Origin of the sequence: Ruminococcus sp. AM42-11 (assembly GCF_003480145.1) — a bacterium.
Classification (GTDB): Bacteria; Bacillota; Clostridia; order Lachnospirales; family Lachnospiraceae; genus Blautia_A; species Blautia_A faecis.
In genome coordinates, this window is the sequence record NZ_QUIO01000001.1 from 288,358 (window position 1) to 346,028 (window position 57,671).

Annotated in this window: 59 protein-coding genes, 3 pseudogenes and 1 riboswitch (3 of these 63 cut by a window edge); of the genes and pseudogenes, 10 read left to right on the forward strand and 52 right to left on the reverse strand. The window is 43.3% G+C overall.

Going from position 1 to position 57,671, the window contains the following annotated elements:
* Positions 1-3, reverse strand: the start of a protein-coding gene (locus DW904_RS01220; protein ID WP_347561987.1) for a trypsin-like peptidase domain-containing protein. Its footprint begins 1,038 nt before the window's first position; only the first 3 of its 1,041 coding nucleotides appear in the window; its start codon is at positions 1-3; its stop codon lies off the left edge, out of view.
* On the reverse strand, positions 1-359 hold the 5' portion of the coding sequence (locus DW904_RS23400; protein WP_243110245.1) for a hypothetical protein. The gene continues 67 nt to the left of window position 1, outside the view; 359 of the gene's 426 nt are visible here — the first part of the coding sequence; its start codon is at positions 357-359; its stop codon lies off the left edge, out of view. Before DW904_RS23400 ends, DW904_RS01220 begins: the two co-directional genes overlap by 70 nt.
* A gap of 95 nt (positions 360-454) precedes the next feature.
* Positions 455-604 carry a DUF6783 domain-containing protein gene (locus DW904_RS24820; protein WP_347561988.1) on the reverse strand — a complete coding sequence of 50 codons (150 nt, stop codon included), beginning with the start codon at positions 602-604 and terminating at the stop codon, positions 455-457.
* Here DW904_RS24820 and DW904_RS24825 point away from each other — a divergent pair.
* A pseudogene (locus tag DW904_RS24825) lies at positions 554-667 on the forward strand (DUF6783 domain-containing protein); the annotation flags it as partial. The gene DW904_RS24820 and the pseudogene DW904_RS24825 overlap by 51 nt on opposite strands.
* Before the next feature lie 119 nt (positions 668-786).
* On the opposite strand, the gene DW904_RS01225 reads toward DW904_RS24825, so the two are convergent.
* The 6 genes from DW904_RS01225 to DW904_RS01245 form a co-directional block, all read right to left on the reverse strand.
* Positions 787-1,515 carry a carbohydrate ABC transporter permease gene (locus DW904_RS01225; protein ID WP_243243594.1) on the reverse strand — a complete coding sequence of 243 codons (729 nt, stop codon included), beginning with the start codon at positions 1,513-1,515 and terminating at the stop codon, positions 787-789.
* Positions 1,516-1,606: 91 nt separating this feature from the next.
* Positions 1,607-2,506: a sugar ABC transporter permease gene (locus DW904_RS01230; protein ID WP_118577736.1), complete on the reverse strand. Its 900-nt coding sequence runs from the start codon at positions 2,504-2,506 to the stop codon at positions 1,607-1,609.
* 233 nt (positions 2,507-2,739) lie between these two features.
* Complete coding sequence (locus DW904_RS01235) at positions 2,740-3,831, reverse strand: extracellular solute-binding protein (RefSeq protein ID WP_347561989.1); 1,092 nt, start codon at positions 3,829-3,831, stop codon at positions 2,740-2,742.
* A 2-nt stretch (positions 3,832-3,833) separates the two neighbouring features.
* On the reverse strand, positions 3,834-4,025 hold the full coding sequence (locus DW904_RS23405) for a hypothetical protein (RefSeq protein WP_243110246.1): 192 nt from the start codon (positions 4,023-4,025) through the stop codon (positions 3,834-3,836).
* A gap of 288 nt (positions 4,026-4,313) precedes the next feature.
* Positions 4,314-4,826 carry a hypothetical protein gene (locus DW904_RS01240; RefSeq protein WP_118577737.1) on the reverse strand — a complete coding sequence of 171 codons (513 nt, stop codon included), beginning with the start codon at positions 4,824-4,826 and terminating at the stop codon, positions 4,314-4,316.
* Position 4,827: 1 nt separating this feature from the next.
* Positions 4,828-5,760 carry an AraC family transcriptional regulator gene (locus DW904_RS01245; protein WP_118577738.1) on the reverse strand — a complete coding sequence of 311 codons (933 nt, stop codon included), beginning with the start codon at positions 5,758-5,760 and terminating at the stop codon, positions 4,828-4,830.
* A 117-nt stretch (positions 5,761-5,877) separates the two neighbouring features.
* Here DW904_RS01245 and DW904_RS01250 point away from each other — a divergent pair, with 117 nt between their 5' ends.
* A complete protein-coding gene (locus DW904_RS01250; protein ID WP_118577739.1) occupies positions 5,878-6,261 on the forward strand; it encodes a DUF3783 domain-containing protein in 384 nt (127 codons plus the stop codon).
* Positions 6,262-6,474: 213 nt separating this feature from the next.
* Here DW904_RS01250 and DW904_RS01255 read toward each other — a convergent pair whose 3' ends face one another.
* The 4 genes from DW904_RS01255 to DW904_RS01270 all read right to left on the reverse strand — a co-directional run bounded on the left by DW904_RS01255 (position 6,475) and on the right by DW904_RS01270 (position 11,170).
* Positions 6,475-7,497, reverse strand: coding sequence for a substrate-binding domain-containing protein (locus DW904_RS01255; RefSeq protein ID WP_118577740.1), 1,023 nt, complete (start codon positions 7,495-7,497; stop codon positions 6,475-6,477).
* A gap of 159 nt (positions 7,498-7,656) precedes the next feature.
* Positions 7,657-8,661: an ABC transporter permease gene (locus DW904_RS01260; RefSeq protein ID WP_118577741.1), complete on the reverse strand. Its 1,005-nt coding sequence runs from the start codon at positions 8,659-8,661 to the stop codon at positions 7,657-7,659.
* 2 nt (positions 8,662-8,663) lie between these two features.
* On the reverse strand, positions 8,664-9,659 hold the full coding sequence (locus DW904_RS01265; RefSeq protein WP_118577742.1) for an ABC transporter permease: 996 nt from the start codon (positions 9,657-9,659) through the stop codon (positions 8,664-8,666).
* The gene (locus DW904_RS01270; RefSeq protein ID WP_118577743.1) at positions 9,659-11,170 is read right to left on the reverse strand and encodes a sugar ABC transporter ATP-binding protein; all 1,512 of its coding nucleotides are present in this window, start codon (positions 11,168-11,170) and stop codon (positions 9,659-9,661) included. Before DW904_RS01270 ends, DW904_RS01265 begins: the two co-directional genes overlap by 1 nt.
* A gap of 319 nt (positions 11,171-11,489) precedes the next feature.
* Here DW904_RS01270 and DW904_RS01275 point away from each other — a divergent pair, with 319 nt between their 5' ends.
* From DW904_RS01275 to DW904_RS01280, 3 genes are all read left to right on the forward strand, one after another.
* Positions 11,490-13,037 (forward strand): response regulator, encoded by a 1,548-nt coding sequence (locus DW904_RS01275; protein ID WP_118577744.1) that lies wholly within the window; start codon positions 11,490-11,492, stop codon positions 13,035-13,037.
* A 69-nt stretch (positions 13,038-13,106) separates the two neighbouring features.
* Positions 13,107-13,346, forward strand: a complete 240-nt coding sequence (locus DW904_RS23410) for a hypothetical protein (RefSeq protein WP_243110247.1) — start codon at positions 13,107-13,109, stop codon at positions 13,344-13,346.
* Positions 13,288-14,934: a histidine kinase gene (locus tag DW904_RS01280; RefSeq protein WP_243110248.1), complete on the forward strand. Its 1,647-nt coding sequence runs from the start codon at positions 13,288-13,290 to the stop codon at positions 14,932-14,934. Before DW904_RS23410 ends, DW904_RS01280 begins: the two co-directional genes overlap by 59 nt.
* 124 nt (positions 14,935-15,058) lie before the next feature.
* On the opposite strand, the gene DW904_RS01285 is transcribed toward DW904_RS01280, so the two are convergent.
* The 18 genes and pseudogenes from DW904_RS01285 to DW904_RS01365 form a co-directional block, all read right to left on the reverse strand.
* On the reverse strand, positions 15,059-16,477 hold the full coding sequence (locus tag DW904_RS01285; RefSeq protein ID WP_118577745.1) for an arabinose isomerase: 1,419 nt from the start codon (positions 16,475-16,477) through the stop codon (positions 15,059-15,061).
* 323 nt (positions 16,478-16,800) lie between these two features.
* The gene (gene rhaB, locus DW904_RS01290; RefSeq protein ID WP_118577746.1) at positions 16,801-18,204 is read right to left on the reverse strand and encodes a rhamnulokinase; all 1,404 of its coding nucleotides are present in this window, start codon (positions 18,202-18,204) and stop codon (positions 16,801-16,803) included.
* A 566-nt stretch (positions 18,205-18,770) separates the two neighbouring features.
* The gene (locus DW904_RS01295) at positions 18,771-19,883 is read right to left on the reverse strand and encodes a substrate-binding domain-containing protein (protein ID WP_118577747.1); all 1,113 of its coding nucleotides are present in this window, start codon (positions 19,881-19,883) and stop codon (positions 18,771-18,773) included.
* Between the two features lie 180 nt (positions 19,884-20,063).
* Positions 20,064-21,041, reverse strand: coding sequence for an ABC transporter permease (locus tag DW904_RS01300; RefSeq protein ID WP_118577748.1), 978 nt, complete (start codon positions 21,039-21,041; stop codon positions 20,064-20,066).
* Positions 21,042-21,051: 10 nt separating this feature from the next.
* Positions 21,052-22,563 carry a sugar ABC transporter ATP-binding protein gene (locus DW904_RS01305; RefSeq protein ID WP_118577749.1) on the reverse strand — a complete coding sequence of 504 codons (1,512 nt, stop codon included), beginning with the start codon at positions 22,561-22,563 and terminating at the stop codon, positions 21,052-21,054.
* Between the two features lie 20 nt (positions 22,564-22,583).
* Positions 22,584-23,561, reverse strand: coding sequence for an ABC transporter permease (locus DW904_RS01310; protein ID WP_118577750.1), 978 nt, complete (start codon positions 23,559-23,561; stop codon positions 22,584-22,586).
* 371 nt (positions 23,562-23,932) lie between these two features.
* Positions 23,933-24,928: a substrate-binding domain-containing protein gene (locus DW904_RS01315; protein WP_118577751.1), complete on the reverse strand. Its 996-nt coding sequence runs from the start codon at positions 24,926-24,928 to the stop codon at positions 23,933-23,935.
* Entirely contained in the window at positions 24,915-26,729 is a 1,815-nt protein-coding gene (locus DW904_RS01320) for a sensor histidine kinase (protein ID WP_118577752.1), read from the reverse strand. The genes DW904_RS01315 and DW904_RS01320 overlap by 14 nt, the downstream gene beginning before the upstream one ends.
* Positions 26,730-26,846: 117 nt before the next feature.
* Positions 26,847-27,916 (reverse strand): annotated as a pseudogene (locus DW904_RS23415) (FAD:protein FMN transferase).
* The gene (locus DW904_RS01335; RefSeq protein ID WP_118577755.1) at positions 27,913-29,535 is read right to left on the reverse strand and encodes a response regulator; all 1,623 of its coding nucleotides are present in this window, start codon (positions 29,533-29,535) and stop codon (positions 27,913-27,915) included. The pseudogene DW904_RS23415 and the gene DW904_RS01335 overlap by 4 nt, the downstream one beginning before the upstream one ends.
* A gap of 435 nt (positions 29,536-29,970) precedes the next feature.
* Positions 29,971-30,981, reverse strand: coding sequence for an aldo/keto reductase (locus DW904_RS01340; protein ID WP_118577756.1), 1,011 nt, complete (start codon positions 30,979-30,981; stop codon positions 29,971-29,973).
* 88 nt (positions 30,982-31,069) lie between these two features.
* Entirely contained in the window at positions 31,070-31,999 is a 930-nt protein-coding gene (gene pfkB / locus DW904_RS01345; RefSeq protein WP_118577757.1) for a 1-phosphofructokinase, read from the reverse strand.
* Positions 32,000-32,003: 4 nt separating this feature from the next.
* On the reverse strand, positions 32,004-33,053 hold the full coding sequence (locus tag DW904_RS01350) for a galactitol-1-phosphate 5-dehydrogenase (protein WP_118577758.1): 1,050 nt from the start codon (positions 33,051-33,053) through the stop codon (positions 32,004-32,006).
* Positions 33,054-33,067: 14 nt separating this feature from the next.
* Positions 33,068-34,276: an FGGY-family carbohydrate kinase gene (locus DW904_RS01355; protein WP_347561978.1), complete on the reverse strand. Its 1,209-nt coding sequence runs from the start codon at positions 34,274-34,276 to the stop codon at positions 33,068-33,070.
* Between the two features lie 17 nt (positions 34,277-34,293).
* Positions 34,294-34,581 (reverse strand): FGGY family carbohydrate kinase, encoded by a 288-nt coding sequence (locus tag DW904_RS24830; RefSeq protein WP_347561979.1) that lies wholly within the window; start codon positions 34,579-34,581, stop codon positions 34,294-34,296.
* Positions 34,578-35,345 (reverse strand): substrate-binding domain-containing protein, encoded by a 768-nt coding sequence (locus tag DW904_RS01360; protein WP_347561980.1) that lies wholly within the window; start codon positions 35,343-35,345, stop codon positions 34,578-34,580. The genes DW904_RS24830 and DW904_RS01360 overlap by 4 nt, the downstream gene beginning before the upstream one ends.
* Positions 35,346-35,500: 155 nt before the next feature.
* A pseudogene (locus DW904_RS24835) lies at positions 35,501-35,584 on the reverse strand (hypothetical protein); the annotation flags it as partial.
* Between the two features lie 11 nt (positions 35,585-35,595).
* Entirely contained in the window at positions 35,596-36,444 is an 849-nt protein-coding gene (locus DW904_RS01365; protein WP_118577759.1) for a class II fructose-bisphosphate aldolase, read from the reverse strand.
* Positions 36,445-36,702: 258 nt separating this feature from the next.
* On the opposite strand from DW904_RS01365, the gene DW904_RS01370 reads away from it, so the two are divergent.
* Positions 36,703-37,146, forward strand: coding sequence for an RbsD/FucU domain-containing protein (locus DW904_RS01370; protein ID WP_118577760.1), 444 nt, complete (start codon positions 36,703-36,705; stop codon positions 37,144-37,146).
* A gap of 62 nt (positions 37,147-37,208) precedes the next feature.
* On the opposite strand, the gene DW904_RS01375 is transcribed toward DW904_RS01370, so the two are convergent.
* From DW904_RS01375 to DW904_RS01385, 3 genes are all read right to left on the reverse strand, one after another.
* Positions 37,209-37,403, reverse strand: coding sequence for a hypothetical protein (locus DW904_RS01375; protein ID WP_118577761.1), 195 nt, complete (start codon positions 37,401-37,403; stop codon positions 37,209-37,211).
* Complete coding sequence (locus tag DW904_RS01380; protein WP_118577762.1) at positions 37,376-38,410, reverse strand: hypothetical protein; 1,035 nt, start codon at positions 38,408-38,410, stop codon at positions 37,376-37,378. The genes DW904_RS01375 and DW904_RS01380 overlap by 28 nt, the downstream gene beginning before the upstream one ends.
* Positions 38,411-38,721: 311 nt before the next feature.
* The gene (locus tag DW904_RS01385) at positions 38,722-40,518 is read right to left on the reverse strand and encodes an L-fucose isomerase (RefSeq protein WP_118577763.1); all 1,797 of its coding nucleotides are present in this window, start codon (positions 40,516-40,518) and stop codon (positions 38,722-38,724) included.
* Between the two features lie 194 nt (positions 40,519-40,712).
* Here DW904_RS01385 and DW904_RS01390 point away from each other — a divergent pair, with 194 nt between their 5' ends.
* The 3 genes from DW904_RS01390 to DW904_RS01400 all read left to right on the forward strand — a co-directional run bounded on the left by DW904_RS01390 (position 40,713) and on the right by DW904_RS01400 (position 42,701).
* Entirely contained in the window at positions 40,713-41,561 is an 849-nt protein-coding gene (locus DW904_RS01390) for an AraC family transcriptional regulator (protein ID WP_118577764.1), read from the forward strand.
* A gap of 577 nt (positions 41,562-42,138) precedes the next feature.
* On the forward strand, positions 42,139-42,375 hold the full coding sequence (locus tag DW904_RS01395) for a hypothetical protein (protein WP_118577765.1): 237 nt from the start codon (positions 42,139-42,141) through the stop codon (positions 42,373-42,375).
* Positions 42,376-42,440: 65 nt separating this feature from the next.
* Entirely contained in the window at positions 42,441-42,701 is a 261-nt protein-coding gene (locus DW904_RS01400; RefSeq protein WP_118577766.1) for a heavy-metal-associated domain-containing protein, read from the forward strand.
* Between the two features lie 35 nt (positions 42,702-42,736).
* Here the strand turns inward: DW904_RS01400 and DW904_RS01405 are convergent, their stop codons facing one another.
* The 16 genes from DW904_RS01405 to DW904_RS01480 form a co-directional block, all read right to left on the reverse strand.
* Entirely contained in the window at positions 42,737-43,852 is a 1,116-nt protein-coding gene (locus tag DW904_RS01405) for a cob(I)yrinic acid a,c-diamide adenosyltransferase (protein WP_118577767.1), read from the reverse strand.
* A 228-nt stretch (positions 43,853-44,080) separates the two neighbouring features.
* Positions 44,081-45,232 (reverse strand): 1-propanol dehydrogenase PduQ, encoded by a 1,152-nt coding sequence (locus DW904_RS01410; protein WP_118577768.1) that lies wholly within the window; start codon positions 45,230-45,232, stop codon positions 44,081-44,083.
* A gap of 47 nt (positions 45,233-45,279) precedes the next feature.
* On the reverse strand, positions 45,280-46,053 hold the full coding sequence (locus DW904_RS01415; protein ID WP_118577769.1) for a DeoR/GlpR family DNA-binding transcription regulator: 774 nt from the start codon (positions 46,051-46,053) through the stop codon (positions 45,280-45,282).
* A 42-nt stretch (positions 46,054-46,095) separates the two neighbouring features.
* Entirely contained in the window at positions 46,096-46,644 is a 549-nt protein-coding gene (locus DW904_RS01420) for a BMC domain-containing protein (protein WP_118577770.1), read from the reverse strand.
* Positions 46,645-46,660: 16 nt separating this feature from the next.
* Positions 46,661-47,989: a 4Fe-4S dicluster domain-containing protein gene (locus DW904_RS01425; RefSeq protein ID WP_118577771.1), complete on the reverse strand. Its 1,329-nt coding sequence runs from the start codon at positions 47,987-47,989 to the stop codon at positions 46,661-46,663.
* Positions 47,990-47,993: 4 nt separating this feature from the next.
* On the reverse strand, positions 47,994-48,260 hold the full coding sequence (locus DW904_RS01430; RefSeq protein WP_117850917.1) for a EutN/CcmL family microcompartment protein: 267 nt from the start codon (positions 48,258-48,260) through the stop codon (positions 47,994-47,996).
* A gap of 104 nt (positions 48,261-48,364) precedes the next feature.
* Positions 48,365-49,009, reverse strand: coding sequence for a phosphate propanoyltransferase (locus tag DW904_RS01435; RefSeq protein ID WP_117850748.1), 645 nt, complete (start codon positions 49,007-49,009; stop codon positions 48,365-48,367).
* 128 nt (positions 49,010-49,137) lie between these two features.
* Complete coding sequence (locus tag DW904_RS01440) at positions 49,138-49,416, reverse strand: BMC domain-containing protein (RefSeq protein WP_005427721.1); 279 nt, start codon at positions 49,414-49,416, stop codon at positions 49,138-49,140.
* A 203-nt stretch (positions 49,417-49,619) separates the two neighbouring features.
* Entirely contained in the window at positions 49,620-49,922 is a 303-nt protein-coding gene (locus tag DW904_RS01445) for a BMC domain-containing protein (protein WP_118577772.1), read from the reverse strand.
* Positions 49,923-49,943: 21 nt separating this feature from the next.
* Positions 49,944-50,219 carry a BMC domain-containing protein gene (locus DW904_RS01450; protein ID WP_118577773.1) on the reverse strand — a complete coding sequence of 92 codons (276 nt, stop codon included), beginning with the start codon at positions 50,217-50,219 and terminating at the stop codon, positions 49,944-49,946.
* 128 nt (positions 50,220-50,347) lie between these two features.
* Positions 50,348-50,662, reverse strand: a complete 315-nt coding sequence (locus DW904_RS01455) for a BMC domain-containing protein (RefSeq protein WP_118577774.1) — start codon at positions 50,660-50,662, stop codon at positions 50,348-50,350.
* A gap of 23 nt (positions 50,663-50,685) precedes the next feature.
* The gene (locus DW904_RS01460; protein WP_118577775.1) at positions 50,686-51,924 is read right to left on the reverse strand and encodes a zinc-binding dehydrogenase; all 1,239 of its coding nucleotides are present in this window, start codon (positions 51,922-51,924) and stop codon (positions 50,686-50,688) included.
* Positions 51,925-51,941: 17 nt separating this feature from the next.
* A complete protein-coding gene (locus DW904_RS01465; protein WP_118577776.1) occupies positions 51,942-53,330 on the reverse strand; it encodes an aldehyde dehydrogenase family protein in 1,389 nt (462 codons plus the stop codon).
* A gap of 73 nt (positions 53,331-53,403) precedes the next feature.
* A complete protein-coding gene (locus DW904_RS01470; RefSeq protein WP_118577777.1) occupies positions 53,404-54,270 on the reverse strand; it encodes a class II aldolase/adducin family protein in 867 nt (288 codons plus the stop codon).
* Between the two features lie 246 nt (positions 54,271-54,516).
* Entirely contained in the window at positions 54,517-54,990 is a 474-nt protein-coding gene (locus DW904_RS01475) for a EutP/PduV family microcompartment system protein (RefSeq protein ID WP_118577778.1), read from the reverse strand.
* A 6-nt stretch (positions 54,991-54,996) separates the two neighbouring features.
* The gene (locus DW904_RS01480; RefSeq protein WP_021924989.1) at positions 54,997-55,374 is read right to left on the reverse strand and encodes a BMC domain-containing protein; all 378 of its coding nucleotides are present in this window, start codon (positions 55,372-55,374) and stop codon (positions 54,997-54,999) included.
* A gap of 279 nt (positions 55,375-55,653) precedes the next feature.
* On the opposite strand from DW904_RS01480, the gene DW904_RS01485 reads away from it, so the two are divergent.
* Positions 55,654-56,367, forward strand: coding sequence for a phosphatase (locus DW904_RS01485; RefSeq protein WP_118577779.1), 714 nt, complete (start codon positions 55,654-55,656; stop codon positions 56,365-56,367).
* Between the two features lie 123 nt (positions 56,368-56,490).
* Here the strand turns inward: DW904_RS01485 and DW904_RS01490 are convergent, their stop codons facing one another.
* Together DW904_RS01490 and DW904_RS01495 are read right to left on the reverse strand one after the other, a co-directional pair.
* Complete coding sequence (locus DW904_RS01490; RefSeq protein ID WP_118577780.1) at positions 56,491-56,799, reverse strand: cysteine-rich small domain-containing protein; 309 nt, start codon at positions 56,797-56,799, stop codon at positions 56,491-56,493.
* A 459-nt stretch (positions 56,800-57,258) separates the two neighbouring features.
* A riboswitch (cobalamin riboswitch) is annotated at positions 57,259-57,447 on the reverse strand.
* Between the two features lie 91 nt (positions 57,448-57,538).
* On the reverse strand, positions 57,539-57,671 hold the end of the coding sequence (locus tag DW904_RS01495) for a GDSL-type esterase/lipase family protein (RefSeq protein WP_118577781.1). 914 nt of this gene lie beyond the right edge of the window; only the last 133 of its 1,047 coding nucleotides appear in the window; its start codon lies beyond the right edge, outside the window — the gene reads right to left on this strand; the stop codon is at positions 57,539-57,541.

The window sequence follows — 57,671 nt, forward strand, 5'->3', positions numbered from 1 at the left end:
GATGGTGAATAAGCACCGTACTGACCAAACATTCCGTAGTAGTTCTGAACCTCTTCTACAGATTTGGTTGTAATGGAAACGATACTTGGCATTGCCTCTTCTACAATATCAGATACATCAAGGCTACCCTTTGCTGTGCTCTCATCTTTGCTGTCATCCTTGGAATCATCCGATTTCTTCTCGGATTTCAGCAGCTCAACCTTATCTTCGCTTGCTGCCTGTACGCTCTGCTCATAGCCTGTCAGATAGTTAACTCCTGTATATGTTCCTGCTGCAAGACCACCTGCCAGTACTGCACAAAGACTAATGCTTGCTGCCTTTTTAAGTTTTCTCTTTAATTCTTCATTTCTATTCTTCATGATAAAAGCCTCCTTTAGAAACTCCTTTATGTTCTTTTCATTTGATAGTTCACAGTATATAGACAATTTGTGTTCTCTTTGTGGGAAAAATGTGTTTAAATTGTTAAATTCCGCCTTTTAATATTAGAGCGTGTTTGAAAAATCATTCCCGCAATCTGCACGCCCCACTTTGCGGGAGATTTCACCCGAATTCGGTTGCCGTAGCCCGCTACGGCGCCCTCATCCGAGCGAAATCTCCCACAAATTGTGACGCACATCTTGCAGAAAGCCTTTTTCAAACACGTTCTAGTTTTATTATAGTAATATAAACTTTCTATTTCCATGGAATTTTTACAGAACAATATATAAAAATCGTCCATAGATTGCGTATCTATATTCAGAAAAAAGGGCGCCGCAAATAAATCGCAGCACCCTTAGATTTTCAAACTTATTTCACCGCACCGGTGATACCTTCTGCAAACTGCTTCTGCAGAACAAAGAATACAACCATGGTCGGAATGGAACAGAATAATACGCCGCACATCAGCATACCGTAATCGGTTACATAGCCTGTGATCAGGTTGGCGATCAGCATTGGCATTGTGATGGCTTTGTTATCTGTCATAATTACCTTCGGCCACAGGTATGCATTCCAGGCATTCATAAAGGTAATAACAGCGGCTGCCGCGTAGGTGGATTTCATGGTTGGAATAAACATCTGGAAAAAGATTCTCACTTCGCTTAAGCCGTCAATTCGTGCTGCTTCGATAATATCTACTGGAAAAGCTCTTGCATTCTGTCGGAACATCATGATCATAAATGGTGTGGAAATGATCGGAAGGATAAATCCGATGGATGTATTCAGAAGCTTCGCTTTTGAGAACATCTTAAACAACGGAACCATAGTAGCAACCTGAGGAACCATCATGGCAAGAAGGAGAATGGAAAACAATTTGTCTTTTCCTTTGTCATGATATACTTCGAATCCGTATCCGGCGATGGAACAGATCAGAAGGCAGATCACTGTAGTCAGGATTGCATAGAAGAAGGAGTTTCCAAGTGCTCTCCAAAGTGGCTGCTGGGATGTCAGGTTCTTAAAGTTCTCCATGAAATAGCTTCCCGGAATAATACGTCCGCGTGATACATCCGTGGAAGTATTCGTAGCTGCTGAAATCATCCAGTACAGCGGGAAAACGGAGAAAAATGATACAATGATCAGAAAAATGTATGTAGGAATCAATCTTCTCTGGATTGCGGATTTGTTTTTCTTAGTCACGAGTATCACCTACTTTCAAGTTGATAAATGCCAGAACTGCTACCATAATAAAGATAATAAAGGACATTGCTGCTGCATATCCGAAGTTCGGCACGTTGACAAAACAGGTATTGTAAACATAATGTGACATTGTGATGGTTGAGTTTGCAGGACCACCCTTTGTCAGGTTCATGGACTCATCAAACAGCTGTAAGGTACCGTTGATGGACATGATGAAGGTCATGATAATAGTCGGCTTCAGAAGCGGTACTGTGATCTTCCAGAAGGTTTTCCATCCGTTTGCACCATCGATTTTCGCTGCCTCATAAACAGAATATTCAATATTCTGAAGTCCTGCCAGATAGAATACCATGTTGTATCCGGTCCATCTCCAGATCAGGGCGATGATAATAACAATCTTTGCGCTGGTGGAATTTCCAAGGAAATTATATCCTGTGGAGAGAATTCCCATTTTCATCAGAACACTGTTGATCAGACCGTCTGTTGCAAACATGGAACGGAAGATCAGAGAATAGGAAACCAGGGAAGTTGCACATGGAAGAAATACACATGTACGGAAAAAACCTTTGAACTTCAGGTCTTTGTTGTTCAGAAGCTGTGCAAGCAGAATTGCAAGAATCAGCATGATCGGAACCTGAATGATCAGATACAGGAATGTGTTGCCAATGGACTGCTGGAACACTTTATCTGCAAGGATACGTTTGTAGTTACTGAAGATTGGATCTGCAAAACGCATATTTGCGCCGGCACCTGTCTGCAGGGAAATGATAAATGCCCGGATCATTGGATAAAAGCTCATGATGGCGATCATGATAGAAGCTGGTGCCAGGAATATCCATCCGGCAGCTTTCTGCTTCGCAGCCAGTGTCATACCTTTTTTCTTGGAATTCACAGGAACTCCTCCTTTCAAGCCTATATATACTGCAACTTTTCCATCTAACAGCTGTACCAGTGAGCAAAATGTTTTTATGTGACTTCCTTTTGCTCAGCCGTACAACTGTTAGATAGGCGCCTGTATGGAGTAACAGGCATTTTCTTTGAACAGAAAACGGAGGACTACTTAGCAGTCCCCCGCCTCCTAATAATTAATCCCTATTTAATTTCAATTACTTGTCCCGGAAAGGATTACTCAGTCATCTTGAATGCCAGTGTATCCTGTGCTTCCTGAAGAGCGTCTTCCTTAGCTGTTCCGTTTACGATATTAACAACAGCTGTGTTTACGCACTCTCTTGCCTCATAGTGATATGGAGTCTTTGTGAACTCCGGAATATGAGAAGAGTACTCTACGATTGTTGAGAAAATCGGCTGTCCGCCAAAGAACTCGTTTGGCTCGTTGTAAACATCAGACTCACCAGCTGGCAGATAGCAGGAGATAGCACCTGTCTCAGGAAGGATTGCATCATAGAAGTCTGTGCTGGAGCCAAATGTGCTTGCAAGGAAGTCCTCAGCAAGCTCTACGTTCTTGCAGTTAGAGGTAATATACCAGGAAGATCCACCGTTGTTTGCATAATTTGTAGCTGTGTCAACACCGTCAACCTTAGGCATTGTGGTGATTCCCCATAAGCCTTTCTGATCCTCAGTGGACATCAGAGTAGCTGTGATCCAGTTACCATTTACAATACCAGCAGCCTCACCGCTTGTGATGGTTGCAATGTACTCATCCCAGTTGTTTACAAGCTTCACAACGTCGTTCTGAACCAGCTCTGTGTAAAGGTCGATACATTTCTCAGCGGTCTCATTGCCAACAATGTAAGCTTCGCCGTCTTCGTTAACGAAGTTCGCACCACAGGACTGGATCATCATCATAAGGGTATCTCCGCCTGTTGCTTCGCTTGTAAGAAGGTATTTGCCGGTCTTCTCGTGAATATCTTTACCGATTTCTTCGAATTTGGACCATGTGATGTCTGTAAGGTCATCCAGTGTATATCCTGCTTCTTCAAGGATATCGGTACGGTAGCAGGCGATAACAGCACCGTTATCAAACGGAACACCGTAATGTGTATCATCTACCATGGAATAGGACTGTTTCAGAGCTCCGAAATCATCCCAGTTAATATTCATATCTTTCAGATCTGTGAAAGCATCCGGATAAGCTTTCAGGAATTTCTGATAGCTGTTATCCTGCATGAGAACGATATCCGGAAGTGTGCTGTAATCACCAGCGTTAGCTGCTGTAGTAAGCTTGGTCTGGCAGTCATCAGAAGATGTCTCGATGATATCTACTGAAAAGCTTCATGATCTGCTGCATACTGGTCAGCTGCGATCTGCATGGACTTGATATTGAAGTTCTGGTCCCATGCCCATACGGTTAATGTGTTGTCGTTGTCCTCTGCAGATACAACTGTTGCTCCTGCTGCCATGGAAGCTACCATTGCACCTGTAAGTAATACGGTAAGTACTTTTTTCTTCATAGAAATATCCTCCCTTAAAATTGTTTCTCTGTATTTCTTATGAATGTATTATACCATCCGCATATGGGGTGATGTATGCAATACCGCCCATATAATGTGCATTTTCAACCATTATGCTCGTTTTTTTTCTTTTTCATGTTTCGTTCATTTTTTCACAATTTTTCGTCATGTTCACGAAGCGTGTGGTTTTTTTTCACTAATGTACACATGTTTTATTTGATTTTCTGTACTTTTTCACAAACTTTATATGTATATTTTGTGAACTATTCACATTCTTTTATTTTATTTCTATGCAAAAAAGACTTTCTGAGGATACCTGGTTTTCAGGGTATGGAGCATTTCTTCTGTAAGATCCAGAAGTAATTTGATCTTACGTCCGTCTTCCTTAATGATCATTGTGTAATAGGGAGTATCTTCTTCATAGGAAGTATAATCGTACTTCTTTAAGTGCTCTGTTCCACCGTTCTTTTTGTACTTGGCCACTGAATCATGCCAGTGAGGGGCTACCACCTCCAGCTGCCGGAGATCCAGCTCATGGGCTGTCTTACGGTATTTGTTTCCATAAATCACATCTATGGTAAGCTGTTCATTTTCCATTATGTATTCATAATCCCGCTGACAAAAGATCCCGTAAATAAAATAAAGACCTGCCAGGCAAAAACCAGCCAGCATAAAGGCCTGGGATATGGTAATTCCCATAACCACAAACACTACGGCAAAAAATACCATGGTCTTTTTTAATACTCCGGAAAGCTTTTTTTTCTTTCTGGTCACCTGTTCTACTATTTTATAATCGTACATTCTACCATCCCTCCTCTGAATGAATATCAAATTTCAAGAGCTGCTGTTCGTAATTTTCCGGGCGTTTCCGCCACTCTGCCGGCGACATTCCCATCAGCTGGCGAAAGTTCCGGTTAAATGTGGAATTGGTTGTAAAACCGCATTTGTAGGCAATATCTGCGATAGACTCATCTGTCTTTTTCAGGATCTCGCAGGCAGTCTGAATCCTTACTTTGTTAATATATTCCAGAGGGCTCATGTGCATATAGGAGGTAAACACCCTGCGAAAATGAGTCTCACTGATATGACAGGCTTTTGCCAGATCACCAATTCGGATATCCTCCATATAACATTGTGAAATATAGTCGATGGCCCTGGAGATCATATTGGTGATCTTTCCTTTTTCCTCAATATTTTCTTCAGCAGAGGAACGGTTCATTCTTGCCACTTCCGCAAGCAGTGCCAATAATATCCCATTTGCTTCTTCCAGGTAAAACTCATCACTGGCACGCATGATTTCCAGTATCTTGATTATTTTGTTGGAAAGGCTTTTATATTCTGATTCTTTCAGGCAAAGTGCTTTTGAATAAATACGCTGGATCATTTTTTCTGCCCTGAGGGGCGTTCCTGCTGCCACCTGGAGAAAACCTTCCACATCGATAAACAGATATTCCCATTTGCTGATATTTCCCACATCGCTGGTGGTCGTATGGGGAAAGTTTGGTGGAATAATGGTAAATTCCCGCCCTGCAAAGCGTACAGGCTCTTCTCCTAACACCAGCTCTCCTTCGCCACTGTAGCAGAAACCGATCTCCAGATAGTTATGAAAGTGAAGGTAATCCACATCCCTTCCATAATTCTGCACCCACTTTTCACCAAGAAGTGCCAGAATGGGGATTCCATCCTGCATCTGGTAATAGCGGAATTCCATTTTCATTTTTCGTTTTTTTGCCATGTAGTCTCCTATAACAAAATTAAAAATATAGTTTTTTTTATCATACCACACTTTCCTTGTAAAAAGGGAATTTTTCTGCTATTCTCTTTTTAGATAAACGCAAAAAGGAGGATACTTATGTCCCAAACCCAGATTTTATTATATAATTTTAAAGATGAGGATCGTCTTCACCAGATCCGTAGATATTTGAACCGACACAGAATCTCTGTCCGCATGGTACAGCAGCCAGAGTACCTGGAAAGTCTCGGATTTCTTTTCGAGATTCCTGGGTTTTCTAAGAATCCGGTATTTAACCTTGGAAAAAATTTTCAGGAAGAAATGATGGTGCTGAAGGATTTTTCCAGTGAGCAGCTGGATGAATTTCTGGCTTTCTTTAAGGAAAATGGCCTGCTGCCAGTGAACTTAAAAGCTATGCTTACACCGGTTACGGTTCACTGGGATTCTTTGAAGCTGCATGATGAGCTTATGAAAGAACATACGGAGATGTATTCACACAAATAAGCCAAATCAAGATCTGCTTTCTTGTCTGGATGAAGGCGCCGCAGCGGGCTACGGCAACCGAATTCGGGCAAAATGTACCGCAAAGTGTGCGTGCAGATTGCGGAAATAATTTTTCAGACACACTTTAGAGCGTATCTGAAAATCCAGGACGCGAAAAGGCCCTGCACTCGGCAGGGCCTTTTCTTTATTAACATCTAATCTTAAACGGTCTGATTAGTACAGTTTAGCCATCTCTTCGATGTTGTCTGGGTTGAACTCAAGCGGAGCGCCAAGAACTACTTCTGTACCACCGTCATCAGCTGCTGTGATTGTGTAGTCACCAAGGTCACCAGCTGTGAAGGTTTCATCAACAGCACCTGTGATCTCGTCGTTGATCAGAGCGATTGTTGTCAGAGCTGAAAGCTTTCCAAGACCCTGCATATCCCACAGATAGAAGTATGGGCAGGAATGCTCATCATCAGCACCTGTGTACTCAAGCATCTCAGATGGAAGTCCAAGACCTGTCAGTTTGCAAGCAGATCCGTTGTCCTGAAGGTATTTAGCAGCTGCAGCGATACCAACTGTTGTAGGTGCGCAGATAACTTTCAGATCCGGATATTTCTCAAGAAGAGCTGCTGTCTGGTCTGTGGATTTCTGTGGCTCGTCATCGCCATATGCAACTTCTACAAGCTCAAGCTTGGAATATTTGTCATCCTCTTCCATAATCTTCTTCATAGCGTCGATCCATGCGTTCTGGTTTGCAGCCTGAGAAGTAGCGGAAAGAATTGCGAACTGTCCCTCTCCACCGGAGATATCAAGGCAAGCATCAAGAAGAGCCTGTCCTACAGCAACAGTACCAGCCTGGTTGACGAAGATCTGACGGCTGTCTGGGTTTGTAGCAGAGTCGAAGCAGGAGATCTTGATTCCTTCATCCATAGCTTCCTGTAATTTAGCCTGAAGAGCGTTTACGTCGTTTGCGGAGATGCAAATTGCATCGTAGTCCTGAGAGATCAGGTTGTCAAGAACTTTGATCTGAGCATCTGCTGTAGCTGCCTCTGGGTAAACAGTATCAACGGTAGCACCCTCTGCCTCAGCTGTCTCTACGAAAGATTTTGCAGCGATTTCGAAGAATGCGTTACCAGCGGATTTACCAACCAGTGCGATTTTCTTTCCGTCAGCGGAACCAGCCATAGCCGGAACTGCGGATCCAAGGATCATTGCTCCACAAAGAAGTGCGCTTACGATTTTTTTGTTCATGTTTTTTTCCTCCCATGGAATAATATAGTTTTTGGTAACGGTTCAGCATTCCACCATCAGTGAAACAGCCGACAGTTACAGTTTTTATTTGCAACTGCTCCGCCTTCTGCGAAGCAGTTTACAAGCTTATAAAAAATATGAGTTAGTTGTTAAGGAATTTTATTTTGCTGTTTTTGCTTTTTTCTGAATTTCTTTAATGATATTTGGAAGTGCAACTGCACCGATCAGAAGAACACCAATGATCAGCAGGATAACCTGCGGATGGATATTTCTCTGTCCAAGACCAACACGAAGGCAGACGATGATAAATGCGGAAATCAGACCGCCTGCGATATTACCTTTACCACCTGTGGAGGAGATTCCTCCGAATACTGCCATTGCAATGGCATCCATCTCAAATCCGTTACCAGTTGTGGTATTTGCACCGAATGAGGAAGACATCAGGAACAGTGCACACAGTCCAGAGATGGTTCCCATCAGAGTGTAGATCACGAAACGGATCTTCTGTACATGGATTCCGGAGTAGTAAGCTGCAAGACGGTTGGTACCGATTGCATATACTCTGCGTCCGAAGGTACATTTTCCAAGGATAACTGCTGCGATGATTCCAAGGATCAGAACCAGGAAAAGAATGTAAGGAACACGTCCTACTTTTCCGCCAAGTGCAGCAAAGCCTTCTGTGTTTGTTACGGAAATACTTCCACCACTTCCAAGAACGATCTCTGCAATACCTCTGAAAATGATCTGTGTTGCAAGTGTTACGATCATTGGAGGCAGTTCTTCAAATCTGGTAAGGACAAATGCGTTTACAGCGCCGCAAAGGGATCCAACCAGAAGTGTGGCAAGGATTACCACGATGAATGGAGCTCCTGTGTTTGCCACGATACAAGCCATTGTTGCGGAGAGACACACGATAGATCCAACGGAAATATCAATCTCACCAAGTACCAGAATGTATGCCATCGGCAGCATTAAGAAGATTTCTGCCAGATAAACAGGCATCTGACGGAGCAGACTCTTCAGATTATAGAACTCGGAAAAGTTTGCACAGAAAATATTTACTGCAATAAACAGGAGTACCAGAATGCCTTCCCAGCTGAAGATCATCTGTTTCACAGGGCTTTTCGGCACGTTGTTAATACTTCTTCCAGATTTTCCAGCCATGATTACATCTCCCTTCCCTTTAATGCATTTTTGTCAGCTGTACGCTGTAAAACAATGTTTACAACAACTACTACAAGAATGATAACACCCTTGATGGTATTCAGCCACAGCTGATCGAAGAATGGGATCAGCGGAAGTGCTTTTGCGATGGTTGCAAGGATCAGAGATCCTAGAAGAGCACCAAGTACTGTACCACGTCCACCACTCATGCTTACACCACCGATAACGCAGGCCGCGATAACGTCCATCTCACCGCCCTGCTGCATATCAGGCATTGCAGAAGCGTAAATAGAAACCTGAAGGGCTCCGCCAAGACCGGCAAGAAGACCCATGATAGTGTAAACAAGAAGCTTAATATTCTTTACATTAATACCGGAAACTTCAGCTGCGCTCGGGTTACTTCCTACTGCATAGATTCTTCTTCCGATGGTAGTCCATTTCATGAATACGAAGAAGATCACATAGCAAAGGATGATCACCCAGATTACAAGGCTCATTCCCAGGAATTTTGTTGTTGCAAAATTTTTAAATTCACCAAGGGCTGCTGCACTTGCCCACTCACCATTGTGGGAAACCAGATATCCCATTGCACGGTAGATGTACATGAAGCCCATTGTTGCAATGATCGGAGGTACATCTGCTCTGGAGATTACAAGACCTACCAGGAAACCACATGCGATTCCGATTGCCAGCGCGATCACAAATGCCAGGAAAGTACTGGAAATGTGTTCATATTTCAGAAGCATACCAATTGACATACCAGTCAGTGCCAGAGTAGACATGATGGAAATATCAATTCCACCTACCAGCATAACACACAGCATACCAAGTGACATTACCATTGTTACAGCATTGTTTTTCAGCATATCCGTCAGAGACTTGAATGTAAGGAATGACGGGCTGATGATTGTGATTACTACGAAAAGCAAAACCAGGATCACTGCAAGCAGTGCTTCACGGGAACCTGTCAGCTTTTTCATGAAAGATTTCTTTTCCATTATTTAGCTGCCCCCTTTCCGGTTGTACCTTTCTCCATTGCCAGCTCAAGGATCATCTCCTGAGTTGCTTCGCCTCTTCCCAGCTCACCAGTCTTACGTCCGTTGCACATTACAACGATTCGGTCAGACATTCCAAGGATTTCAGGCATTTCAGAGGAAATCAGGATAATTGCGTAACCCTTCTTTGCAAGATCACCCATGATCGCATAAATCTCAGCCTTGGCACCAACGTCAACACCTTTCGTCGGCTCATCCATGATAACAACCTTCATCTCCTGGCTAAGAGCCTTGGCAACTACAACCTTCTGCTGGTTACCACCGGACAGAGAGCTTGCAGGCTGGAAAATATCAACTGCCTTGGTATCAACCTCTTCCAGAAGTCTCTTGGAAAGATCTCTTTCTGTCTTCTCGTCATTGAAGCCGTTCTTCGCATATTTGCTGATAGTCGGAAGTGTTACGTTTCTTCCAAGTCCCCAGCTCATGATCAGACCTTCCTTCTGACGATCCTCCGGAAGAAGGATAATTCCTTCTTTCATTGCGTCAGATGGCTGTTTGATATGTACTTCTTTTCCCTCCAGATAAACCTTACCTTCATCTGGATTTGTGATTCCACAGACGCTCTCTACAACTTCTGTACGTCCTGCACCAACCAGACCTGTAAGACCTACGATCTCACCAGCGCGTACATTGAAGGAAACATCTTTGAAATATCCGGTACGGGATAAGTGCTCGATACGAAGCATCTCATCACCAATCTTAACCTCCGGTTTCGGGAACAGATCCTTGATCTCACGGCCAACCATGGCTTTAATCAGGTCTGCATTGGTGATTCCGTCTACATCATAGGTACCAATATACTGAGAGTCACGGAAAACAGTAACTCTGCTTGCCAGGCGGTACATATCCTCAAAACGATGGGAAATGAAGATAATGGAAACGCCTTTTTCTTTCAACTGATCTACGATTCTGTAAAGCTCCTCGGATTCTCTCTTTGTAAGAGAAGCGGTAGGCTCATCCAGGATAACAATCTTTGCATTTGTGGACAATGCCTTTGCGATCTCAACCATCTGCTGCTGGGCAACACTTAAGGTTCCCATTTCTGCTGTGGAATCGAAATCTGCATTCAGCTGCTTCAGAAGCTTGTTTGCCTCCTCGTTCATGGCCTTCCACTGGATCATGTGATTCTTCTTGATCTCATGTCCCATAAAAATATTTTCAGCCACTGTTAAATGTGGATAGGATGTGGGGTGCTGGTAAACAGCTGCAATTCCTGCTTCCTGTGCATCCTTCGGACCTTTGAAATCCACTTTTTCTCCAAACAGGTACATTTCGCCTTCTTCTGCTTTATGTACACCGGTAATTACTTTAATGAAGGTAGATTTACCTGCACCGTTTTCGCCCATCAGTGCGTGAACTTCGCCAGGTTTTAACTGGAACTGTACATTGTTCAGTGCTTTAACGCCGGGGAAAATTTTCGTAATGCCTTTTAATTCAAGAACATATTCAGACACGGCTTTTTCTCCTCCCTTTCTTGATCTGTTATTATTCTACCACCTGTGCACTTTGTTTGAAAATGGGAAAATATTTTGAAACAGGGTAAAATATTTTCCACTTAATGGGTAAAATTTTCCACTGATCTTAAAATATTCCACAAAGCAAGGTGCTTTTACTCTCGTATTTTAGATATAATTGTGGTATGATGAATGTGGCACTTTTTATCAATTTGTTTTTATAAACTTACAGCAAACTGTTCATTTTTTCACAGTTACTGTTATTTCACTAAGCATGGGACTCCTGTAGTTTCCAGAGTCCCTATAACGGAGATTCATTATGAAATTACTGATCGTAGACGACGAAGAGCTTACCCGCACCGGTGTAATTTCTTCCATCGACTGGCAATCCATCGGAATCCGGGAGGTGCTTCAGGCAGATGATGGAATAAACGGAATTGAAATGGCCAGAGTACACAGACCGGACATTGTGCTATGCGATGTACGTATGCCCCGTCTGGATGGAATCGCAATGCTGGAGCAGCTGGAAGAAATTCTTCCTGATATTGTTCCTGTTTTTATGAGCGGATATTCGGATAAAGAATATCTAAAGGCTGCCATCAAGCTAAAAGCCGTCAATTATATAGAAAAGCCTCTGAACCCTGCGGAAATCCGGGATGCCATTGTGGAAGCCCGTGATCTTTGCCTGGAAAAAAAACGTACCCGGCAAAATGCGTCCATCCATTCCATGGAAAGCGCTTCCCGCCTGGCTCTTCTTCTCACCCAGCCTTTCGCCCATGCGAAGGAAAGTATTGACCAGCTCATAGATGAGCTGTCTCTATCCATCAGCAATACCACTCCCTTTACTGCAATCGTGCTTAAGACCGATACCGAGGAGGAGTTTCCTCTTTCAGAAGCAAACGCCATATTTCTGTCCGTCCGGGAATTTTTAAAAACCTTCCATATAGATTGTATTTTTGCAGAAAAGCGTGTACAGTATATGGTTTACTTTTTGTTTGGTTCCTCTCCTGGAGCTACCGTTCGAAAAAGCATTGAAGAATTTTTCTGTAGTCTGTATTCCCGCTGCACCAGATTCTGCATCGCAGCCGGAGACACTGTTACAGGCATTTCCAAAGCTTATCAGTCCTATACTTCTGCAGTTATTTCCCTGCAGAGCAGCTTCTTTTTCCCCACAGGTACCTTTCTGTCTCCTTTTTATCAGGCACCTGTTTCTGAAACAACAGCAGAGCTTTCTGCCAGTCCGGAGAATGAATTTTTCACTCTTCTCACTGAAAAAAATAAGGAAAAAGCAAAAGCTTTCCTTGACAATCTGTTCCTGTATTATAACCAGAATCAGAATATTCTGCCTAACCAGGCCAAGGATCTCTATTACAAATTATTCCGTGCTTTGGATAATGCTGCGCGTCAGCTGAAGCTAACCTTATCCGATACCCAGGAAAATTTAATAGACACATTGGAGAAGATTTTTTCCTATAATGAGATGCACCAGAAGCTGGTAAAAAAGACAGAATTTTTTTTCCAGACAGCAGCCAGCACAGAAGAAGAAAATTCTACTATTTTTCTGATCAAGGATTACATCGGACAGAAATATATGAACGAGACCTTATCTGTGAAAGATATCAGTGATCATGTATTTTTATCAACCTCGTATGTGTGTACCTTCTTCAAAAATGAAACCGGTCAGACTTTAAATCAGTACCTCACAGAGTACAGAATGGAAAAGGCAAAGCAGCTGCTGTCTGACCCCAGGTATAAAATTACGGATATTTCCTCGCGAGTGGGATACAGTGACGGAAATTATTTCGGTAAAAGTTTTAAGAAGTATACAGGTTTTTCACCTTCTGAATATCGGGAGAAAATGAGTTAGTTTCCTGTACACATAAAAAATTTTATATATCTCAAAACACCTATATATTTTTGAGGAGTGTGAAATAATTTGCATAAGCTTAAGCAATGGTACCAGGATCTGAACCTGCAGTCCAAGTTTACCCTGGTACTCCTTTTGATTGTGTCAATTCCTGGGATTGCCATTATCTTCTTTTTTTATGGAAGAGCCTACGACATGGTAGTTTCCTATACGATCCGCCAGGAACAGGACCGGTCTGCTGAACGCGCCGTTGATAGAAGAATCTATTCAGAAAGTCCTGGATGTAAGCGAAGAGATTTCTTCCCTTGATTTTTACCAGACACTTTTTAAAAATGCCATAACTGAATCCTTCACGGATCTGGCAGATTCCCTGGATGCAGCGTCTTTTTCCCGAAAGATAGATCAGCTGATTGCTGATACGCCCGTTACCAATGTCAAGATTTATATGGAGATGCCAAAAGGCTCTCCTTCAGACATAAATGCACTTTTAGATAAGGAAGACCTGAAAGATACTTTTCTATCTCTCGATCAGATCCGTGGAACCTACTGGTATGGTATTTTCCGCGGAAGCCGCGTTTCCCAGCTTTTTTGTCCCTCCTTCTATCTTGGTACAAAGGAACAAAAGGCATATGGAGATCAGGCATATATCACCCATGCTTCTGTAATCTATAACAACGGAACTTATGATGCTTATATGGCGGTCTATTATTCCGGTCATGATTTTCAGCAGATCCTGTCTGAAAATCTTACTCTGGACGGCAGTGTTTCTTATATTATGAATGAGCGTAACAACCTGGTCTCTGCTTCCAGTGATTCTCTCGCCGGAATTTACTGGCTGGATTACGACAAGATCATGGAGTCCTACATGTCCTCCAACAGTTTCGTGGAGCAGAATATTCTGGGGAAAACCGTTTACGTTGGTTTCTACCGGATCAAACAGCCAGGCTGGTTTATGGTGACGGTACTTCCCTCCCAACCCCTGATCAATCAGAGTAATATCCTGGTTCTGCAGTTTTTGTCCATTTATATTGCGGTACTGGCGCTTGCCTTTTTGCTCGCAAGTACCTTGTCCAAATCCATTACAGGGCGAATTTCCTCAGTTATCAGTCAGATGCGAACAGTCCGTCACGGTCCTCCGGTCCCTATGGACAGCCCAAGTGCGCACGATGAAATTGGTGATCTTATTGATACTTACAACTATATGACACGCAAAATGAACCAGCTTATGGAAAAACAGGCCCAGGCTGCTGAGGATCTGCGAATTGCCGAGTTTAATTCCCTGCAGGCTCAGATCAATCCCCATTTTCTTTATAATACCATGGATATGATCAACTGGATGGCCCAGCAGGGACGTACCTCTGAGGTCTGTAACGCAGTGCAAAGTCTTTCCAGATTCTACAAGCTGACACTTAGTCGCAAAAAGGGAATCAGTACTATCGCCAAGGAAGAAGAACATGTTTCCATCTATGTGCACCTGCAGAATATGCGCTATCATGACAGCATTTCCTTCATTTCCGATATTCCGGATGAACTGATGGAATACCAGATTCCAAAGCTGACCCTGCAGCCTGTTATAGAAAATTCCATACTTCACGGAATTCTGGAAAAACCTTCCAAGTCTGGAACTATTGTACTTACCGGATGGATGGAGGATGGGGATATTGTACTTCTGATTTCTGATGACGGAGTTGGAATCGCGCCGGATAAACTGCCCATGATTCTTTCCGGGGAGGGAACCAGTATTTCAGGTGGAACCAATATTGCGATCTATAATACTCACAGACGGCTTCAAGTGCTTTATGGCGCAGATTATGGATTGACCTATTCCAGCGATGTAGGAAAAGGAACCGAAGTACAAATCCGAATTCCGGCGAAGAAGGATGCGGAAAACAAATAGCAGTTTCATCTTATCATCTACAGTAAAAGAGAGAGTCTGACGACTCTCTCTTTTACTGAATATGAATATGTGTACAAACCATATAGATGGTCTTATTCTTGCTATTTTTGCACAACTTTGAAAATTATCTTGTTACGATATCAACCGGTACATTGAAGATCTTTGCAACCTTCAGAATGGTATCAATATGTCTGCCTGTTGCAGCTGCCATATGATGTGTCGGGCCAGCTTCGCTCCAGCGGTTTACAAACTCTCTTGCACCACATGTAAAACGGGTTCTCATGTTCGTATCGCCAAAGGAAAGGATTGGTCCTTCCTCGTTGATTCCCTCAGCAACAACGAATTTGAAGCGTCCGTCGCCATCCTGTGTGATTGCAAGATAAGTAACCGGACCGGTGTATGGATAGAACTGTGTCAGATATCCACCGCCTGTTTTGCCATGGAACACTGGTACGATCTTCATGGTAGGTTTCTTATCAGAAATATCAGCATCACCACTTCCGGAATGACCGATAATGCAGATGTCATCATTGAAATCAATGGAATACATCTCGGAAAGCTGGCCTGTGCCGGAAATTGTCTTCAGAATACTCATTGCCATGGCAACCTTCATATCACCCTCAACAGCACATGCAGTACCCTGTTTGATCAGCATAGAGAATGCCGGAATCAGCATACTGTCAAGGACACCAGCCTTGCCCTGTGCAAATCCGTCATAATGGGAAGCGATCATTCCAAGATGCTCATCCTTTACCCATTTCTCAAATGCTACAACATATTTTGCCATATCCCATACTTTCTCAATTGTTCCGCCGCCCTCAATATCAAAGGTGTCCAGAATATCCTGAGCTTTTGCACGAATTGCATCCTCATCTGTGATATCATCCGCAATTGCCCACATTTTTTCCCAGTCAAACTGTTTGGTATAAAGGAACATTCTGTTGTACAGGTTGGTCTCATCAATGTAAAGATCCATCATACCTGGGTAAGGTCTTCCAATCTGGGCAATATTTGTGTCACGGAATCTTCTTCTTACCTGAGCAGCTTTACACCAGTCTTCAATCTCAGCCTGAACGCCTGGATCTCCGCCTTCGACAACACCAGTGATAACAGCATGTCTCTTTCCAGCTCTCTCAAGGTCTGCAACGGCTTCTCCAACAGCACCGCATGCATATCCTTCGCCGAGCCATGTAGCAATGTCTGTGTGATCGTAATCCAGAGCTTTCAGCTTCTGAACATTTACCAGAACAACCGGAACATTCAGGTCACGGATTGCAGGAAGCATGTTGTAGGATGTAGCGTAGGTTAACATCTGAAGGAAAACGAGATCAACGTCTGCTGCACGGAATTTATCCCCTGCAACCATAGACTGTTCTTTTGTTGTTACCATTCCTCCATCGATGATTTCTACGGTATCCGGAATTGTTTTCTTAAATGCCTCGTACTGAGCCTCAAACTCTGGTACCAGTGAAGGGAACTGAGGCAGATATGCGCCTAAAGCAATAGAAAATACACCAACTTTTGCTTTTGTGTTTACTAACATAGTAGTACCTCCTGTTTAATTTGATATATTATGCATCTGTGATTCAGGCTGCAGACATAACGCTTATTGCTCACAGGTTCAGAAACAATCTGTCTGCCCATATGCTACAGCTTCATAACCACAAATGGTTACTGTTCACTCCGTTCACAGTAACGCGCTTCGCGATGCACAGAAATCATGCATTCGCATGATTTCGCGCTGAGATTCTCGGGTTTTCTGTGAACTTTGTTCACAAAAAACACCTCGCGGAACGTTACCAGTGAACAGTAACCACAAATACCATTATACAAACGATCGTATATCCCGGCTGTTTTAACTTTTCATTAAGCCTGATATACCTTAATTCCAAAGGACTCATGAATGGTAGTACGAGCCTCTTCGATTGATTTAAACTCTTCTGCTTTTAACATCTGAGCAGTAATATTACCGATTGCAGTTGCCTCTCCAGGACCTGCATGAACCTCTTTTCCTGTTGCTCTCGCAGTCAGCTCATTAAGATAGCCTGCGTTGGAACCTCCGCCAACTACATGGATACGGCTGAAGGTTCTTCCTGTCATCTCTTCCAGTTCCTTTGCTGTCTTTGCATAGCACTCAGCAAGACTGGTATAAATAACAGTAGCAATTTCTCCTAAAGTTTCCGGAACCTTCTGTCCGGTTCTTCTGCAGTAATCTTTAACCTCTTCGATCATGCTTTCCGGAGAAAGGAAGCACTCATCATTTGCATCTACTCTGGATGGGAAATCTTTCGCTTCCTCTGCCATCTGACAGATTTCTGCAAATCCATATTTATCATCATATTCATGACGAACAGACTGGATCATCCAAAGTCCCATAATATTCTTCAGATAACGGAATCTTCCTGCATAGCCGCCCTCATTCGTAAAGTTCATCTCGCAACTCTTCTTGGAGCAGTCAGCTTTTTCCCTTTCAATTCCCATCAATGACCATGTTCCGGAGCTGATATAAATAAAATCGTCGTCGTTTGCAGGAACTGCAAGAACTGCGGATCCGGTATCATGTGTAGCCGGTGCTACAACTTCCACATCAAACCCAACTTCTGCTTTTACCTCTTCTGTAAAGTGTCCAACACTGGTACCAGGCATGATCAATTTCTGGAACATTTTTCTTGGATATCCAAGTTTATCAATCAGTTCGTAATCCCAGTCCTTTGTCTCTGCATTTACCAGCTGACCTGTTGTTGCCTCTGTATACTCACAGGTTTTCTTGCCTGTAAGAAGATAATGGAAGTAATCCGGTACATGAAGCATAGTTTCAGCCTGTTCCAGATATTCCGGATGTTTTGTCTTCACAGCCATCAGCTGATATACCGTGTTGAAAATTGCTTTCTGAATACCGGTACGTGCATAAAGATCCTCAAGAGAAATCGTCTTATATACTTCCTCATCCATACCTTCATTTCTGTGATCACGATATCCAACTGTATTTCCAAGAACCTTGTCGTCCTTATCCATCAGTACAAAGTCAACGCCCCAGGTATCAACACCCATGCTTACCGGAATCTTGCCGATCTCTTTACATTTCTTAAGACCATTCTTAATTTCCTGGAAAAGTCTGTCAAACTCCCAGCAAAGCTCGCCGTCTTTCTTTACCATTCCATTCTCAAAACGATGAACTTCCTCAAGCTCCATTTTTCCATTCTCAAGATGTCCAAGGATCAGACGTCCGCTGGAAGCACCGATATCTACTGCTAAATAATACTTTGTCATTTTATGAAACCTCCTCAATTGTAAAATTACGCTGTATATATCAAGGTTCCTGTCTTATTGTCCTACACAAATGTCTCATCAAACATTTTCCATAAACAATAACGTTACTGTTCACTCCGTTCACAGTAACGCGCTTCGCGATGCACAGAAATCATGCATTCGCATGATTTCGCACCGCAATTCTCGGGTTTTCTGTGAACTTTGTTCACAAAAAACGCCTCGCGGAACGTTACCAGTGAACAGTAACACAATAACGTACCAATCCTGATATTCCTCATACAGCGGCTTTTCTAATTGATGATATCATAGTACTATAATATTCATCAATAAATAAGAACCTTGTTTGTCTAAAAAAGTGTCCTTATTTGCAAACAGAATGTTCTGTCCACTATATTCACAAAAATCCTCTCACATAAAGTATCTGGAAGATAGTGACAATATTTTCCGTGCTGCAATAATTCCTCTTTCACCCAGAAAACCCCCGGGGCAATGCCCCAGGGGTCTGTTTCATTCACATTTTATAAACCTGCAAACATTGGACGTTGTATCGTCTCTTTACTTTTTAATTAGTCATAAAGGTTTGGAGCGATGTCTTCAGCGTCGATGTTTGTAGAATCATACCAGTAACCAGCTGTAGGAACATCCTCAAGCTCAGCTCCGTTAGCAGCTGCTGTCAGAGCGTAGATTGCATAATATCCCATCATCAGAGGAGACTGTGTAACTGCACCAAGGAATGTGCCATCTGTTACAGCTGCTTTAATGATAGAACCAGCGTCGAAACCAACACCGATAACATCACCGTTAGCTGCGTCAGAACCAAGAACGTTCAGGTTAGCGTTAGCTGCAAGAACACCCTCTGCTGCAACCTGGTTGGAACCGAAGATTGCGATACAGTTTTCCTGGGAAAGGATAGCCTGAGCCTCTGTGGAGCAAAGCTCTACAGTTGTCTGTGCCGGAACTGCAACCTGGATAACAACGTCTGCGTCAGCTTCTTCAGCGTCAGCACCTTCTGCTGCGTTTACATAGAACTCATTACCTTTAACTGCTACTGTTTTTCCATCAGCTTTAATCAGCTCGATCATCTTATTGATGAATCCTGTACCACGCTGCTGGATGTTAAGAGCTGTAGCATCCTGGTTAACCTCACCGATGATAACCTGTCCGTCAGCGTTAGCGATAACGTCTTTGATTGCCGGATACATGTTCTCAGCTGCTACAGAACCAGCCTGATTGTTGTCTGTGCAGACTTCGCAAACTACAGATCCTTCCGGAGCATCAGCGATACCTGTATCAAATGTAACAACCGGGATTCCTTTGTCAACACATGTCTGAAGAGCTTCCTGAACAGAAGATGTATCACAAGCTGCAAGTCCTAATCCAACAGGATTAGCTGCGATAGCTGTATTGATCATGTTAACCTGGTCAGCGATATCGGACTCACTGTTTGGTCCCTGTGCTGTATAGGTAACACCTAATTCTTCAGCAGCTTTGTCCATACCTTTCATAGCTGCTTCCCAGTATGTAGACTGGAAGGATTTAACCATCATTGGGAACTCATAAGCTTCGTTAGCTGTAAGTCCTTCAAACTGATCTTCCGGAGCTGCCATAACAGTTGTTGCTGCTAAACCAGATACCATTGCTGCACAGAGTACTAATGCCATAACTTTCTTTGCTTTCATTTACTACTTCCTCCTTGAAATAAAAAATTATATAGTTTTTTATGATGATACGTCGCTACACTCTCCGACGCTTCACATCCGTTATGAAATTGTTGCTGTTTACCAGCTGTTCTGCTTATAAACAGAATTTTGCTTTTCTTCAGGCTGACTGTCTGTAAGCCAGCCTGTATGTTTCAGTTATTAGTGTGCACTTTTTTTCTCTTTCAGGATATCGATCAATACTGCAACGATCAATACAACACCTGTGATGATCTGCTGCCAGTTTGCCTGCAGACCGACATATGGAAGACCTGTCTTTAACAGCATGATTACGAAAATACCTACCAGAGTTCCTACTACAGATCCATAACCACCGGAAGCTGCAACACCACCAACGAATACACCGCCGATTGCGTCCATCTCAAGTCCGGCACCAGTACCAGGCTGTACAGTAGGAGTTACTGCTGCGTATGCGATAGCTGCAAGTCCGGTAAACAGACCGCAAACTACGTATACCATTACATGGTAAAACTTAACATTGATTCCGGAAAGAGCTGCTGCTTCTTTGTTGGAACCGATTGCGATGGTGTAACGTCCGAATTTTGTATGATTCAGAACGAACTCCATCAGGATTACCAGAAGGATCATCCAAAGGAAACCGAGCGGGTAACGGGAAGCGCTTCTTCCCTGTCCGATTGTCAGTTTAAAGATGGAATGGAACCATCCGCCTGGCTGATTCAGTGTTGGCCATGGTGTAGCACTGCAAAGAGAACCAGCACCACGGGTAATCATACAGGTACAAAGAGTAGCAAGGAATGGCGGCAGGTTCATGATACCAATGAGAACACCGTTCAATGCGCCGATTGCAATTCCAAGCACTACACAGAGCAGCATTGCTACTACTACTGGAACATTGTTGCTTCTTACAAGTGTTCCGCCGATCAATGCGTAACATACCATACCAGTTCCGATTGACAGGTCTACACCGCCTGTGATAAGCGGGAATGTAACACCGATTGCCATCAGAAGGTCATAATATGAGAAATCCAGCATACTCAGGATTGTGGTGTACTGTCTGAACTCCTTACTCATAAAGGAGAAAACAGCAGACAGTGCAATGATAACCAGCAAAACAATAAATCTCTGATCACTTAAAATACTTTTTTTCTTCTTAGTCATGACGTCCTCCTTAATCGATATTCCGTGTCGCCTTATTCATGATGTGTTCCTGTGTAGCTTCAGAAATATCAATATTTCCTGTCACCTTACCTTCACACATAACGATGATTCGGTCACTCATTCGGAGAATCTCGGTCATTTCAGAGGAAATCATAATAATAGATTTTCCTTCTGCTGCAAGCTTGCTCATTAACTTGTAGATCTCGTTCTTCGCACCAACGTCGATACCTCTTGTAGGCTCATCGAAAATCAGGATCTCACTGTCACGAGTAAGCCATTTTGCAATAACTACCTTCTGCTGGTTACCACCGGAAAGATTCACTACCAGCTGGTCTGTAGAAGGAGTCTTGGTTGCAAGCTCTTTTACATATCTCTCTGTAACTTTTTTCTCTTTGGTTTTGTTGATGAATAAACCGTTGCAATATTCTTCCATGGTAGCCAGGGTTGTATTCTCTGTTACAGATTTCTGAACAACAACTCCATATCTTCTTCTGTCCTCAGACAGATAACCGATACCATATTTAACAGCATCCTGTGGGCTGTTGATGGTTACTTCATGGAGCTGTCCATCTTTACCCATAATGGAAATCTTACCGCTCTGTTTCGGATCTGCCCCAAACAGTGCTCTGGCTGTCTCGGTACGTCCTGCTCCCATCAAGCCTGAGAAGCCAAGGATTTCACCTTTACGAAGCTCGAAGCTTACATCCTGAACCATCTTGCCTGCGTTCAGATGCTCTACCTTCAAAACAACCGGGGCATCTGGCGCAACCATGCTATGATCCTTCGGATCTTCGTAAATAACACGACCAACCATCATGTTGATAATATCTTCTTTTGTACTGTCTGCTGTGATCAGGGTTCCAACATAGCCACCATCTCGCATGACAGTTACACGGTCTGTGATGACCTTGATCTCATCCATACGGTGTGAGATGTATACAATACCAAGATTCTTCTTACGAAGGTCTTTGATGATTTCAAATAAATCCGCAATCTCCTTCTCAGTAAGAGCTGCTGACGGCTCATCAAAAATGATCACCTCAGCCTTGTGGGAAATAGCCTTTGCAATCTCACACATCTGCTGCTTACCAACAGTAAGATTACTCATTTTTTCTCTCGGATCGATCTCAATATTCAGATCCTGAAATAATTTCCTGGAATCTTCGATCATCTTCTTGTCGTCTACACGGATTCCCTTCTTCGGTTCACGTCCGATAAAGATGTTCTGTGCAACAGTCAGATCTCCGATCATATTTAATTCCTGATGTACGATTACCACTCCGGCATCCTGAGCTTCACGGGTATTGTGAAATTCTGTCTCTTTGCCTTTATATGTAATTGTTCCGGAATCCTTCTGGTAAATACCGGTAAGCACCTTCATCAGTGTGGACTTTCCGGCTCCGTTCTCTCCCATAAGTGCATGTACTTCACCGCGTTTCACTTCGAAATTAACATGATCCAGGGCATGAACTCCAGGAAAGGACTTATCAATATCCTTCATAGTTAAAATAACTTCACCCATTGTCGAATCCTCCCTTATGATCAGTTCTTTCTGCGTCTTGCAGAAACGTCAGCGTAAACTGCTACAATAACAATGATACCTGTAATAATCATCTGCTGTCCTTTACCAAGACCAAATGCCATGATTCCCTGCTGAAGAAGAGAGATGATAAATACACCGATCACAGTACCGCCGATGGAAGCAAGTCCACCAACCATGGATGTACCACCCATTACACAGCCTGCAATTGCCTCGTTGTTATACTGATCGCCATATCCTGGCTGAACGGTTGTATAAGTAGCAACAAAGAACAGTGCTCCGATTCCTACCAGGAATCCACAGATCACATATGCAAGCATTCTCCATTTTCTGGTATTGACACCAGAAAGACGAACTGCCTCGCTGTTAGATCCAAGACAAAGGATATAACGTCCTGGCTTCGTATTGTAAAGAACAATACCGCAAACCACTGCCATTCCAAGGAAGATCACAAGACCAACCGGGAATCCATTATAAGATGCGATATTACGGAACCATCCGTTTACCGGATCAGAACTCTGCGGCCAGCTGACTGACTGTGTCTTGGTAAATACAGAAGCAATACCTTTTGCAATGTTCATGGAAGCCATGGATACGATAAATGGCGGAACTGACATATAAGAAACCAGCCATCCATTAAATATACCAAATGCAAGACCAATGAGCACACACAGAACCATGGCAGCTGCACAGGGAACTCCATAAGAAGTCATGCAGTAACCGGAAACCAGTGCACAGCAGAACATAACCGGTCCGATGGAGAAATCAATTCCTCCTGTAGCAATTACAAATGTTACTCCAAGTGATAAAAAGCCCAGGAAGTATACATAGTTCAAAGTAGATTTGATACTGTCGCCAACAGGGAATTTACTTCCGAGTACTACCTTGAAAACTACGAACATAAGAACAAGAATACAAACAAGCATGATTCTGTTCAGGCCGAGCTTTTTCACAATTGGATTTTGTTTTAACTTTTCCAACTTTTCACCCTCCTTGATTTTTTGTTATTGTCCAGGTTTACCTCACTCTTCCTGAGCAATAACTTTTTGCACTCTCTGCGTTTTCTATATAATACCTTGAATTCTGCACAATTGTAATAGAATATTTTCCAGAAAAAGGTTAAATATTTACGGTATGGTCATAAATTTTTAACCTTTTATGTGAAATATGCACTAACACTTTACCGTGTAAAATCAAAAAACCTCAAATTCAATCCTTTTCATACGTAAGAAACGCAAAAGGATCGAACCTGAGGTCTCATTTTATCTGACAGAGTATATTAAAAAGATCTGGTACAGCATAAATCGGGTAACTCTTCTGCAAAACGTGCAGCTGTGAAGATACAGAACAGCTACAAAGTCTGTTTTATGGTATTAAATGGGAAGATCAGCTTTTCGATTTCGCTGGAATACATATTCTCCGGAGTTACAAGCTGACAGCCGGAATTTACATTCTCATCGTAAGGTTTGCCCTGCAGCATACGCACAGTCTCCGTTACACCCAGATAGCCCATCTTAAACGCTTTCTGCACAACAATTCCCTTGAAGACACCCTTTTCCATAAGCTGAACCGCTTCCTGGGAGCTGTCTACCCCCACTACCTGGATTCGGTCTTCCATATCATGTTTCTGTACCGCCCGTGCTGCGCCTACAGAGGAATATTCATTCATTCCTGCAATCATTTCAAGATTCGGATATTTCTCCATCAGTTCTTCTGTAAGCTGGGAAGCCTTATCAAACTGGGAATTACAATATACTACGTCTACAACATTCTTATTATAATCCCCCAGACCTTCCCGAAAGCCCTGTTCTCTTTCGATTGCAGTGGAAACACCTTTTACATGACTTACAATTGCAATCTGAGAATCCTTATTTAAAAAAGTTCTGGCATATTCCCCCAGTTGCTTTCCTGCTTCCAGGTTATCTGTGGCAACTGTCATATCCTGAATATTGCTTTCTGTATAGGAATCTATAAATGTGATCTTGATTCCCTTATCTTTTGCCTTCTGCAATAATTCATCGGAAGCATCAAAGCTGGAAGGGGAAAATAATATTGCATCCGGATTTTTCTCAATGGCCTCTTCCAGAAGTTTATTCTGTACCTCCACATCCTGTTCTCTCTCCGGTGCCAGCACTTCCAGTTCTGCACCGCATTCCTGCGCCGCCATTCTTGTCCCTGAAATCAGGGAGGTCCAGAAGTCATTGGTTCCATCCTCTGTTTTCGGTATGTAAATTAATGACCACTTTTTGTTATTATTTTTTTGACGAATATAAAGCATTCCTCCGGAAACCAGACACACCGCCAGCGCTATGCATACAAGCATAAGCCATTGTTTACGCTTTTTCATGATGTTCCTCCTGCTCGATCGGAATTACCACTGTAACAGTCGTACCTTTTCCTTTTTCACTTTTATAGCTCAGACCATATTCCTTTCCATAGTACATACTGAGACGTCTTTGAACGTTGTATACACCGACACCATTAGAACGATAATTGACTTTATGCTTCTCAAAAATCCGGTTCAGGGTCTCCTCATCCATTCCCACACCGTCATCTGCTATTTCGATAACTGCATTTCCATCTTTCTGGTATCCGTTAACAGTAAGCATCCCTTTTGATTCCTTATATTTAAGACCATGATAAATTGCATTTTCCACAATTGGCTGAAGTACAAGTTTCACTATATGCACACTGTTAATAGATGGATCCACATTGATCTCAAATTCCAGTTTATCCTTATAGCGCATTTTCTGAATGGTGAGATAACTCTTTACATACTGGATTTCCTGGCCGATGAGGACCGTTTCATCTTCGTTGCTGATACTTTGCCGCAAAAGTCGTGCCAGAGAAGCGGTCATCAATACTACATCTTCATATTTCTTCCCTTCCGCCATCCAGATAATGGAATCCAGCGTATTATAAAGAAAGTGGGGATTGATCTGGGACTGAAGAGCTTTCAGTTCGCTCTTTCGCTTCAGTTCCTGTTCATGGACATTCTGTGCCATCAGATCTTCAATCTTATGGGTCATCACATTGAATGATGTGGTAAGACTTCCAATTTCATTCTGGGAAGGTATAACCAGATCATCTGCTGCCTTGAAATCTCCTTCCTGAACCCTTTCCATAGAATCACGAAGCTTCTGAATCGGAAGAGTTATGCTTCTGGCAATAAAGCTGGAAATAAGCATGGCGATCACAACCAGTACAATGGCCGTCATTACATATATGTTATTGGCCTCTTTGCTGCTCTTTAAAAGCTCTGCCATATTCATGCAGCCAACAATCGTCCAGCCAGTTATCTCAGAGCGGGCAAGTGTATAGATTTTTTCGTCATCTCCCTCTCCTGTTACTACCGTATCTGTGTCGGCATTCATAACAATATCAATGTTCTCCGTCTGAAGCTCATTATACAGCTGCTGCTGGCTTGGATGATAAACGATGTTTCCATTCTGATCCAGAATAAATACATATCCCTTATCCCCAATGCTGTTCTGGTCGCAGAGCTCACTGATGGCGCTGTAATTCAAATCAATAAATACAACACCGTCACTGTTTCCCGTGCCATAGAAATTGTGGACTTCGCGGCTTAAAGTAATCACCCACGGACGCTGCCCCTTGATCACATGCTGGACATGGGAAGAACTGAGACAATACTGATTGTAGTTATCTACCGCATTGGTGTACCACTCCTGAGTGGAAAGATCCAGATCCGGATTGGTGGCCTGATATCCGCTGTTTATAAGCATAACTCCATCTTTTTGCACGATTCCAATGTTGCAGATGTCATCACGGCCTTTCAGTATCGTACTAAATTGTTCCAGGAGACGTTTCCTGTGTCCTTCTTTTACAGCCTCATCCTCACCGATGCGCTGGTACAATAGCTGATACGCATCCTGGCTTTTTGCAATAACTGAGGCAATATTATCCATATATGTAATATACGAATCAACATTCTGATTCAGCTGATGTATAATTGTCTGGGTATAAATGGCAGAGTTCTCATAAACTGTAGAATTCGTATATCTTACTGATACTGCAGTCGCTGCAAGCACCGCACAGAGAACCAGAGCAGAAACAGCCACAAATATAGTGCTTTGAATACTTTTAAAGCCTTTAAGAAATTTTCGCTCTCTTTTGTTTTCATTCATAGGCTGCTCTCCCTTGCATTTTTCTCATTCATTTCAACTTTTTATTTTTCATACCTTTCATTACTGATTTCTGCAGAAATAATTCACCTGCTGTCAACAACTCTTTTATAGCTGCAATTATTCACTTCCGGATTCAATCATTTCCAGATCACATTCTGTCTGAAAATTTTCCTTAAGATTCTCTGAAATATGAATCTTCCCATCATCTGTTACCAGGATCACATTGAATTCTTCCCTGCGCTGCCGCCAGAATTGACAAGCTTTCTCATAACCCATGATATAAAGAGCCGTGGACATTCCATCTGCAAGTGTACCATCCCTTGATACGATTGTCACAGACAGCAGATCTCCATCTGCCGGATATCCTGTCCTGGGATTGATGATATGAATATAGGTCTTCCCATCTTCTTCAAAATACCGCTCATAACCGCCAGAAGTAATTACGGCTGATTTTCCACAGATAAAACACCAATATAATCCTGCTGTCCGCCTTTTGGATCACGTATTCCCACTTTCCAGCTGCTGCCGTCTGGCTTCGTCCCTATCGCCTGAATGTTTCCTCCAAGAGAAACCAATGCGGAAGAAACGCCATATTCCTGAAAAAGCTCTGCCAGCTTCTGACCTGTATATCCTTTTGCAATTCCTCCAAAATCAATCTGCTGATCTGCTCCAAGCGTTACAAACTTTGCTTTTTCTTTGCTGTCCCTGCCCTTTTCATCAGAGTCCCGGGTCTGTATTTCTACTTTATTTCCATCCACCAGTGCCAGTTTTTTTTGTACTTCTGCAGCTGTAGGCACATGATAATTACCTGTGGGAAATCCCCATAGCTTCATCACCGGATAAATCGTATCGTCAAAAAGTCCGTCTGTCTCCTGATAAATCTCTTTTCCCCGGAGGATCAGTTCTGCCAGATCATCTGTTGCCTGCAGATTTCCCTGTTCATTTAAGGCATATACTTCACTTTTACTGTTTTCTGCTGATAACATCGCATCCAGTTTCTGTACTTCTTCTATAGCTGCATCTACAGCTCTTTCACTGTTTTTACCATATGCGGTAAACTCCATATAGGTGTCCATCGCAAACAGCTGCTTCTGGCATTTCTGATTCTGAACAAAATACCTGGTTCCTTCTGTAAAAATCAAAATTCCAATACAAATGCCGGCTGCCGTCAGTACTTTTCTTTTCATAAGGATCTTTTTTCCCTTGCATACTCGGTAGGAGTCTTACCTGTCATTTTCTTAAAAGAAATCCCAAAATAATGGGGATCTGAAAAGCCCACCTTCTCCGCAATCTCATAGTTCTTAAGTGCAGTCTGTTCCAGGAGTTCCTTTGCCCTTTCCATACGGGTCTTACTGAGGAATTCCAGGAAAGTGCCTCCTGTGGCTTCCTTAAAAATAGTACTGAAATAGCTTGTACCAATATTCAGATAGGAACAGATATCATTTAATCCTAATTCCGGCTCATTGTAATGCTGACGAATATATTCCATAGCAAGTACTGCCTGCTTCTGACCGCTGGAACTGTTCAGGGAAGAGCATCTTTCAAATACCTCGTGAACATAGTCCTCTGCCATTTTAAAAGCTTCCTTAAAAGTTTTCTGTTCGGTTACCCGTCCCATGAGAATTTCTCTTTTGTGGAACAGATCTTCATTCTCGGAAGAAAGAGCTTCCCAGCAGCTTCCTGCATGGCGCAGAATCATCTGAAGGCAGACACAGGCCTGACTTTTATCCACTCTGGCCTTTTTGATCTCAGATTTCATAACAGAAAGAGCCTGATTCATCTCAGCTTCATTGCCTTTCTTGATTCCATCTACCATATCGCTTAATGGCTGCTGCAAAGAAATACTTCTCTCCGGATTCAGTGTTTCTGTGTCAATGAGCAGATTTCCGCCCAGTAAATAGCGCAGTTCAATAGCCTTCTCAGCCTGGTTATGAGACTGGATCGTATCTCCGGGATTCCTTACCCAGCCCCCAATTCCTGCTGAAGCTTCAATGCCGATCACTTCTTTTACTTTTTTCTGGATTTCCTGACAGATTTCCTGTATTTCTCTGGAAAACTCCCTGCTGCGGTTTCCCATAAAGAGGATACACACCCGGTTATTTCCTTCCTGATAGGCAATTCCTGCATTACGATCTGTCACGATCTCATCTGCAACATTAAATAAAACAAAAGCCATTAATGCGCTCTCCTGGCGTTTTTCCATATCAATCTGATGAATATCGGAAAACAGATCCATGTCAAATAACGCAACCCGATAAGATGCTGCCTCCAGATTAATTCCCATTCCAGACAATTCCTCCAGGCTCTCCTGCACATCCCGCGTACAGCTTACCAGAGATTCAATCGCTTTCGAACGAATCACCAGAGCATTTTTGTGATAATCCTGAGATGTCTTTGTGAGGGATTCTATTTTCTTCTTTTCTTTTCTCTGCAGATCTACTTTTTCTTTCATTTTGCCAATAACTTCTCTGAGCTCCATAGCAGTTACCGGCTTCAGCATGTATTCGCTTACATTATACTGAATTGCTTTCTTTGCATATTCAAATTCCCCGAAGCCACTGAAGATCACAATTACGATCTCCGGGTAATTATCATGCAGAAAATGGCTCAGTTCCATTCCATCCATATACGGCATCAAAATATCTGTGAGAACAATATCTACCGGATGGCTCTTCACAAAATCTGCTGCCTGCTTTCCGTTTTCGCAGTCTCCTACAAGCTGGCAATCCATGGACTTCCAGTCAATATTCTCCTTTATGGCGTCACGTACCAGGATCTCATCATCTACAAGTAAAATTCGATACATAGTTTTCGCTTTCCCTTTCTATACACAGCATGTACCTCATCGGCTCCCCCCCCCGATGCCTGTTTGCACATGGTATTCTATTAATTTCAGCTAAATATTATATTATCACATACCATAAAATCATGCAAACTAAACAAACAATTCCAGAGTTTGTTTAAAAAACATTGGTTACTGTTTACTAGTACATCGAAAATTAAGTATCTGCTATATTGACGCAGGATGATTTCTTCATATGCAAGGCGGAGGAAAGAGGCGTAGCGGTGGCTACGGCGACCGACGACAACTCAGCAGATGAAGAAATCAGACAAGTCAATATGGCAGTTACTTAATATTCGATGTACTAGTAACAAAAAAAGCTGCAAAGTTATAAGCATTATAAACCCTGCAGCTTTTCTGCTGTGTAAGATATTCAAAGAATTTTTGAAATTATAACCATTATTTTACAATCACTCCATCCTCATCCCAGAGATCGTGCCAGTCCTTTGCACCTTCCCACAGGAATACATGGCCTTTGATCAGACGGTTATTCTTATCAAGGGAACGGATGGTTTCCATCTCTTCTTCTGTCAGAGGATCTTCCGTGACACATTTCAGGTTCATGGTGTAATTCTTCTCTTTCAAAGAGAATGGAATTGGGGAAGCACCTCTCTGTACAGCCCATTTAATGCAGATAACTGCTGGATGTACACCATGTGCCGCTGCAATTGCTTTCAGCTCTGGCAGTTCAATATCCGCAATATCTTCTGGCATTTTATCACGTTCCGGACGTTCAGGAGAACCAATTGGGCAGAATCCTACCACTTCAATACCATGCGCTCTGCAATAATCAAACAGCTCCGGCTGCTGGAAGCATGGATGAAGCTCCATCTCGATCGCAGCTGGTTTAATTCTGCAAAGTGGAAGTACTGCCTCCAGTTTCGGGATTGTCATATTAGACATACCGATATGTTTCGTCAGACCCATATCTACCAGGCGCTCCATCTGGCGCCAGGTTTTCATAAAGCGCTCTACTGTAAACGGTTTGGAATCAGGATTTCTGGAATCCACATCACAATGTGGTGCATGATAGTTCGGGAATGGCCAGTGAACATAATACATATCCAGATAGTCAAGCTTCAGATCCTTTAAGGTCTTCGCACAGGCAATCAGTACATCTCCGTCACCATGCATATCGTTCCATACTTTGGAGGCAATAAAAAGTTCTTCTCTTTTTACAATACCTTCTGCAAATGCATCTGCGAAAATCTTTCCGATCATATCTTCATTTCCGTAACATGCAGCACAATCAAAAGAACGGTAACCTACGCGAAGTGCACCTGCAACAGAAGCAGAAACTGCGTCTGCATCTGCATGGTCACTTCCAAAAGTACCCATTCCAACAGCTGGCATCTTAGCGCCAGTATAAAGTGTTCTCTGCGGAACAATTGCCGGATCAATCATTGTCATTTTCTTATCCTCCTTAACATTTCTTTTGCACTATGGCTTTCAATTACAACGCAATTTACTTTCGCTTAATATCTTTTACTACATTTTCTTATAATTTAGTAACCTCAATCTGTGGAAGCAGTTTTTCCATATCTTCCATCACAAAAAATCCAGTCTCCTCGCGCATGGCTGCTGCCGCTGAAATAGCACTTGCCAGTTTCATTGTCTCAGGAAGTGAAAGTCTCCTGGATAAACCCAGTGCGAATCCTGCGATCATAGAATCTCCACACCCAACTGTGTTCACTGCATTTATTCTCGGAACCAGTGCACGGAAAATTCCTTCATTACCTACTGCAAGAGAACCGTCAGCTCCCAGGGAAACAGCTACGATTTCCACACCTTTTGCATGAATCTCTTTCGCCGCATCTATAATATCCTGAATATTATCACATTTCTTGCCTGTGAGCATGCGGATTTCATCAATATTGGGTTTGATCATAGTAGGTGCTGCTTCAATTCCCATTTCAAGAAGTTTACCACTGGTATCCAGAATAACCGGAATTCCTGCCTCTTTTACAATCTTTATAAGTCGCTGATAAGCAGTTCCATCAAGTCCTTTCGGAACACTTCCTGACATTGCAACTACTTTCGCTTCTTTTACAAGATTACAGAATTTTTCCTCAAATCCGGCAAAATCCTCTTCTGTAAGGGTAAACCCAGGTTCCAGAAATTCTGTCTGAACTTTATTAACTTCATCCCAGATATTAATACAGGATCTGCTCTCTGCAGCTACATGATAAAAAGCACTTTTAATACCAAACGGTTTCAATGCATTCTCAATATAAGCTCCTGCATAACCACCTACAAAACCTGTGGCAGTCACCTCTGCTCCGTAAATTGAAGCCGGCTTGGATACATTCAGACCTTTTCCACCAGGAACATAAGTACATTCCTTTACACGATTCACTTCTCCAGTCTTAAAGTTATTTACCACATACCGCTTATCAATGGCTGCATTTAATGTTACTGTCAGTATCATATGCTCAATCCTCATTCATCAGAAGAATCTTCCCCTTTACAAGACCAGGTGTCTTATAGAGCTGGAATGCTTCCTGAGCCTGACTCATTGGCATTTTGCGATAAATAAATCCCGGATCAAATTTCAGCTGACCGGTTGCAAAATAATGAGCTGTAAGATCCCACTCTTTGCCTGGGAACGGGGAACTATAGGACATCCAGGAGCCTGTAAGTTTGAATTCTTTACGATTCATATTCTCCCACTGCTTTGGTGTAAATGTAAGATCTGCATGAGGTGTTCCAATGAAGCATACGTGTGCCTTATTCGCAGCAAGTTCAAATGCCATATGCATAGTGGGAACCTGTCCGGCTGTTTCAAACACATATTCATAGCCCTTACCACCGGTAATTGCCATAGCCTCTTCCATATAATTCTCTTTGGTTGTATTGATAACTGCATCTGCGCCCATTCTCATGGCAAGATCCAGGCGTTCCTCACTAATATCAAATACGACAACCTTCTTGGAACCAAAGATCTTTGCCCACTGCATTGTGAATATGCCAATTGTTCCACATCCTAAAATTGCTACGCAGCGACCGCCCTGATAATCATTCTGAAGGAGTCCATGAAGAGCAACTGTGGATGGCTCGAACATTGCACCCTGTTCATAGGAAATAGACGGATCAAAAGGAATCGCATTCTGCTCTGGAATTACTACATAATCCGCATTACTTCCCTGCTGCCTGGAACCGATAAAACTGTAATGCTTACATAAGGAGAAGTTTCCATTCTGACAATCATCACACTTCATGCACGGAAGAAGCGGAGCCCCGGAAACGCGGTCGCCAACTTTCACCTTGGTGACCCCTTCGCCAACTTCTACTACATCACCAGAAAACTCATGTCCAAGAACGATAGGATAAAAATGAACACCATGATTCAATACTCGCGGAACATCAGAGCCACAAATGCCGGAAGCTTTTACTTTAATCTTTACCCAGCCTGGTTTTGCCTGCGGTTCTTCGATTTCCTGGTACTGTACATCCTCGTTTGCAACTACAACTGCTGCTTTCATCTTGAAATACCTCCTTACTTCCGTACCATCATAGCTTTCAGAGATTCATATAAATCCCTATATGTACGGTATGTCTTATTATAAACTTCTTTATTCTCAGGATTGGGCTCATGGCGTCTTGTCTCTTTCACTGTCATGGAAACCGCTTCCTCGTAATCTTTATAAAATCCAACTCCTACGCCAGCCAGGATTGCAGCACCTAATGTGGTTGCTGTATCGGAAGCAGGGACCACCACTGCCTTGCCTGTCACATCAGCCTTAATCTGAGTCCAGAGAAGGGAATTGGCTGAACCTCCCATAGCACGAAGAACTTCTGCTTTAGCACCTGCTGCTTCAGCCACCTCCAGATTATGGCGCAGGGAAAATGCTACGCCCTCCATACAGGCTCTTACCATGTGTCCCTTGGTCTTAGCAAAATCAAGTCCATAGAAAACGCCTTTGGCGTATGGATTCCAGACAGGGGATCTCTCCCCGGACATATATGGAAGGAACACAACGCCTTCACTTCCGGCTGGTACTGCCTCGGCAATTTCATTCAGTTGTTCCAGAGAGGATTTCCCGGTATCCGCCTTGCGGCTCCTCTCATAAGCTGCAAATTCTCTCTCAAACCAGCGCATGACACCGCCGCCTCCGGTAGTTCCTCCCTGAAGAAGCCACTTGCCTGGCACTACGTGATATCCTAAGATCAGACTTGGATCTGCTTTGTATGTATCTGTGCAGATGCTCATGCCACCAGCCTGTCCACCCTGCTCCTGGGTCTCCCCCGGATGGATCACACCTGCACCAAGTGTTCCACAGGCTGCATCCAGACCACCGGCCACTACAGGAGTTCCGACAGTCAGTCCACTCTGGGCTGCCGCCTCTTCCGTCACAGTTCCCACTATCTTATCGCACGCAACAATCTCCGGAAGAAAATCCACAGGAATTCCCATTTTCTCACACATCACTTCATCCCAGGTACCAGTACGCATATCAAAGCAATGCAGGCCATATCCCTGTGAAAGATCCTGTGTGATGGCACCAGTCAGTCTGTAAGCAATAAAGCTGTTTGATTGAAGGATCTTGTAAATCTTATTATATACTTCAGGCATATTCTCCTTATACCAGAGAATCTTCGCTGTGGTATAAGAAGGCTGAAGAGAATTACCTGCAACATTGAAAATATTCTCACTGCCGATTTCATTATTGAGTCTGTCGCAGATTTCCTGGGCTCTTGTATCCATCCAGATAGGTGTATCTGTCAGAACATTTCCCTCATGGTCAATGGCAATAGCGACCAGCTCTGCCCATCAATTCCCACTCCGGCAATCTGCTCTCCTGAAATATTACCTGTCTCCAGGCATTCGCAAATAGCGCCGCAAACCGCATGCCACCATTCATCCGGCTTCTGCTGCGCCCATCCCTCATGAGGATAATAAACAGGGTAATCCCCATTGGCGGAAGCCATCACCTTTCCGTTCTTGTTAAATATGGCAACCTTGCACGCGCTGGTTCCAATATCAATTCCTAATAAATAGTCTTTGCTCATCCTTGTCTCCTTATGGATTTCCCCATAAAAATATCAGTCTGAAGTTTCCGTACAATATGGTCAGGAAGCTCATCTCTTCCTTCAAGCCGTTCCAGCATGATCTGTGCTGTTTCCCTTGCAATTTTCTCTGTGGGCTGTGAAACAATGGTAAGTGCAGGTCTGCATGCACGGGCAAAAGGCAGATTGTCAAATCCCACCAGGGAAATCTCCTCTGGCATGGATACCCCCATCTCGTTAAGCCCGATCACTGCCCCCATAGTCATCTCATAGTTCGTCACAAAAACAGCTGTCATATCCGGATTCTCTTTCACCAGCTCTTCTACTGCCTGAACCCCTCCCTGGATCGTGTAATCACCATGACAGATCAGCTTTTCATCAACCGCAATTCCATGAGCCTTAAGTGCTTTCATATATCCTAACATACGCTGTCTGGCAGTGAATACCTCATCCGGTCCACCGATCAGACCAATCTTCTGATGCTGTTCTTCTACCAGCATGCCAACAGCCTTCTCAGCTGCATTTACATTATCCACCAGCACACAGTCGCAGGATATTCCCTGGATCATACGGTCGATAAGCACAATGGGTTTACCTGTTTTCTGAAATTCATTCAGATGGGCTCCAGTCATATCTACCGGCATATTGATAATTCCATCCACACGTTTCCGGGTAAGGAAATCCACTGCTTCTTTTTCAAGCTTCTTATCTGTTCTGCAGTCACAGACAATCGCTGCATATCCATGGCTTCGGAGGATGTCCTCCATTCCACTGATGATTCTGCGCAGAAAACATTGTTCAACTCTGGAATCACAACCCCCACTGTCTTGGTCGCATTGGTCTTCAGACCGCGGGCAACTTCATTTACTTCGTAATGTAATTCTTCGATGGCTTCTTCGATCTTGATACGGTTCTTCTCTCTTACATTCCCTCCATTGAAATAAGAGGAAATCGTTGCCAGACCAAGTCCTGTCCGTCTGGCAATATCTTTCATCGTCGCTGCCATAAATCAGCCTCTTACTCAGCCTTTCCGTCACAGCCGCAAACTTTCATACGGGCCATTACAAGCTCTTTCACAGCTGCAATTCCAGCCTTGCCATATGCCTTAGGATCAAATACCTTCTCATCCTCAAGTGTCTCTCTGACAGCCTTGGAGTATGCTGCACGAAGCTCGGTGGCAAAATTAACCTTACAGATTCCTCTCTTTACGCAATCCATAACATCCTCATCGCTAAGGCCGGAAGCGCCATGAAGAACCAGAGGAATATCTACAACTTCACGAATTTCACTTAAACGCTCCTTATCAAGAACAGGAGTTCCCACATAGAAGCCATGTGCTGTGCCGATTGCTACCGCAAGAGAAGTAACGCCGGTGCGCTCTACAAATCCTCTGGCTTCCTGTGGATCGGTATTGGTATCTGCAACTGCAACCAGGTCGTCTTCCTTACCACCTACCTTACCAAGTTCTGCCTCGCATGGGATTCCCATAGAAGCTGCTACGTCAGCCACCTTCTTGCTCACCTCAATGTTTCCTTCATAATCCAGCTTAGAACCGTCAATCATCACGGAAGTATATCCAGCCTTCAGTGCCTTCATCGCAAGATCAAAACTACTGCCATGGTCAAGGTGCAGGCAAACCGGAACGGAAGCCTTTGCAGCTTCTGCTGCAACGATTGCCTGATAGGTCTCAAGAGTGCCATATTTAATAGTAGATGGAGTAGTCTGGATCATAACAGGTGCTTTCAACTCCTCAGCTGCCTGAATGATAGCTTTCACCATCTCCATATTCTCTGCATTAAATGCACCCACTGCGTAACCGCCCTGCTGAGCCTTCAACAACATTTCCTTAGATGTAACAAGTGGCATATTCTCCTCCTTCTGCCTGCTGATACAGGCCGTGAATCTTCTGTTTTTCGAGAAACCGAAACGTTTCTGTTTTAATTCATATTAACTCTTTTCCAAATTTCTGTCAACAGTAAATATTTCATCTTTTTGCGTAAAATTTTACCTTGAAAAATCCAGCAAAGAAAGGTAACTTATAGAGTAGAATACTTTCGGAACCGGTATCAGTTTTTATAGATTACTGTGCCAGATTTCTGAGAAAGAACGAAGGGAGAATATATTATGTTAAAAGGAATTCCAGAAATACTTTCACCACAGCTTTTAAAAGTTTTATGCGAGATGGGACACAGCGACCGCATCGTTATCGCGGACGGCAACTTCCCAGTAGAATCAATGGGTAAAGATGCAATTGTTGTTCGCTGCGACGGACATGGAGTTCCAGAACTTCTGGACGCTATCCTTACTGTTATCCCTCTTGATTCTTATGTAGAGAAACCAGTTACCCTGATGGAAGTTATGCCTGGCGATCCGGTAAAAACTCCAATCTGGGATACATACAAAGAGATTGTTTCCAAACATGATGAACGTGGCGCCGAGGCAGTTGGAAATATCGAGCGTTTCGCATTTTATGAAGAGGCAAAGAAAGCATATTGTATTATCGCTACAGGTGAGAAAGCTGTTTACGCAAACGTTATGCTTCAGAAAGGTGTTGTTATCAACAAATAATTTTTTATTTCAGCTAAAAAGCTCCGTCGGATTCCCGGCGGAGCTTTTATTATTCATGTTTATTATGATTCACTATTTTTTCCTTTTTTCTTAAGAAGCCAGATTACCACTGCGATGCCAATGATAATAACTACAACCAGAATCCAGATAACAGAATTCATTCCTTTATCTGTGCTCTCCACATTTTCGCTGGACGCTTTCTGTTCTGCACTTTCTGAAGGAGCAGCTGTTACTGCTGCCTCTTCTGTAGGCGCCATAGTCTCACTTGGCTCCGGGGTGGGAGTACTTGTCTCAGTTGGTTCCGGAGTAGGAGTACTTGTCTCAGTTGGCTCCGGGGCAGGAGTGCTCGCCTCAGTCGGCTCCGGGGCAGGCGTGCTCGTCTCAGTCGGCTCCGGGGTAGGGTACTTGTCTCAGTCGGTTCTGAAGCTGCAGTTGCTTTCTTAGTAGGTTCTGGTACAGGAGTACTCGTCTCGGTTGGCTTCGGAGTAGGAGTACTTGTCTTCTCAGGCTTCGGGGTAGGAGTGCCTGTTAGCTCTGCCTCCGCATCACCGATATCTTTGCCTTCGGTACCTGCTTTTCCAACTTCAGAAGCATTCTCTCCAGCCTGAACAGATTGGGAACCGTCTTCCGCTTCTTTCTCAGTTTCAGGAACAAGTTCTACTGTACTCTCTTCCGTATTGGTGGCTTCTGCAATATTTACCCAGCCAGAAACATCACCAGCCTCTGTGTGTCCCCAGATACCATCTTTACCAGTATCTACTTCTGTATCAATATATAACTTCTCACCATTCGCTATATTACAGCCTCCGGAAACTGTGCCGTACTTTTTTCCAGGTCCTTTATACAGGCAAACGGAACCGTCTTCCTTAGCATTGACTGTAATACTGTAATTCGCATCCTTGCTTCCGTATAAGGCAAGCTCTGATGCCACTGCCTCGGCAAGAGTGGCCGGCTTCAGATAATTCTCTTCCAGGAAACCAAACATGCCATGAAGCTGAGCATATACCCATACCTTTCCAGCTTCATCTGTGACCTCTCCTTCTACATGGATCGCAGTTCCATTAGGAATCAGCTCATCATTCAGCTTCGGGCTGGAAGCATCTGCCTCTGAATACATGTCAACACCGCCATCAGGCGATTCTACAATCATATAGTAATCTGTTTTATAATCAACCTGCTGTGTCTTTCCTGCATCTGCAAAAACTCCCACAGTCATGCAAAAAGTAAGAAGCACAGCCAGCAACATTCCCAGCTTTTTCTTCATATATATCCTCTTTTCCCTCTTATATACATTTTCTGTTTTTCATTGTAACACACCAGGAAAAACTTGCAACCATTTTTCTCATATTTTCCCATTATTTTACAGCAACAGTTACTATTCACCGGTAATGTTCCGCGAGGTGTTTTTATAAACAATTTCACAGAAAAATCGGGAATCCGGGCGTGAAATCATGCGAATGTATGTCCGATAAAGAGCCCCAGACAATAAAAGAGCGAGACAAAAGTCCCGCTCTCTCAGCTTTCCTTCATTGTCCTGGGGGAGTGAAAGAAAGCAGTTAAATTATAAAAAGCTAATTATTTATAAAGAGGTCCATAGTTCTTGCAAGCTCTGAAATCTGCACCTTCTTTATCCATTCCAAATGCATTCCAAGCTGCCGGACGATAGATATCTTTCTCCGGAACGTTATGCATGGATACCGGGATACGAAGCATAGAGCACATTGTGATCAGGTCAGCTCCGATATGTCCGTAGGAGATAGCACCGTGGTTAGCTCCCCAGTTGTTCATTACATCATAAGCTGTCTTGAACGGTCCCTCTTTGCCATCGCATCTTGGAGCAAACCATGTACATGGCCATGTGTAGTCTGTACGTTTCCAAAGTTTGTCAGATACTTCTGCTGGAAGAGCAACTGTCCATCCTTCAGCAATCTGCAGAACCGGTCCAAGTCCTTTAACAAGGTTCAAACGGATCATTGTTGCAGGCATCTGAGCTTTTGTTTCATAACGGCTGGAGTATCCGCCTCCACGGAAGTATCCGTTGTCAGCCATACACCATTCAGTGTTTTCCATGATAGCTTTCTGGTCTTCTTCTGTGATATCCCACCACTGTTTCATAACAGCATTGCCGTTTTCATCTTTAGCTTCGCCGTTAGCGTCAAGGCAAGCAGCACCGGAGTTGATCAGGTGAAGGAATCCGCCAGCTTCTTTAGCTACGCCTTCAAGGTCATATCCTGTAGCTTTCTTAACAGCCTCTGGGCTCCAGTATGTACGAACATCAGCGAAGATCTGAGCTCTGTTTGTAAGAAGTTTCATGAACATCATTCCAAGTCCGTTGAGAACGTCATTCTCTGTAGCGAGGATGTATGGCTCACGAGCTCCGTTCCAGTCGAAGGATGTGTTCAGCATAGCTTCTGCAAAGTCACCGTTTGGATAGAAATCTGTCCACTGTCTCTGTCCCTGGAAACCAGCTGCCAGAGCGTTGTGTCCGATTGCTTCCTCGGAGAATGCAGGATCAAGGTTATCGCAGCCGTTCATCAGCTCTTTGATGATAACTGCCATTTTAACTACGAACTCAAACTGCTCTTCTTTCTTCTCTGGGGAGAACTGCAGTTCTTCAGGGTTCTTGTCCCAACCAATCTTACAGGTCTCTTTCGCCCATTTGAGAGCTTTCTCAAATTCTGCGTGATCGTAGATGCCTTCTGTCATACGACGGATGATTTCTACCTCATCAACGGATTCAACACGCATTCCAAGATAGGATTCGATGAAATCGGAATCAATGATAGATCCGCCGATACCCATTGTAACGGAACCGATCTGCAGATAGGATTTGCCTCTCATGGAAGCAGCTGCAACTGCTGCACGTCCGAATCTGAGTAATTTCTCTTCAACGTCTGCCGGGATAGATGTGTCATCAGCTTCCTGAACATCATGTCCATAGATACCGAATGCCGGAAGACCTTTCTGTGCATGTGTAGCAAGAACGGATGCAAGGTAAACTGCTCCTGGTCTTTCTGTTCCGTTGAAGCCCCATACAGCTTTGATTGTCTGAGGATCCATATCCATTGTCTCTGCGCCATAGCACCAGCACGGTGTAACAGTAAGTGTGATGTCTACGCCTTCTTTACGGAATTTGTCAGCACATGCAGCACTTTCACCTACACGTCCGATTGTTGTATCAGCGATAACAACTTTAACAGGCTCACCGTTGGAATATCTCAGGTTTTCTTCAAAAAGTTTCGCAGCGGATTTAGCCATATTCATTGTCTGCTCTTCAAGAGATCCTCTGACATCGAGTGCTCCTCTACGTCCGTCGATTGTTGGTCTGATACCGATAACCGGATAGCTGCCTACTAATCTGCTCTTTGCCATGATTCATTACCTCCATAATAAATATATTCTTTTTTAAGAGGTTTCACTAAAAAACCTCCCTGTTTCCTATAGTTCATAGTATACAATTGCCAAACCGTAATTACTTGTGATATAATGGCAAAAAATAGTACAATATTCACTTTTTTGATCATTTTGTAAAAAATCCATCAAATTAACTTAAGGAGGAATTTATTTTGCAGGATCTGGACCATAATGAAGACCGTTTAAGGGGAACATATGATTTTCCTTTTGAATTTCATCATATTGATCAGGCTCATCCGCGCTATGTAATGTCCTATCACTGGCATGTAGAATATGAAATCATTCGTATTCTTGAGGGCTCTCTCACTGTCACTTTAGACGAAAAAAGTTTCATTGCAACTGCCGGAGACATCATTTTTGTACATAGTGGAATTCTTCACAGTGGAATTCCTGATAATTGTCTTTATCAGTGCATTGTTTTCGACGGAAATGTTTTCCTCAAAAATAATTCTGTTTGTGCAGGATATATGCAGAAGATTATTCATCAGGAAATTCTGATCTATCATCATTTTACACCAAAGCATATAGAAATCTGCAATACAATAAACAGTCTTTTTGATTCTCTTTGGAAAAGAGAACCTGGCTACGAGCTCACTGTAATTGGACAATTTTACCACTTTTTCGGCATTATTTTTAGTAATCATTACTATCTTGATAGTATAACACGCGCAAGACGTGATTATAAGAGAATTTTACAGCTGAAACAGGTACTTGATTTCATTGAGCACAACTATACGGGGGCTCTGACACTAAAACAGCTTTCGGCCTCCGTATCCATGTCACCCAAATACTTTTGCCGTTTTTTCTCCGAAATGACCCATCAGACTCCCATGGATTATCTGAACAGGCAGCGCATTGAGAGAGCCTGCTATGAAATCTCCACAACCGATGATTCTATTACAGATATTGCATATCGAAATGGATTTAATGATCTGAGCTATTTTATACGTACATTTAAAAAATACAAAGGAACTACACCAGGAAAATATAAGAAAAGCTGATTAGGAGGGCGAGCATTGGCCGGATGCCCGCCCACAAAAAAAGAATTGACTTCTTTTTCTCTTATTTCTCAGATATGCTAAAGATGTGATTTTTTTCGTCGTAAGAAAAACGACAGAGAATCATTCCTGTATTTTTTACAGGCTACGTTGACGCATTTTATGCGTTTTCTTTTGCTGTTAAGACTCGAAAAAAACCATAGCTTATTCTTGTTTTCGCTATATATGCCATTTTTCCAGAATGGTCTCTTATTCCAGGACCCTTATGTAGCAGGTTTTCAAGTAACCGGATGATGGAATTGCTGCTGATCAGGCAGATTAGCCCATGGCAGAAAACTGTCCGCACATACTGCTGCAGAACGCCGCAGAAAATCAGAAATTGTTTTTCTCTTTCGTTTCTTTTATTCTAACAAAAGCCGGTTGCCATTACAACGAAATTCGGTCGTAAAATTCTCACATAATTCGACACTTAAATGATAAATTTTATCTGTAACTGAAGTTTTCTTTTTTCTGAAACGTGCTATAATATTTTCAATTAGAAGCAACTAACATAAGTATGACGAAAGGAAGCTGTTGAATCATGGGAAGATGTTATCATTTATCAAAAACTGTTACGGAAGACCTGGCAAATGAAATCATAAAAGAACTGACAGAGCGAGGCGATGTGAAACACGCCAGAATCTCCGCTGACGGACGTTATCTTCATGTGGATACTATTGACGGAGAATTTTCCGTGGTAATGTATTCAGCAGTAAATATCTGCAGCCGTATTGCAAACTGCGAGCTGTCCTTTGTGAAATTTGATTACACAGCTTAGAGCGTGTTTGAAAACATACCGCCAGGACATTTATGGCAAATCTATTAAAAAAGGGAGATTAAATTATGCAGCAGATTACATTAAAAATAGACGGAATGATGTGTGGAATGTGTGAATCCCACATTAACGAAAGTATTCGTAATAACTTTTCTGTAAAAAAAGTCACCTCGTCCCATACAAAAGGAGAGACGGTTATCCTTACAGAAAATGATCTTGATGAAGCAAAACTGAAAGAGACTATTGATAAAACGGGTTATAAACTGCTTTCTCTCTCAAAAGCTCCATACGAAAAAAAGAAAGGCTTTTTCTCTTTCCTGAAGAAATAGCCTTTCCCTGTCATAATCCTTGTACTATATTCCAACTACAATATTTCCGGTAATACGGACAATGCATATTCTGCCAGGCTGTGATCTTCCTCTCCTGTGCCTCCGCTTATACCAAGACCTCCGATAATCGTATCTCCGGATTTCAACGGCACACCGCCTCCGAAAATCACGATTTTTCCACCATCCATCTTATCTACGCCATAAAAGGTTCCGCCTGGCTGAGCCAGTTTAGATAATTCCATGGTGGACATCTTCACCGCAACAGAAGTATAAGCTTTTTTCAAAGCGACATCAAAGCTTACCAGAAATGCTCCGTCCATTACATGAACGGCAATTGGATTTCCTTCCGGACCACAAACTGCAATCACCGCTTTCTTACCGCGGCGAAAGGCTTCCTGTTCGATTTTCCCGATCAGCTTCTTCGCTCCATCCAGTGTAATCTTATTCTGCATACCCATGCGGCGCAGTACTGCCTGAATTACAGCTTCGTCTACAGAATCAGAGGTACCAGATATGAGAGAATTTTCAACTTTCGTATCCACGCTCACACTTCCTTCTGCCACTTTCTCAGTTCCACTTGCATGTAGTTCCGTATTTTCAGAAGATGCGTCAGTTTCTACAAGCTTTGACGTTCCCGTCTTCTGACCTGCTGCCTCCGCTTCTTCGTAGCGTGCAAGCACATACAGATAATCTGCCAGACGGTTCATATATTTCTTGCTTCCTGTGTCAGAACCAAACTTTACACTTACAGCGGCAAGATCACGCTCCGCTCTTCTGGCCACAGCCCAAGTCACATCAATCTCAGCAGACAAGCGACAAGCCCCAGGTAAAGAGGATTCCTTCGGCATATGAAAAAGCCCCGTCAAACGGTCAATCTCTTCCTCTAAAAGCTCTGTCTTGTCATCATTGATCTTATACTCTCTATTATATGGATCTGCCACTCCTGCATCAATTCTGGTCAGATTTTCCTGGATCTTTTCCAGGAAACGGATGGTATCTCCATCTCTGATCATGGTTTTCAACACTCCAATATGGCAGGAAAGTTCATCTATGGTTCCCTCCAGCTGGATTCGGTCATCCGCTTTGGAAACGTTTTTCGTATGGACAAGATTGGTAGTTCCCTTGTCACCATTCTTTGTATAAATACTCATACGACTTTCTCCTGACATTTTACCCATCCGGCAAAATGGATTTTATTATGCACCAATACACTGAATATAAGACAAAGTTCGTGCAAGAGCAGGAAATAATCCACATTATCTTACGTTCACTACATTAGTTATAAACAGACTCTGGACAAATACACGCAGTTCCACCGTATCTGTCCAAAGTCTCTTATATGTTACCGGGCACAAAGTGAACAGCAACTCTTAAATTCATTAAAATGACCACAATTTCCTGTAGATCTTCACAATATCCTCTTTTGTTGGGACTCTTGGGTTGGCAGTTGTGCAGGCATCAGCAAGCGCCAGGTTTGCCATTTTGTCAATTGCTGCAAAATACTCATCCTCAGAAATAGTTCCCATTTCTTTAATCGTAAGCGGAATATTCATTTCCTTCTGCATAAACTGAATCCAGTTTACAAGAGATCTTACAGACATTACTTTGTTGTAGTTACTCAGTCCAAGAATATGTGAAATATTGGCATATCGCTTTACTGCCGGAAGATATTCCTGCTGGCTTCTGCTATGTTTGTTGATATTTGCATTAAATTCTACAATATGCGGAAGCAGCATTGCATTGGCACGTCCATGCGGAATATGGAAAATAGCTCCCAGCTGATGTGCCATACTATGTGTGATTCCAAGTCCTGCAGCATTAAAAGACAGTCCGGCAAGACAGGAAGCTACATGCATTTTCTGACGGGCATGCATATCGCCGCCGTCAAGGTATGCTCTTAACAGAAAGACTCCGCAGATTTCAATTGACTTTTCAGCAAGAGCAGATGAAAATTCATTGTGATTGATACTTACATAAGACTCAATTGCATGAGTCAGTACGTCCATACCTGTATCTGCTGTGATAGAGGGCGGAACGCTCTTTACCAGTTCTGCATCCAGGATTGCCTCATCAGCTGTAAGGCTGTCTGAGATCAGCGGATACTTCACATGATTATCTGTATCATTTACAACTGCAAAAGAGGTAACCTCAGATCCGGTACCACTGGTAGTAGGAATTGCAATAAGACCTACTTTGCCGTAATTGTTGATCTTCAGGGCAAACTCACGGATTGCCTTGGATGAGTCAATTGCAGAGCCACCTCCGACAGCTACTACAACCTCCGGCTGATACTCCAGGAACTTCTTTACACCTTCTGCGATTTTTCCTACCGGTGCATCCGGCACAACATCACTGAATACTTCAAACTCCTTGCCACCGCGTCTCAATGGGTCTGTGATCAGCTCGATCATTTTCCCTTTTGCGATGAATGGATCTGTGATCACCAGAACTTTTTTGTATGGCAGTTCTGCCAGTCTATCCAGGGCATTGTCACCAAAATGGATGACTGTTTTCATTTCAAAAGTTTTCATAATTCAATGCTCCTTTATTGCAGCTTTCTTTTGTAAGCAGAAAGCTTCTATCGGACAGATTCCGGATATCTGCACTCCACGCCCTCTTCTTTAAAAAGCTTCAGCCATTTTTCAGAAGGCTTCGCATCTGTCACGACGATATCAACATCCCGCAATCTTCCGGCAACGGAAAATGCGGTCTGGTCAAATTTCGTATTGTCCACAACCAGGATTTTCTTACGTCCTGAATCCAGCATTGCTCTCTTTGCTGTTCCAAAAGCTTCCTGTGATTCCATTACTCCCCAGTTCTCATCAAGAGCCTTACAGGAAAAAATAACGGTATCTACAAAATAAGAGCGAATGACTTCTTCTGTCCGAGAGCCAAGGAAAGCCAGATAGCCTTCCTTCATCATCCCACCTGTGGAAATAATATTCCATCCCGACACATCTGCCAGTTCCAGAAGGATCTCCATGGAATTGGTGATCACAGTCAGACGCTCCTTCTCTTTTAATGCCTTTGCAACAAACACTGCAGTAGTGCTGGCATCCAGAAGCAGATGTTCCCCATCATGCACAAGAGAGGCTACAATTTCCGCCATCTTCTGTTTCCCAACTACATTCTGATTCTTGCGCACATTAAAAGGGAGATCAATGCTCACATCTTCATTGATCACAGCTCCGCCATAACTTTTAATGGCAAGCCCTTCCTTCTCCAGCTTGTCCAGATCCCGTCGAATGGTTTCCTCCGAGACTCCGTATAACTGGCTCAGTTCACTTACTACTACGCGCTTCTCATTCTGTAATTTCTCAAGGATCAGATTCCGTCTCTCTAACGCAAGCATGTTCAGGTCCCCTCCGCGTTCATTTTATTGGTCAGACCAGAATTACAGAAGGCTGTCGATCATTCTCTTATCCGGATGTGCAATAACAGAGGAATCCAGATACATGCCTTTTTCAGCAACAAGCTCTTTCGCTCTGTCGATTGATGCGGATACAGCAGAAACCTCACCAGTGATCATCATGTAAGATTTTCCACACATACCTTTTGCAATACGAAGCTCGATAAGATCTACAATTGCAGTCTTTGCAGCCTGATCTGCAGCCTCAATAATGGAAGCTGCATCATATGTTTCAAGAATTCCCAGCGCACTGATCTCCTCAACCTGAGTAGTTCCATAAATAGCCGGGAAAAGAGACTCGTGCGGATTACCCAGTACAAAACTGTCAATGCACTTGTCCTCATATGTTGTTACAGCTGTATCTACGGCAGCTTTTACCGCACTGAGATCACCGGTAATAATTGCAATATATTTACCCGGACACACGGTCTGCGCCTCAACGATTTCTACATCAGATGTCTTAACCATTGCATCTGCTGCAGTAACGCCGGTAGCTGTAGTTTTGAATTCAATCATTCCGATTGCTTTACTCATTTTCTGCACGTCCTTTCTAATTCTTTGCAACTACGATCCAGCGGTCTGTCACCTCGGTAACTTTACCGGAGATGGTTGCATGGATACCAACACTTAAGCCCTGGGCAGGAGAAGCGATCATCTGACCTCTTGTCACCTGATCTCCAACTTTTACAATTGCCTGAGCAGGTGCTCCGATATGCTGGCTAAGAAGAATTTTAACCTTTGGAATATCAACCAGTGTCTCGTCCATCGGTGCGTCCTTGTCATATTTTGTAAGACCAAGACGTGCCATTAGGCGTTCTTCCGGAACCTTGCGGTATTCTCGGGATTCCTTAACTGGTACTGGCTGTACTCCCTGAGGAGGACGAATACCTGCCTTACGAAGTCCGCCCTTCATGTCTGCAAGAAGTGTTCTTGGAGCAAGGCTCTGAGGACATGCATACATCTCACAAACGCCACAGGAGCTGCAGAAGCTTGCATTGATGTATGGATTAACATCTCTGAAATCCTGATTGGAAGCTGCACGCATGAAGCGGGCTGGATCAATCGGATGTCCCAGATTGTTACGTGGGCAAAGATCTGTACAAGTATTACACTGGCAGCAAATAGATGCTGCACGTTTTAAATCTATAGCAGAAGTCCGCATCTTCTTCTGTACGATTAAATGGTCTTTTGGCAGAACCAGAATCGCATTTGTTGTCTTCGTCACAGGGTCAGAACCTTTTCCGATTCTTCCCATCATCGGTCCACCAATAAAGTAAACCGGGTCTTTTACAGTAGTTCCGCCTGCCTGGGCAACAACATCATCCATAGTACATCCAAGAGGTACTTTTACAGTTACCGGATGATTTACCTCAGCTACAACAGACACATATTTGGCTGTTACAGGCTCTTTTTTCTCTACTGCCTGGTATATATTATACAATGTCTCTACGTTAAACACAGCAACTCCCTGCTCAATAGGAAGTCCGCCAGGTCTTACAACTCTACCAGTTGCTTCGTAGATCAGTACAACCTCATCTCCCATCGGATACACTTCATCCAGAAGGTGGATGCGCATTCCCGGGAACTCTTCGATATGCTGTTTCAGAGCATTTACTGTCTGAACATAAGATTTTTTGATTCCAATAATGGCCTCAGAAGCTCCAACTGTTTCCTGAACCATATGGAAGGTTTTCATTATTTCGTAAGCGTGCTTCTCTAATAACTGTCTGTGTAATTTCAGTAAAGGTTCGCACTCTGCACAGTTCATAAGAATGGTATTTGCTTTATCTGTCAGCTTCATGTATGTAGGGAATCCTGCACCACCGGCACCAACTACACCATTCTCCTGTATAATATTCTGTAATTCTTTGATATCCATGGCGTTACTCCAATCCTGCACCGTCATCAACGATACCTACAATGGCGGCATCTACCGGTGCTGTTTCTACGCCGCAGCCAATTCTTGCCGCGCTTCCTTGTGCCACCAATACATATTCTCCGATTCCTGCACCGATAATATCGATTGCAACAATCTGACTGAGGTCACCTTTCATGTGATGAACCGGTTCCACGATCATAAACTTATTGCCGATCAGCTTTTCGTTTTTTCTTGTGGAAACAACGCTTCCTACTACCTTGCCAACTATCATGTGAACCTCCAAATTTTATATCAGTTCAGCCATGCATCTGTCATTTTCAGAACCAGCATGGCTGAACACTTTATTTTAGTAATGAGGAAATGATTTCCAAAACATTACTTTATAATTGTAACTGTATTGCCTGTGGCAATTTTTGCTGCATTTGCTTCATCTGTATCAATGTGCATCTCCAGTGTAAAGCTGTCGTCTACACGGATCTTCACCTGATTGAAAATGGTTCCTCTCTCATTGTCTGCTTTAACAGATACGATATCTCCATCCTTCACACCGGCTGCCTGGGCATCCTTCGGGGACATGTGAATGTGACGCATTGCTACGATACATCCCTCTTTCAGATAAATCGCACCTTTCGGTCCGACAATTGCAATAGGAGCACTTCCCTTAACATCTCCAGACTCACGCACCGGTACTTTCATACCAAGCTTGATTGCGTCTGTAGCTGATACTTCAACCTGTGAAGCCTTGCGGACCGGTCCGAGAATACGTACATTCTCAATTGCACGGAGCTTCAGTCCAACGATAGTTACTGTCTCATTGGAGGCAAACTGTCCGCCCATCAGCTCTTTCTTCTTGGTGAGCTGATATCCTGGTCCAAATAAAGCTTCAACATGTTCCTGCGTCAGGTGGATATGTCTTGCGGAAACTCCGATGGGCACCATGAAGCCATTGCCTTTTTCTTCTTTTTTATTGAGAGCATCCAATACCATTCTGGTAATCAGCTCAACATTATTGGTTTCCAAAAGTACACCTGCTTTCTTCCTGAAATTCGGTAATGTCTGCCATAGCAGACATTATAAAAGTAAGGAGCAGCCATGAATTCGCTCATGCAAGCACAGCTCATTCATGGCTGCTGTCTGGGACTTTTATATTATTTCAGAACTGGAAGGATTTTCTCAACATCTGTATGAGGTCTCGGAATTACGTGTGTAGCTACAAGCTCTCCAAGTCTGGATGCTGCTGCGCTTCCGCTCTCTACTGCAGATTTAACTGCTCCAACATCTCCACGAACCATAACAGTTACAAGACCGGATCCGATCTTCTCTGTTCCAACTAATGCAACGTTAGCTGCTTTGCACATCTGGTCAGCTGCCTCGATAGCTGCTGTAAGTCCTCTGGTTTCTACCATTCCTAATGCTTCCTGTGTCATGATTTTTTCCTCCTTATGAATTGCTGGTTTCTCAGCTTCTGTATGTTTGGTTTCTGTAATCTCTTTGTCAGCTGCAGTGGTCTTCGGCTCTTCGGCCTTTACTTCTGCTGCTTTTGCTCTGGTTGTTCTGGCCGTTCTTCTCGGAGCGGCTGCCTTTTTAGGGGCTGTTTTTTTCGCTGTCTCTTTCTTTTCTTCGTCAGCCATTATTCATCCCCCTTTTTCTTTCTCCATCGACTTGCGCTAAGCTCCACCATTTTGACGATTTCCTCATGGGGATTGGCAATTACTGCATAGCTTGCCGGTTTCTTGATGGCATTTGTTGCTGCCGCTTCCACAGCTTCTGTAACAGCTGCCACATCGCCTTGTACAATAATGGTCACCAGTCGTCCGCCCAGCTTACGCTCCCATGACGCCAGCTCAACGTCTGCCGTTTTACACATAATGTCCAGGGCATCCATGGCCGCTACAACACCTGTGATTTCAATAAAACCATATGATTTACTCATGAGCGAACTCCTTATAGTTCATTAGATGCTTGGAAGGATTTTCTCCACATCTGTATGAGGTCTTGGGATTACGTGTGTAGCTACAAGCTCTCCAAGTCTGGATGCTGCTGCGCTTCCACTCTCAACTGCTGCCTTAACAGCTCCGACATCACCGCGAACCATAACAGTTACAAGACCGGATCCGATTTTCTCTGTACCAACCAGTGTAACCTCTGCTGCTTTTGTCATTGCATCTGCTGCCTCAATTGCAGCTGTAAGTCCTCTGGTTTCTACCATTCCTAAAGCTTCCTGTGCCATGATGAATTCCTCCTGATATATCTCGACTTTTCAAGTACGCTCCAGCGTACTTGTTGTGAGGTACCTGCCATGCTCCGCATGACTTTGTTCGTTTTTATTATAGACTTAAATTCACTGGTTAGCAATTATTAATCCTTATCCAGTGCGCTGATTTTCAGCATTTTTTGTGTACCGGGTTCCGGATTTGGTATTACGTAGTGCTGTACCACACCGGTCATACTCTCTGCTACTCTGATTCCAGCTTCCACAGCCTCTGTTACATCAGAAACGCTTCCGCGGAACTTGATGCAGACAAGGAGCGGTACCGGCAGACTGTCCGCATTTGCAGGTTTATTTTTATCAAAAACCTCCAGATGGACATTTGCTGCCTTGCAGCCGGCGTCGGCCGCCACAAACGCTGTTGCCAGTCCGAACACCTCCAAGATTCCTACAGCTTCTGCCATCTTGATTCTCCTTTATCCGGCAATTATTTATTTACAACTGCGATCTTAAGACCGGTCATTGCAAGGTTCTTCTTTAATGCTTCATTGATCTCCTCAAGCGGATACTTGTCTGTGATCAGCTCAGACATTGGAAGTCCGATTGCATTTGCTCTCTTAAGGAAATCAAATGTTGTAACGTAATCTCTTAAGGTGTATACCCAGGAGCCTACGATTGTGATCTCTTTGGAGCAGATGTCAAAGTGCGGGTTGATTGTAGCATCTCCACCATTGATGAAGAAACCAAGCTCGCAAAGGCCACCGCCGTTACGGATGAATTTGTAGATGTTTGCATGAGCAACAGGTGATCCTGTACACTGGAATGCAAAGTCTGCAAGATGTCCGCCAAACTGATCTTTAACAGCTTCAGAAAGTGCTTCGATTCCTTTGTGCTCCATGAAGTTTACACTCATGGTAGCGCCCATTCTCTTAGCGAAATCAAGACGCTGCTGATTTCCATCTACAGCACAGATGTTCTCGATACCCATGGTACGAAGAACTGCAATACAGATCAGACCGATTGGTCCGCATCCCTGTACAACAACTCTGCTGTTGAAACGAAGGATACCAGTTGTTTTTGCTCTCTCAACTGCATGTACAAGAACTGCACATGGCTCGATCAGGATACGGGAGTCCAGATCAAGATCACTTACGTTGAAGAATGTGCTTCCAAACTCTCCACCTCTGATAAAGATGTAATCAGAGAACCATCCGTTAAGATGAATGTCATCATCTGGAAGAAGTCCGTATACGTCAGCTCCTCCAACGTTTTTCTTGTTTAAGTCGAACATTGTGATTTCAGGATCATCCTTGAAGATCATACAGGTAACGACTTTGTCACCGATCTTAACCGGTTTTCCAGCTGTATCAGTCTTAACATTTTTACCCATGGCAACGATCTCACCAGTTCCCTCATGTCCAAGTGCAACCGGGATCAGGTTGAATGGGTCTCTCTTGAATTCGTGAGCATCAGTACCGCAAACGCCGCAGCCTTCTACTTTAACAAGGATGTCGTCATCGCCAATTGCCGGAATCGGGTACTCTTTAATATCAAAATGCTCTTTTTCAGTAAGTACTGCAACGTGTGCAGTTTTCGGAATTGCGCCTGCCGGTGCTGCAGCTAGTGCTGCCGGTGCTGCTGATGCAGAAGCTGCCGGTGCTGTTCCAGCCATTCCAGCAAGAACCTGTTTTACGATTTCTTCGATATTTACGTTATTCATATCCATTTTTATGTTTCCTCCTGTCAGCGAATGCAAAGGCTGTCTGCCATTACGCAGCGTCTTCTCTTGGTGAATGTACTTGCACTTGTAAGTCCTTCACCAGTACGGCTTGCGATTGTGAATGTACAGTAACCTTCTCCGCCGAATCCAAGTGCTGCATAGGAAGGTGCATTCTTAACAAGGATTGCGGTGTCGATTGCTTTCGCATATTTGGTGATATTGTCAATGTTCTTGGAATGAATGTGTGCAGAGTGGCGGTTGCCATGCTCAAGCCATACAGCCTGCTCTACTGCATCATCAAAATCTTTTGCCCTTACAACGCCAAGGATCGGCATCATAAGCTCTGTAGCGATAAGTGGATGTTCCTTCGGTCCTTCAAATACGATGCAGCGGATATTTGCAGGAGCATTTACTCCGATCATGGAAAGTAATGTTCTTGCGTCACGTCCAACGCATTTACGGTTCAGCTTGCCGCCTGCAAGAACAACTGCTGTAAGTTTATCCTGTTCTTCTTTGGAAGCAAGGTAACAGTCATTCTCACTTACCAGATAATGCATAAGCTCATCTGTAATAGAAGCAACTGCTACGATTTCCTTCTCTGCGATACACGGAAGGTTGTTATCGAATGTACATCCGTTTACGATATCCTGAGCAGCTTTTCTTACATCTGCTGTCTCATCTACAACTGCCGGAGGATTTCCTGCGCCAGCGCCGATTCCACGTTTTCCAGAGGAAAGGACTGCTGTTACAACGCCAGGACCGCCTGTTGCTGCGATAAGCGGGATATCTTTATGTTTCATCATAATATTGCTTGTCTCTAATGTAGGTTTCTCTACTGTTACTGCGATATTGTCCGGGCCACCTGCTTCCAGGGATGCCTCATTCAGAAGATTGATCGCATAAATAGAGGTTTTGATTGCTGCCGGATGCGGATTAAATACAACTGTATTTCCACCTGCCAGCATACCCATTGTGTTGCACAGAATGGTTTCACTTGGGTTCGTACACGGAGTGATTGCTCCGATTACGCCAAACGGTCCCATCTCGATCAGAGTAAGTCCTCTGTCGCCTGACCATGCTGTAGTGCTGAGATCTTCTGTACCAGGGGTCTTATCTGCTACCAGATGATGTTTCAGGATCTTATCTCCTACATTTCCCATTCCGGTCTCATCAACACCCATACGTGCAAGGATTTCTGCATTTTCTTTTGTTTTTCTTCGAATGCAGGTAATAATTTTTTCTCTCTGGTCCAAGGACATTTTCCGAACGATCTTCTGGGAAGCTTTCGCAGCCTCAATGGCCTCGTTCATATCTGTGAAAATTCCATGTTTACCGGCCGGAGCGTCTGCAATCTGCATTTTCGCCATAACTTCCTGTACAATATCCTGTACCATGCTCTCGCTGATTGGCATGAGATTGTTCCTCCTTAACAATTGCCCACAGCTGCCTGATTTTCCCACAGCTGCCAGCCTTTATATTTTCTGATTATTTCAGTCCTAACTGAGCCATAACCTGTTTGGTAATCTTAGCTACTAACTCTGCATCTGCATTAGCTGTATCTGCTGCCGGAGCATCGCAGTTGCCGCCAACGAAATCATACTGATATCCTGGGAACTGTTTATAGTCTTCGTTGTGACATGCACCACCGCAATTATGGCAGTTCATGCCATCTTTGTTCTGGCAAAGGCTTGCCGGATGTTTTCCAGGCATACCGAATTTACGACGGATCTCATAAAGTTTCTTAATGTTCTCTTTATCAAATTCCTTCGGGCCTCCAAGAAGTTTGCTCTGATACAGAAGCTGTGCATAGAATTCTACGGACTCCATCTTCATGTATGCAGCGTTCAGGTCTGTGCTCCAGGTAAGAGCTCCGTGGTTCTCAAGAAGAACTGCATCGAAATATGGAAGATATTTCTCAAGGTTATCCGGAATCTCCATTGTAGAAGGTGTACCATACTCAGCGATCGGAACACATCCAAGAGCGATAACTGCCTCTGGCATGATTGGCTGTGTAAGCGGAATACCAGCAATAGCAAAAGATGTTGCATAAATTGGATGAGCATGTACAACAGATCCTACATCAGGTCTCTTCTCATATACTCTCATATGCATCTTGATCTCAGATGATGGTTTGAATCCCGGGTTAGCCTGAAGAACATTTCCTTTTGCATCTACTTTACAGATGAACTCTGGAGTCATAAAGCCTTTGGATACACCAGTAGGTGTGCAAAGGAACTCATTGTCATTCAGTTTTACAGAGATGTTTCCATCATTTGCTGCAACCATGTTGCGGTTATAGATTCTTCTTCCGATGTCGCAAATCTGTTTTTTGATTTCGTATTCGTTTACCATGCTTTTTTCCTCCTTAAGCACATTCAGGTGCGGTGGATTATGTATGTTATAGTACCGCACCGGGTAACTTATCATGGCTAGGCATAGCTAGCCTGTTACTTTTTTGGTTATGTTGTAAGTTTACACCATTCCACATTATAAGTCAAGGTTTTTCCGTTGTTTTATGTTGTTTTATGTGGATTTTTTTCTAGATTGCTATGTTGTTTTTCGTGGTTTTACTGTTTTTCCCCATTTGGCAGGTATTTTCTAATTCACCGGATCAGAGGCATCTTTTTCCCACGGCATTACATCGCCATCTTCCCTGAGATATTCCAAAATCTCCGGAATGCCCTCCTGCTGCCTGGAGTCTACATAAAAGATTTTTTTACAGCCGGCAAGCTCCAGCCAGGACGTGGCAAGTTTTACATTTGCATCCGGATTGTGGATTTTGGTAACAATTCCAATTACTTCACGGTTGGCCATACAGGTAATGCAAGGTGGAAAAAGGCAATACGGTTCCGTGGCAGATACCAGCAGCCCTACCACATCTGATTCATATGTATACAACGCCAGGGCGTGTCCCAGACCTTTCGTCTGGGCATACTCTCCTGGCGTATCTACGATCACATCAAAATTATTTACATATTGTGTTTTATGATAATGTATTTTTTCACCACGCAGGGCCTGGGTCAAAGTAGTTTTTCCAGCCTCGCTGCGACCGATCAGAACAAGTTTCCTCATATTCTGTCAAGTCCTTGTAATGGGGCATAAAGTAAAGCCCAGTTTATTTCCCACATAGTCCAGAATTGCGCTAGTAGAAGCTTCTACTTCCGACACAGTACCTGTGATGATCAGGCTTCCGCTGAAACGATCAACAAATCCCAGTTCAATGCCAGATGATTTCATCGCAATATCTGCCATAATGATAGCAGTTTCTGCCGGACTTACAGTCATGATCCCAATGGCCGCTCTTGAGTAGTCCAGCGACGGATCAAGGCCCAGCTTGGTGTAAAGAATCTTATCCGGATTGGCAATGATATGTGCCAGGGAAATCTGCTTGCCTGGTACAAGCTCCTGTACGATTCTCTGTTTCATTTCCGGAGACATATTATCTGTGTATCCCATTTTCTCCTCCTGAATAAAGAGTTTTTATAATCTGATTTGATTATACCTTTCTGATTTCCAAGTGTCAACAAAAAGCAACATTTCCTGGCATGTTATATGTGGTTTTTCTTGTAGTACAATGTTGTTTTTATTTGTTTTCTCTGTTTTTTCTTATTTATGATTGACATGTTTTTTTCCCTCTGGCATACTAAAGTTAACTGTAAATGGCTTTTCAAAACACTTTTATAGTGAAATTACCAGCTGCATATATTCACGTAATCTTGACTAGGAGATGATTTTATGTATCTTTCTGATATACACACACATTCCATTGCCAGCGGACACGGCACAACCTGCACCATCAGCGACATGGCAAAGGCAGCTTCTCAAAAAGGGCTGAAGCTTCTTGGAATCACAGACCACGGACCAGCCACTCTGGCTGCCGGAACTTCTTCTTATTTCCGAAGCCTGATCTATTCGCCCAGGAAGCGTTTCGATGTGGAATTATTATATGGAATTGAACTGAACATTCTGGATACCGATGGAAAAACAGATCTGCCACAGGAGCTTCTTGATAAGCTGGACTACGCAATCGCCAGCATGCATTATCAGAATTTCCGGCCAAAGACCAGGGAAGAAAATACTGCTGCTTTTCTGAACGTAATGAAGAATCCGGTTATAAAGATCCTGGGACACATTGATAATCCCCAGTATGACATAGATTACGACGCAGTTGTAAAGGCTGCCGGTGAAAACGGTGTTCTCCTTGAGATCAACGAAGCTTCCCTGGCACCTTACGGATATCGGGGCGATACCCATGCCAACTGCGCGCAGATCCTGTCCTGCTGCCGGAAGTATCTGGTTCCAATCGTGCTTTCCAGTGACAGTCATGGAACAGAGCATATTGGAGACTTCACTTATGCCGCTGATTTCGTTCATAATGCTATGTTTCCAGAGGGTCTGATTCTCAACAACCAGATTCCGAAATTAAAGATGCTGTTAAGCATACGATAAAAAGGATCCAGCTTGCAGAATTCCAATGGAATTTTGCATTACGCAAAAACTCTCCGAGAAATATAAATACGTAAGCTTAACTTCGTATATATTCCGGAGAGTTTTTTATACTTATTTCTTTGATTACTCATTTTCATTTTTATGATCTGCTTCTCTTACTTTCTGCATCATCGCAGCAAGTTCCTGATATTTTCCTGTCACATAACCGTAGTTTTTCTTCTTATGAGGTAGCTGACAATTCGTACAATCTTTAAATCCCTTCTCATTATATTTGAAATTTCCGCCGCATTTGTCTCCAAGGGCATAAAGCGGGCAATAGCAGAACAGACAGTTAAAGTCCTCTGGATCAGCTCCTTTATGGCATGGAAAATACTCACATTTCTTATGACTGAAATAAGCGTATTCTTTATCTTCCCAATATTTTTTCTCCATATTTCTCTCCTTATCTCATACAGCTCAAAACAAAATATTCTTTATATTCTATTTCGTAATGCCCCAAAATCAAATGCAAAAAAAGAATCCCGCTTACAGGAATAGAATACGGCCAGAGCGTGTTTAAAAAAGGCTTTCTGTAAGATGTGCGTCACACCCTGCAGGAGATTACGGGAATAATTCTACAAACAGGCTCAGGAAAAGTGTAAAAAAATACCGCATATGCGGCTTCTGAATCATCATTATTTAAGAGGGAGCGATGCTACTCCGGGGTAGAATATGATCCGTTCATATATACGCGGAGGGAACGGTTTCATCCGAAGTAGTATCGCCTGCCATTTAATCTGTATAATTCTTCTGAACAGGCGATCATTCCATAAAAAATGTCCACTCACAAAAGCGGACAACATCTCAGGGCTGCGGATTCCCCAAAACTGGTTGTTACACTTTCATCGGAAGTTTAACCTCGCCATACCAAGCAGGTTTCCTGGCTCCAGAATCATCACTTCCTCTCTCCTTCTCATGCGTAAGCACAATGGACTATGAGATTCGCTCCTCTGTTACAGTGACCGGATCGCTCAGGTTTCTCACCTGATTCCCTCTTTCTGCCAGCTTATAGCTGTCAGCACTTAATATGTTCACTATGGAATTATACTAACATCATAGTACCACCGGTCACTGTCTTTGTCAACCCTTTGGAAGGATTTTTGTTATTTTTTTATCAACCTGGTGTTGCTAGTCACGGCGTGACCAGCAGCGTCATTTTTTCCTGAATCTTCTCCACCAGGATTTTCGCTGTTCTTTCATGAGATCTGTGCCCTGGGTGCTGCCTTGATCCAAATTCTCCTTCCTGTGTATCCGGAAGCTTCACA

Bases quoted from the DNA above. Each gene is read 5' to 3' on its own strand.
- DW904_RS01225 (WP_243243594.1), bottom strand. From the start codon at position 1,515: ATGATTTCAGCAGCTACGAATACTTCCACGGATGTATCACGCGGACGT.
- DW904_RS23405 (WP_243110246.1), bottom strand. From the start codon at position 4,025: ATGAAGAAAAAAGTACTTACCGTATTACTTACAGGTGCAATGGTAGCT.
- DW904_RS01240 (WP_118577737.1), bottom strand. From the start codon at position 4,826: ATGTACGATTATAAAATAGTAGAACAGGTGACCAGAAAGAAAAAAAAG.
- DW904_RS01245 (WP_118577738.1), bottom strand. From the start codon at position 5,760: ATGGCAAAAAAACGAAAAATGAAAATGGAATTCCGCTATTACCAGATG.
- DW904_RS01250 (WP_118577739.1), top strand. From the start codon at position 5,878: ATGTCCCAAACCCAGATTTTATTATATAATTTTAAAGATGAGGATCGT.
- DW904_RS01255 (WP_118577740.1), bottom strand. From the start codon at position 7,497: ATGAACAAAAAAATCGTAAGCGCACTTCTTTGTGGAGCAATGATCCTT.
- DW904_RS01260 (WP_118577741.1), bottom strand. From the start codon at position 8,661: ATGGCTGGAAAATCTGGAAGAAGTATTAACAACGTGCCGAAAAGCCCT.
- DW904_RS01265 (WP_118577742.1), bottom strand. From the start codon at position 9,659: ATGGAAAAGAAATCTTTCATGAAAAAGCTGACAGGTTCCCGTGAAGCA.
- DW904_RS01275 (WP_118577744.1), top strand. From the start codon at position 11,490: ATGAAATTACTGATCGTAGACGACGAAGAGCTTACCCGCACCGGTGTA.
- DW904_RS01285 (WP_118577745.1), bottom strand. From the start codon at position 16,477: ATGTTAGTAAACACAAAAGCAAAAGTTGGTGTATTTTCTATTGCTTTA.
- rhaB (WP_118577746.1), bottom strand. From the start codon at position 18,204: ATGACAAAGTATTATTTAGCAGTAGATATCGGTGCTTCCAGCGGACGT.
- DW904_RS01295 (WP_118577747.1), bottom strand. From the start codon at position 19,883: ATGAAAGCAAAGAAAGTTATGGCATTAGTACTCTGTGCAGCAATGGTA.
- DW904_RS01300 (WP_118577748.1), bottom strand. From the start codon at position 21,041: ATGACTAAGAAGAAAAAAAGTATTTTAAGTGATCAGAGATTTATTGTT.
- DW904_RS01305 (WP_118577749.1), bottom strand. From the start codon at position 22,563: ATGGGTGAAGTTATTTTAACTATGAAGGATATTGATAAGTCCTTTCCT.
- DW904_RS01315 (WP_118577751.1), bottom strand. From the start codon at position 24,928: ATGAAAAAGCGTAAACAATGGCTTATGCTTGTATGCATAGCGCTGGCG.
- DW904_RS01320 (WP_118577752.1), bottom strand. From the start codon at position 26,729: ATGAATGAAAACAAAAGAGAGCGAAAATTTCTTAAAGGCTTTAAAAGT.
- DW904_RS01335 (WP_118577755.1), bottom strand. From the start codon at position 29,535: ATGTATCGAATTTTACTTGTAGATGATGAGATCCTGGTACGTGACGCC.
- DW904_RS01340 (WP_118577756.1), bottom strand. From the start codon at position 30,981: ATGACAATGATTGATCCGGCAATTGTTCCGCAGAGAACACTTTATACT.
- pfkB (WP_118577757.1), bottom strand. From the start codon at position 31,999: ATGATACTGACAGTAACATTAAATGCAGCCATTGATAAGCGGTATGTG.
- DW904_RS01350 (WP_118577758.1), bottom strand. From the start codon at position 33,053: ATGAAAGCAGCAGTTGTAGTTGCAAACGAGGATGTACAGTACCAGGAA.
- DW904_RS01355 (WP_347561978.1), bottom strand. From the start codon at position 34,276: ATGGATACAAGAGCCCAGGAAATCTGCGACAGACTCAATAATGAAATC.
- DW904_RS24830 (WP_347561979.1), bottom strand. From the start codon at position 34,581: ATGAGCAAAGACTATTTATTAGGAATTGATATTGGAACCAGCGCGTGC.
- DW904_RS01360 (WP_347561980.1), bottom strand. From the start codon at position 35,345: ATGGAGGACATCCTCCGAAGCCATGGATATGCAGCGATTGTCTGTGAC.
- DW904_RS01365 (WP_118577759.1), bottom strand. From the start codon at position 36,444: ATGCCACTTGTTACATCTAAGGAAATGTTGTTGAAGGCTCAGCAGGGC.
- DW904_RS01370 (WP_118577760.1), top strand. From the start codon at position 36,703: ATGTTAAAAGGAATTCCAGAAATACTTTCACCACAGCTTTTAAAAGTT.
- DW904_RS01375 (WP_118577761.1), bottom strand. From the start codon at position 37,403: ATGGCGCCTACAGAAGAGGCAGCAGTAACAGCTGCTCCTTCAGAAAGT.
- DW904_RS01380 (WP_118577762.1), bottom strand. From the start codon at position 38,410: ATGAAGAAAAAGCTGGGAATGTTGCTGGCTGTGCTTCTTACTTTTTGC.
- DW904_RS01385 (WP_118577763.1), bottom strand. From the start codon at position 40,518: ATGGCAAAGAGCAGATTAGTAGGCAGCTATCCGGTTATCGGTATCAGA.
- DW904_RS01395 (WP_118577765.1), top strand. From the start codon at position 42,139: ATGGGAAGATGTTATCATTTATCAAAAACTGTTACGGAAGACCTGGCA.
- DW904_RS01400 (WP_118577766.1), top strand. From the start codon at position 42,441: ATGCAGCAGATTACATTAAAAATAGACGGAATGATGTGTGGAATGTGT.
- DW904_RS01405 (WP_118577767.1), bottom strand. From the start codon at position 43,852: ATGAGTATTTATACAAAGAATGGTGACAAGGGAACTACCAATCTTGTC.
- DW904_RS01410 (WP_118577768.1), bottom strand. From the start codon at position 45,232: ATGAAAACTTTTGAAATGAAAACAGTCATCCATTTTGGTGACAATGCC.
- DW904_RS01415 (WP_118577769.1), bottom strand. From the start codon at position 46,053: ATGCTTGCGTTAGAGAGACGGAATCTGATCCTTGAGAAATTACAGAAT.
- DW904_RS01420 (WP_118577770.1), bottom strand. From the start codon at position 46,644: ATGAGTAAAGCAATCGGAATGATTGAATTCAAAACTACAGCTACCGGC.
- DW904_RS01425 (WP_118577771.1), bottom strand. From the start codon at position 47,989: ATGGATATCAAAGAATTACAGAATATTATACAGGAGAATGGTGTAGTT.
- DW904_RS01430 (WP_117850917.1), bottom strand. From the start codon at position 48,260: ATGATAGTTGGCAAGGTAGTAGGAAGCGTTGTTTCCACAAGAAAAAAC.
- DW904_RS01440 (WP_005427721.1), bottom strand. From the start codon at position 49,416: ATGACACAGGAAGCATTAGGAATGGTAGAAACCAGAGGACTTACAGCA.
- DW904_RS01445 (WP_118577772.1), bottom strand. From the start codon at position 49,922: ATGAGTAAATCATATGGTTTTATTGAAATCACAGGTGTTGTAGCGGCC.
- DW904_RS01450 (WP_118577773.1), bottom strand. From the start codon at position 50,219: ATGGCACAGGAAGCTTTAGGAATGGTAGAAACCAGAGGACTTACAGCT.
- DW904_RS01455 (WP_118577774.1), bottom strand. From the start codon at position 50,662: ATGGCAGAAGCTGTAGGAATCTTGGAGGTGTTCGGACTGGCAACAGCG.
- DW904_RS01460 (WP_118577775.1), bottom strand. From the start codon at position 51,924: ATGGATATGAATAACGTAAATATCGAAGAAATCGTAAAACAGGTTCTT.
- DW904_RS01465 (WP_118577776.1), bottom strand. From the start codon at position 53,330: ATGCCAATCAGCGAGAGCATGGTACAGGATATTGTACAGGAAGTTATG.
- DW904_RS01470 (WP_118577777.1), bottom strand. From the start codon at position 54,270: ATGGTAAACGAATACGAAATCAAAAAACAGATTTGCGACATCGGAAGA.
- DW904_RS01475 (WP_118577778.1), bottom strand. From the start codon at position 54,990: ATGAGGAAACTTGTTCTGATCGGTCGCAGCGAGGCTGGAAAAACTACT.
- DW904_RS01480 (WP_021924989.1), bottom strand. From the start codon at position 55,374: ATGGGATACACAGATAATATGTCTCCGGAAATGAAACAGAGAATCGTA.
- DW904_RS01485 (WP_118577779.1), top strand. From the start codon at position 55,654: ATGTATCTTTCTGATATACACACACATTCCATTGCCAGCGGACACGGC.
- DW904_RS01490 (WP_118577780.1), bottom strand. From the start codon at position 56,799: ATGGAGAAAAAATATTGGGAAGATAAAGAATACGCTTATTTCAGTCAT.